General features: G+C 59.6%; 48 protein-coding genes (2 of these 48 cut by a window edge). 38 read left to right on the top strand and 10 right to left on the bottom strand.

Annotation, left to right across the window (positions count from 1 at the left end; translation table 11 throughout):
- Positions 1–307: the 5' portion of a response regulator gene (locus HPT27_RS09720; protein ID WP_172242372.1), read on the bottom strand. Its footprint begins 488 nt before the window's first position; 307 of the gene's 795 nt are visible here — the first part of the coding sequence; the start codon lies at positions 305–307; its stop codon lies off the left edge, out of view.
- 85 nt (positions 308–392) lie between these two features.
- A complete protein-coding gene (locus tag HPT27_RS09715; RefSeq protein WP_172242369.1) occupies positions 393–1,052 on the bottom strand; it encodes a glutathione S-transferase family protein in 660 nt (219 codons plus the stop codon).
- 317 nt (positions 1,053–1,369) lie between these two features.
- Here HPT27_RS09715 and HPT27_RS09710 point away from each other — a divergent pair, with 317 nt between their 5' ends.
- The 22 genes from HPT27_RS09710 to HPT27_RS09605 all read left to right on the top strand — a co-directional run bounded on the left by HPT27_RS09710 (position 1,370) and on the right by HPT27_RS09605 (position 24,730).
- A complete protein-coding gene (locus HPT27_RS09710) occupies positions 1,370–2,320 on the top strand; it encodes a type IV pilus biogenesis protein PilM (protein ID WP_172242366.1) in 951 nt (316 codons plus the stop codon).
- Positions 2,307–2,930, top strand: coding sequence for a PilN domain-containing protein (locus tag HPT27_RS09705; protein WP_172242363.1), 624 nt, complete (start codon positions 2,307–2,309; stop codon positions 2,928–2,930). Before HPT27_RS09710 ends, HPT27_RS09705 begins: the two co-directional genes overlap by 14 nt.
- A complete protein-coding gene (locus HPT27_RS09700; protein ID WP_172242360.1) occupies positions 2,911–3,630 on the top strand; it encodes a hypothetical protein in 720 nt (239 codons plus the stop codon). The genes HPT27_RS09705 and HPT27_RS09700 overlap by 20 nt, the downstream gene beginning before the upstream one ends.
- Before the next feature lie 43 nt (positions 3,631–3,673).
- Positions 3,674–4,009, top strand: coding sequence for a hypothetical protein (locus HPT27_RS09695; protein ID WP_172242357.1), 336 nt, complete (start codon positions 3,674–3,676; stop codon positions 4,007–4,009).
- Complete coding sequence (mshL, locus tag HPT27_RS09690) at positions 4,006–5,697, top strand: pilus (MSHA type) biogenesis protein MshL (RefSeq protein ID WP_172242354.1); 1,692 nt, start codon at positions 4,006–4,008, stop codon at positions 5,695–5,697. The genes HPT27_RS09695 and mshL overlap by 4 nt, the downstream gene beginning before the upstream one ends.
- Positions 5,698–5,715: 18 nt before the next feature.
- Positions 5,716–6,609 carry an ExeA family protein gene (locus tag HPT27_RS09685; RefSeq protein ID WP_172242351.1) on the top strand — a complete coding sequence of 298 codons (894 nt, stop codon included), beginning with the start codon at positions 5,716–5,718 and terminating at the stop codon, positions 6,607–6,609.
- Positions 6,606–7,892, top strand: a complete 1,287-nt coding sequence (locus HPT27_RS09680) for a hypothetical protein (RefSeq protein ID WP_172242348.1) — start codon at positions 6,606–6,608, stop codon at positions 7,890–7,892. The genes HPT27_RS09685 and HPT27_RS09680 overlap by 4 nt, the downstream gene beginning before the upstream one ends.
- Positions 7,889–9,586 (top strand): GspE/PulE family protein, encoded by a 1,698-nt coding sequence (locus HPT27_RS09675; protein ID WP_172242345.1) that lies wholly within the window; start codon positions 7,889–7,891, stop codon positions 9,584–9,586. Before HPT27_RS09680 ends, HPT27_RS09675 begins: the two co-directional genes overlap by 4 nt.
- Positions 9,587–9,620: 34 nt before the next feature.
- On the top strand, positions 9,621–10,847 hold the full coding sequence (locus HPT27_RS09670) for a type II secretion system F family protein (protein ID WP_172242342.1): 1,227 nt from the start codon (positions 9,621–9,623) through the stop codon (positions 10,845–10,847).
- Positions 10,848–10,863: 16 nt separating this feature from the next.
- On the top strand, positions 10,864–11,463 hold the full coding sequence (locus tag HPT27_RS09665; protein ID WP_172242339.1) for a type II secretion system protein: 600 nt from the start codon (positions 10,864–10,866) through the stop codon (positions 11,461–11,463).
- Between the two features lie 257 nt (positions 11,464–11,720).
- Positions 11,721–12,239, top strand: coding sequence for a prepilin-type N-terminal cleavage/methylation domain-containing protein (locus HPT27_RS19610; RefSeq protein WP_172242336.1), 519 nt, complete (start codon positions 11,721–11,723; stop codon positions 12,237–12,239).
- A gap of 70 nt (positions 12,240–12,309) precedes the next feature.
- Positions 12,310–12,711, top strand: coding sequence for a type II secretion system protein (locus tag HPT27_RS09655; RefSeq protein WP_172242333.1), 402 nt, complete (start codon positions 12,310–12,312; stop codon positions 12,709–12,711).
- Positions 12,701–13,249: a type IV pilus modification PilV family protein gene (locus tag HPT27_RS09650; protein ID WP_172242330.1), complete on the top strand. Its 549-nt coding sequence runs from the start codon at positions 12,701–12,703 to the stop codon at positions 13,247–13,249. Before HPT27_RS09655 ends, HPT27_RS09650 begins: the two co-directional genes overlap by 11 nt.
- A complete protein-coding gene (locus HPT27_RS09645; RefSeq protein WP_172242327.1) occupies positions 13,249–14,049 on the top strand; it encodes a PilW family protein in 801 nt (266 codons plus the stop codon). The genes HPT27_RS09650 and HPT27_RS09645 overlap by 1 nt, the downstream gene beginning before the upstream one ends.
- A gap of 94 nt (positions 14,050–14,143) precedes the next feature.
- Positions 14,144–14,518, top strand: coding sequence for a hypothetical protein (locus HPT27_RS09640; RefSeq protein ID WP_172242324.1), 375 nt, complete (start codon positions 14,144–14,146; stop codon positions 14,516–14,518).
- Between the two features lie 43 nt (positions 14,519–14,561).
- Positions 14,562–18,176, top strand: a complete 3,615-nt coding sequence (locus HPT27_RS09635; RefSeq protein ID WP_172242321.1) for a DUF6701 domain-containing protein — start codon at positions 14,562–14,564, stop codon at positions 18,174–18,176.
- Between the two features lie 261 nt (positions 18,177–18,437).
- Entirely contained in the window at positions 18,438–19,682 is a 1,245-nt protein-coding gene (locus HPT27_RS09630; protein ID WP_172242318.1) for an ABC transporter substrate-binding protein, read from the top strand.
- Between the two features lie 100 nt (positions 19,683–19,782).
- A complete protein-coding gene (locus HPT27_RS09625; RefSeq protein WP_172242315.1) occupies positions 19,783–20,844 on the top strand; it encodes an ABC transporter ATP-binding protein in 1,062 nt (353 codons plus the stop codon).
- Positions 20,841–21,791, top strand: a complete 951-nt coding sequence (locus tag HPT27_RS09620; protein WP_172242312.1) for an ABC transporter permease — start codon at positions 20,841–20,843, stop codon at positions 21,789–21,791. Before HPT27_RS09625 ends, HPT27_RS09620 begins: the two co-directional genes overlap by 4 nt.
- The gene (locus tag HPT27_RS09615) at positions 21,781–22,608 is read left to right on the top strand and encodes an ABC transporter permease (RefSeq protein WP_172242309.1); all 828 of its coding nucleotides are present in this window, start codon (positions 21,781–21,783) and stop codon (positions 22,606–22,608) included. The genes HPT27_RS09620 and HPT27_RS09615 overlap by 11 nt, the downstream gene beginning before the upstream one ends.
- Positions 22,609–22,691: 83 nt before the next feature.
- Positions 22,692–24,116, top strand: coding sequence for a gamma-aminobutyraldehyde dehydrogenase (locus HPT27_RS09610; RefSeq protein WP_172245262.1), 1,425 nt, complete (start codon positions 22,692–22,694; stop codon positions 24,114–24,116).
- 83 nt (positions 24,117–24,199) lie between these two features.
- Positions 24,200–24,730 (top strand): nuclear transport factor 2 family protein, encoded by a 531-nt coding sequence (locus HPT27_RS09605; RefSeq protein WP_235950862.1) that lies wholly within the window; start codon positions 24,200–24,202, stop codon positions 24,728–24,730.
- 91 nt (positions 24,731–24,821) lie between these two features.
- Here HPT27_RS09605 and HPT27_RS09600 read toward each other — a convergent pair whose 3' ends face one another.
- From HPT27_RS09600 to HPT27_RS09575, 6 genes are all read right to left on the bottom strand, one after another.
- Positions 24,822–25,376 carry an outer membrane beta-barrel protein gene (locus HPT27_RS09600; protein ID WP_172242306.1) on the bottom strand — a complete coding sequence of 185 codons (555 nt, stop codon included), beginning with the start codon at positions 25,374–25,376 and terminating at the stop codon, positions 24,822–24,824.
- A 191-nt stretch (positions 25,377–25,567) separates the two neighbouring features.
- Positions 25,568–26,788 (bottom strand): formate-dependent phosphoribosylglycinamide formyltransferase, encoded by a 1,221-nt coding sequence (gene purT, locus HPT27_RS09595; protein ID WP_211198029.1) that lies wholly within the window; start codon positions 26,786–26,788, stop codon positions 25,568–25,570.
- Positions 26,789–26,831: 43 nt separating this feature from the next.
- Complete coding sequence (locus tag HPT27_RS09590) at positions 26,832–29,225, bottom strand: penicillin acylase family protein (RefSeq protein ID WP_172242300.1); 2,394 nt, start codon at positions 29,223–29,225, stop codon at positions 26,832–26,834.
- A gap of 225 nt (positions 29,226–29,450) precedes the next feature.
- Positions 29,451–31,064, bottom strand: a complete 1,614-nt coding sequence (locus tag HPT27_RS09585; RefSeq protein ID WP_211197920.1) for a hypothetical protein — start codon at positions 31,062–31,064, stop codon at positions 29,451–29,453.
- A gap of 14 nt (positions 31,065–31,078) precedes the next feature.
- Positions 31,079–33,589, bottom strand: a complete 2,511-nt coding sequence (locus HPT27_RS09580; RefSeq protein WP_172242297.1) for a LamG domain-containing protein — start codon at positions 33,587–33,589, stop codon at positions 31,079–31,081.
- Between the two features lie 23 nt (positions 33,590–33,612).
- Complete coding sequence (locus tag HPT27_RS09575; RefSeq protein WP_211197919.1) at positions 33,613–34,791, bottom strand: hypothetical protein; 1,179 nt, start codon at positions 34,789–34,791, stop codon at positions 33,613–33,615.
- A 317-nt stretch (positions 34,792–35,108) separates the two neighbouring features.
- Between HPT27_RS09575 and HPT27_RS09570 the strand changes: the two genes are divergently transcribed.
- The 16 genes from HPT27_RS09570 to HPT27_RS09495 all read left to right on the top strand — a co-directional run bounded on the left by HPT27_RS09570 (position 35,109) and on the right by HPT27_RS09495 (position 55,919).
- On the top strand, positions 35,109–37,814 hold the full coding sequence (locus HPT27_RS09570) for an HzsA-related protein (RefSeq protein WP_172242294.1): 2,706 nt from the start codon (positions 35,109–35,111) through the stop codon (positions 37,812–37,814).
- Between the two features lie 76 nt (positions 37,815–37,890).
- On the top strand, positions 37,891–38,799 hold the full coding sequence (locus tag HPT27_RS09565) for a hypothetical protein (protein WP_172242291.1): 909 nt from the start codon (positions 37,891–37,893) through the stop codon (positions 38,797–38,799).
- Complete coding sequence (locus tag HPT27_RS09560; protein ID WP_172242288.1) at positions 38,769–39,428, top strand: outer membrane beta-barrel domain-containing protein; 660 nt, start codon at positions 38,769–38,771, stop codon at positions 39,426–39,428. The genes HPT27_RS09565 and HPT27_RS09560 overlap by 31 nt, the downstream gene beginning before the upstream one ends.
- A 126-nt stretch (positions 39,429–39,554) precedes the next feature.
- Positions 39,555–40,067 (top strand): TlpA family protein disulfide reductase, encoded by a 513-nt coding sequence (locus HPT27_RS09555; RefSeq protein WP_172242285.1) that lies wholly within the window; start codon positions 39,555–39,557, stop codon positions 40,065–40,067.
- The gene (locus HPT27_RS09550) at positions 40,064–40,303 is read left to right on the top strand and encodes a DUF4266 domain-containing protein (RefSeq protein ID WP_211197918.1); all 240 of its coding nucleotides are present in this window, start codon (positions 40,064–40,066) and stop codon (positions 40,301–40,303) included. The genes HPT27_RS09555 and HPT27_RS09550 overlap by 4 nt, the downstream gene beginning before the upstream one ends.
- Positions 40,284–41,492, top strand: coding sequence for a DUF3570 domain-containing protein (locus HPT27_RS09545; RefSeq protein WP_211197917.1), 1,209 nt, complete (start codon positions 40,284–40,286; stop codon positions 41,490–41,492). The genes HPT27_RS09550 and HPT27_RS09545 overlap by 20 nt, the downstream gene beginning before the upstream one ends.
- Before the next feature lie 140 nt (positions 41,493–41,632).
- Positions 41,633–42,565: an ABC transporter ATP-binding protein gene (locus HPT27_RS09540; RefSeq protein WP_172242282.1), complete on the top strand. Its 933-nt coding sequence runs from the start codon at positions 41,633–41,635 to the stop codon at positions 42,563–42,565.
- Complete coding sequence (locus HPT27_RS09535; protein WP_172242279.1) at positions 42,562–43,788, top strand: ABC transporter permease; 1,227 nt, start codon at positions 42,562–42,564, stop codon at positions 43,786–43,788. Before HPT27_RS09540 ends, HPT27_RS09535 begins: the two co-directional genes overlap by 4 nt.
- Positions 43,789–43,981: 193 nt before the next feature.
- Positions 43,982–45,559: a helicase HerA-like domain-containing protein gene (locus tag HPT27_RS09530; protein ID WP_172242276.1), complete on the top strand. Its 1,578-nt coding sequence runs from the start codon at positions 43,982–43,984 to the stop codon at positions 45,557–45,559.
- A gap of 146 nt (positions 45,560–45,705) precedes the next feature.
- Positions 45,706–46,497, top strand: coding sequence for a hypothetical protein (locus HPT27_RS09525; RefSeq protein WP_172242273.1), 792 nt, complete (start codon positions 45,706–45,708; stop codon positions 46,495–46,497).
- A 14-nt stretch (positions 46,498–46,511) separates the two neighbouring features.
- The gene (locus HPT27_RS09520) at positions 46,512–48,344 is read left to right on the top strand and encodes a cytochrome C (protein WP_172242270.1); all 1,833 of its coding nucleotides are present in this window, start codon (positions 46,512–46,514) and stop codon (positions 48,342–48,344) included.
- A gap of 108 nt (positions 48,345–48,452) precedes the next feature.
- Positions 48,453–49,712, top strand: a complete 1,260-nt coding sequence (locus HPT27_RS09515) for a cytochrome c3 family protein (protein WP_172242267.1) — start codon at positions 48,453–48,455, stop codon at positions 49,710–49,712.
- Complete coding sequence (locus HPT27_RS09510) at positions 49,690–52,245, top strand: hypothetical protein (RefSeq protein WP_172242264.1); 2,556 nt, start codon at positions 49,690–49,692, stop codon at positions 52,243–52,245. The genes HPT27_RS09515 and HPT27_RS09510 overlap by 23 nt, the downstream gene beginning before the upstream one ends.
- A 3-nt stretch (positions 52,246–52,248) precedes the next feature.
- Entirely contained in the window at positions 52,249–53,544 is a 1,296-nt protein-coding gene (locus HPT27_RS09505) for an NAD(P)-binding domain-containing protein (RefSeq protein ID WP_211197916.1), read from the top strand.
- A 337-nt stretch (positions 53,545–53,881) separates the two neighbouring features.
- Entirely contained in the window at positions 53,882–54,715 is an 834-nt protein-coding gene (locus HPT27_RS09500; protein WP_172242261.1) for a hypothetical protein, read from the top strand.
- 112 nt (positions 54,716–54,827) lie between these two features.
- Entirely contained in the window at positions 54,828–55,919 is a 1,092-nt protein-coding gene (locus tag HPT27_RS09495) for a matrixin family metalloprotease (RefSeq protein WP_172242258.1), read from the top strand.
- A gap of 47 nt (positions 55,920–55,966) precedes the next feature.
- Here the strand turns inward: HPT27_RS09495 and HPT27_RS09490 are convergent, their stop codons facing one another.
- On the bottom strand, positions 55,967–56,647 hold the full coding sequence (locus HPT27_RS09490; protein WP_172242255.1) for a GNAT family N-acetyltransferase: 681 nt from the start codon (positions 56,645–56,647) through the stop codon (positions 55,967–55,969).
- Between the two features lie 232 nt (positions 56,648–56,879).
- Positions 56,880–57,671: the final stretch of an NAD-glutamate dehydrogenase gene (locus HPT27_RS09485; protein ID WP_172242252.1), read on the bottom strand. The gene runs 4,269 nt beyond the window's last position; only the last 792 of its 5,061 coding nucleotides appear in the window; the start codon falls outside the window, past its right edge; it ends in the stop codon at positions 56,880–56,882.

The following is a 57,671-nucleotide window of genomic DNA, read 5'->3' as shown; positions in this document are numbered from 1 at the left end:
GCCGGATCGGATCGAGCATCGAAAAGCGGGTTTCACTCGACACCAGCATGAACGGCAGATTCTGGAAACGCGTCTCCTGGCGCAGCTGATGCACCAGCTCGACGGCGGTCATGTCCGGCAGGTAATACGAACTGATCAGCAGATCCGGCAGATGCCGGTTCAATTCCGCCAGCGCTTCGGCGCCGCTGCCAACCACTTCGACTTGATGCACCTTTGCGTCGCGCAGATGCTGCAGGAAAATTTTCTGCTGGATGGCCGATGGCTCAACCACCAGCAGACTCAAATCGGATACCGCAAGGCGCGCCATGATGACCCACAACCAACCAGAACTCGGCCAAGTGTAGGCGAGTTCTGCCGGTCCGGCCGGCAGCCGGACCGGCGCGGCAAATGGATCAGGCCTTGGCCGGCAACAGGCAGTAAGGCGCCGGAATGCCTTCCAGTTCAAAGGTCTTGCGCACGGCCGGCCGCTCGCTGACGAACTGCACCAGTTGCTGCAGATGCGGGTATTTGCTGACCGGCGGCTGGCCGAACCAGCGGCCCCAGCGGATCAGCATGAACAGGAACAAATCGGCGACCGAGAACTCGCTGCCGAGCAGATACGGACCGTGTTCGGCCAGCGCCTTGTCGATCTGCTGATACAGCGCATCGGCGTTCTGCTCGGCTCGGGCCTTGATGGCCGGGCCATGCGCCGGATCGGTGCTGAGCCGGTCCGGGTAGAAATAGGCGATCAGCGCCGGCTGCAGGCTGTTGGTCAGAAACATCAGCCACTTGTACAGCTGGCCGCGGGCAGGATGGGTCAATGCCGGTACTAAGTGACTGTTCGGATGCCGGTCAGCCAGATACAGGCAGATGGCGGCCGACTCGAACAGCACCATGTCGCCATCCACCAGGGTCGGCACCCGGGCATTCGGATTCAGCTTCAGATAGGCATCGGTCTTGTGCTCGCCCTTGTCGGCATCGAGCCGGACAAACTGATACGGCAGGCCGAGCTCCTCCAGCACCATACGCGGGGCCAGGCTGGCCGAGCCGATAAAGCCATACAGCTGATACATGGTTGAGCTCCTGTTTGCGGGGTCTGAACGGTGTCCGGTCCGGGCACGAAACGGCCCGGAATGGCAGGGCATTCTCCCCTGCCCGCGCGCTGCGCGGCAACGCGGACATTGCAGCGTTTTGGGAAAAAAAGCGTCCAGCAAAACTGGCTAGATCAATAACTTGTGCTTAACTTGAGACGGAAGCACCAAGCACCGGTGCCGCTTTCCGCTGGCTGTCCGGACCGACTGGCTGAGCCGCAAGCTCGGCGCCGCAGACGGTTTGAAACTGCCGGTTTGAAAGTATCGGTCCGAAATAAGAAAAACAGGGGACTCCAGACTTGCGATTGTTCGGCCGCCGTTCACGCCGCTCGACTGCCACCGCACTCGGGCTGATATTGACGCCGCAAGCTTTTGCCCTCGCCCGGCTCAGTCCCGATGCCGATGCCCCTCGACTGCTGCATCTGCAACATCAGGAGTTTGGCAATCTCGGCGAGTTTGCCAGCCGCCTGCAACAACTCCGTGACAAGCTCGAATGGGATGGACAGGCCGTCGTGGTCTGCCTGTCGCCGGAGCTGTATCGGCTGCAACAGGCCGATGCGCCCAATGTGCCGCCGGCCGAACGCAATGCCGCGCTAGCCTGGGCACTGCGCGACGTGATCGATTTTCCCGCCACCGAAGCCGCGCTCGACAGCTTCTCACCGCCCGCAGTGGCCGGTCGCAGTGGCCCTGAACGGTTGTTTGTCGCGGTCAGCCACAAGGCGCGCATCAAACCGTATGTCGAGGCCATTCTGGCGGCCGGGCTGGAGATTCGCGCCATCGACATTCCGGAACTGTGCGCGCGCAATTTGCTGCTGCGGTTGGCGCCGCCGCTGAATAGCGCTGCAGTCTTGGCGCCCGCCAGTCGCGGCTGCGCGTTGTATCTCTACCACGGCAATGAACTGGCGGTGTCACGGCAACTGTCCGGCATCGGTGATTTGCGTTTGCTGTTCAGTGGACTCGACAACAGCCAGGCGCAGGAACAATTGCTGCTGGAAATTCAGCGCACGCTCGATTACTACGAAAGCCAAATCGCTCGCCGGCCGGTCGCGCGGCTGCTGCTGCCGCCGCTGCCGGAAGAACTGAACGGGTTGTTGCCACTGCTGCGCGACAATCTCGGTGTCACCGTCGCGGCGCTCGATCTGCCGACGCTGGTGCCAATGGACAATCCCGCCGAGCAAAAAACGCTGGTGGCTGGCTGGTTGGCCATCGGTGCCGCCTTGCGACGCGAGGTAACCGATGCAGCAGATTAATCTTTTCCTCGCCGAATTTGCCCCGGCACCGCAGCGACTGACGCTGCGCACCCTGCTGCGGCTGTTGATCGGATTGCTGCTGGTGCTAGTGTTGATTGGTGCCTTTTTGGCGCAGCAACTGTATCGGGAGCGCGATCGCAGCGCGCAAGGCCGCACCGAGCTGGATGGGGTAATCGCCGCAATCAGCCAAAGCCACGGCAATCAGCAAGCCCAGCAAAATGTCGCAGCGCGATTGGCGCAATTGCGCCTGCAATTGACCGAACAACAAGCGCTATTGGCCGATTTGCAGCAACGCGAAGCCCGGCAAACCACCGGCTTTGCCCCACTGCTGCAAACGCTGGCGCAGGAGCATGACAGTCGGCTGTGGCTAACTCATATCGCGGCCAAAAATGGCCGGTTGCAACTGGCTGGCGAAACCCTCAATGCCGCCGCCGTGCCGAGCTGGCTCGGCAAATTGCAAACCACCGCGCCGCTTCAGGGCCAGCGCTTTGCCGGCCTCAGCATCAGCCGCGTCGACAGCAAACCGGGCGTGCTGGCGTTCCGTCTGAGTCCGGAGCCGCTGGCCACCGAAACCGAATCAGGAGACAGCCATGCTGCCGCTCAGCGCTAGTTGGCGTCGGCTCGACAACCGCTTTCTGGCACTCAGCCAGCGGGAGCGGCTGATGGTGATCGCGATGGTGCTGGCCATCATTGCTGCCGCTGCCGAATTCCTGTTTTTCTCGACCCTGCGCGAACAAATCACGCTGGAAAAAAATCAGCAGGCCAGCACCCGGCAGCAACGCGAGCAACTGGAGAACGAGTTGGCGCAGTTGCAGGCATGGCATGCCAGTCAGGAAGACGCCGGCCAGCTCAATGCCGTGACTGCCGAATTGCAGGCGGTCGATGATCAGATTCAGCAATTGTCGCAGCGCATGGTGCCACCGGAGCAGATGACGGCCTTGTTGCAGCAACTGCTGGCACGTGAGCAAGGCATGCAGGTGGTGGCGCTGGAAAAGCTGCCACTGGAACAACCGGTTATTGCTGGAACCGATGCTGGAACCGACGCCGATGCCGACGCCGGCACCGTGGTTGATCCGGTCACCGCCGCCGCCAGCAAAATCGACAACGCCGCGCATCTGTATCGCCATCGGCTGCGACTCAGTCTGCGCGGCAGCTATTTCGACAGCCTGCGTTACCTGCAGGCGATGGAAGCCTTGCCGTGGACCGTTTACTGGGACAGCCTCGACTATCAGGTCGAGCAATACCCGCTCGGCATCATGACGGTGGAAATTGCAACGCTCGGTCAGGAAGAGGGGTGGCTCGGTGGCTAATGCGCGCAGATCACGCCCTGTCGTTTCACCGCCGTGCAAACAATTGTTCGCACTGCTGTGGCTCACCTTTGGCGCTACGGCCGGTGCCGCTGAGTTGCGCGACCCGACCCGCCCCGGTTGGTCACCGCCGGATCCGAACGCCGCGGCCCAGGCCAGCAAGCCGGTCAGCAATCCGCTGACCGCGATCGTGATCGGTGATCACAAACGGCTGGCGCTGATCGGTGAGCGCTATTACCAAACCGGCGAACGCGTTGGCGATGCCACGCTCAGCGCCATTGCATTCGATCATGTTGTGCTGAAAAGCGGCACCGGCCAGCGCATTCTGCGCCTGACGCCCACGCTCGACAGCCGCACTGCTGCCAAGGTGAATGGCTTATGACTGCTACTCGCAAGCTGTCGACAACGGGCTACCCGGCGACACCGCCGCGCGCCAGCCAGCTGACCGCATTGACCGGCGCGCTCTTACTCAGCAGTGCCGTGCTCAGCAGTGCGGTTCTGCTCAGTGCCTGCCAATCGGTGCCGCCACCGGCACGTGAACCGGGTCCGGTCAATCAGGCCTTGAAAGACAGCAGCGCGCGACCCGCAGCAACACCGCCGGCCGACGTGGTGCAAGCCTTGTTGCCACCGGCAGCCAGTGTGCCGGCGGAACCGCGTTTTGATTTGAACGTCAACAATGTCGACGCCAGACAGTTTTTCATGGGGCTGGTCGCCGGCACGCCATACAACATTGTGGTTCGCCCCGACGTCACCGGAACCTTGAGTCTGACCGTGCGCAATGTCAGCGTTCCGGACGTGATGGAAATTGCCCGCGACGTTTACGGTTACGAATTCGAACGGCGTGGCAATTTGTTCACAGTCAGTTCGGCCGGTTTGCAAACCGCGATCATTCCGGTCAACTACCTGAACCTGAGCCGTAAAGGCCAATCACAAACCCGGGTCAATTCGGGCCAGCTCGCCGACGCCGGCAGCAGTTCCGGCCAGAGCGGTTCCAGCGGTGGCGGCAACAACGGTTCCAACACCAGCGGCTCGCAAGCCACCACGATTCCCAGCACGGTCATTGAAACCCGCTCAGAAGCCGATCTGTGGAAAGAACTGCAATTGACATTGCAAAGCCTGATTGCCGGCAGCGAAGGCGGTTCGGTTATCGTCAATCCGCAGGCAAGCCTTGCCATCGTTCGCGCCTTGCCCGGTGATTTGCGCAACGTGCATCGCTACCTGAGCAGCGCCGAAACGCATCTGCAGCGGCAAGTGATTCTGGAAGCCAAAATTCTCGAAGTGACGCTGAGCGATGGTTTTCAGGCCGGCATCGACTGGACCAATCTGAGCCAGACCGGCGGTGGCACTCAGGAAACCGGCCAGACCGGCCAAATACTCGACATTCCGGCCCAGCAAAATCCGCTTAATGGTTATTTCACTGGCATTTTCACTGGCGGCGATTTTGAAGCGACGTTGCAGTTGTTGCGCACCCAAGGCACGGTGCAGGTGCTGTCGAGTCCGCGCGTATCGACGGTCAATAATCAGAAAGCGGTGATCAAAGTCGGCACTGATGAGTTCTTCGTCACCGGCATTTCAACCACCACCACCTCCGGCACCGGCGGTGCGACCAGCACGCCCAATGTCACGCTGTCGCCGTTCTTCTCCGGCATCGCGCTGGATGTCACCCCGCAGATTGGCGACAGCGGCGATATCACACTGCATGTGCATCCCAGCGTCAGCGAAGTGAAAGACCAAACCAAACAAATCGATTTCGGCAGCACTGGCCAACTGACCCTGCCGCTGGCGCTGTCCAGCATCCGCGAAGCCGACAGCATTGTCCGCGCCCGCAGCGGTCAAATCATCGTCATTGGCGGCCTGATGCAGGACAAACTGAGTCAGGAAGACGCCGGCATTCCGTGGCTGTCGGAAATTCCCTGGCTCGGCAAATTGTTCACCCAGCAGCGCGAAGCCAGCGCCAAAAGTGAACTTGTCATTCTGCTGCGACCGCTGGTCACCAGCGATGAAATCTGGCAGCAGGATATCGACGGCAGCCGGCAGCGAGTCGATCGCTACACCGGCGAGAAGCCGTAAGCACCGGACGCTGCCGCCATGTATCTGCAACATTTCGGCCTGCGCGAACTGCCGTTCACGCTGACTCCGAATACGCAATTCTTTTGCGATTTGCCCGGCCACCGCGAAGCGCTCAATGTACTGCTGGTGGCACTAGCCGGCGGTGAAGGTTTTATCAAGATCACCGGTGAAGTGGGCAGTGGCAAAACCTTGCTGTGCCGGCTGCTGCTCAATTCGCTGCACGGCAAACAGCCGTATGCCTATGTCGCCAACGCCAATCTGGAACCGCCGGCCTTGCAGCGCGCGCTGGCCAGCGAACTGGGCTTGCCGGACACGCTGGCAACCGCCGAATTGCCTCGCGCCATCGAACGGCAATTGCTGGCGTTGGCGCGCGCGGGCCATCCGGTGGTGCTGATCATCGATGAAGCCCAGGCGCTGCCCGACAGCAGCCTGGAAAGCCTGCGGCTGTTTACCAATCTGGAAACCGAACGCGGCAAACTTTTGCAGGTTGTGCTGTTTGGTCAACCCGAACTCGATACCCGACTGGCGCGGCCACAGCTGCGGCAATTGCGCCAGCGCATTGCGTTTTCCTATTGCTTGCCACGGCTGAGCTTGCGCCAAAGCAATCGCTATTTGCAGCACCGGCTCGATCATGCCGGCTGGCAACACGGCCGTGGTTTTTCTCGGCCCGCGCAAGCGGCACTGCATTTTTTTGCCGTCGGCACGCCGCGCGTGCTCAATCTGCTCAGCCACAAATGCCTGATGCTGGCTTACGCCGGTCAGCGCTATCGCCTGCGACTGCGCGACGTGCTGCACGCCGCCAGCGACACCGAAGCGACTCGCCCCTTGCAACGCGCGTTACGCCAATGTCTGTTGCTGGCAGCCGGTCTGCTCAGCGCCGGCTTGGCGTTGGCGTTCTGGACCCAGCCATGAGCGTCGTCAACACGATGCTGCGCGAGCTGGCCGATCGCCAGCAGGCCATGCCGACACTGGCCAGCGTTGACGTGTTGCCGGTGAAAAAAGCCGCCGAAGCGCAGGTCCGCTGGCCATGGTGGCTGGGCGCTGTCGTGCTGCTCGCCGGCAGCATTCTGTTCTGGCGTTGGCAGCAGCAGAACCCGGCGACGGGAATCAACCAAGCGTCGGCTGCGCTGACCCAACCGTTTCCGGCTGACTCAACCAACACAGCGTTGCACGCTGATGTCGCGAATGCGCCAGCAAACAACAGCGAGCGCGCCGACGCCGCAATCCCGGTAACCACAATCCCAGCAACACCAGTCAAGCCAACTCCGTTGACCGCAAAGCCGATCACCGAACAGCAGCCAATAGCCAGCGCAAGCACATCCGCCAACAAGACAAAAGCAGGCGCAAGCAAACCGGCCAGTATTGGCTGGGAGTTGGTGGAAGCAGAAAACCCGGAGCTGACGGTGGCGCTACCCATCGCTGATCGCGAAGCCGATATTGGCGATGTTGTAGAAACCGTAGCCATTACCGACCCGTTCGCGAGTCAACAAACACCGCGCCAGCAGACAGCGAGTCCGGCACCCGCCCCGAGTGTTTTCGAACGGCAACCGGCGCAGCAGTCGCTGCCGGAACAACTGGTGCAATGGCGACAGCAGGCGCGCCGGGCGCTGGCAGTCGGTGACTGGCGTGGCGCCGACGCCGCAGTTCGCAGTGGCCTGCAATTGCAGCCGGATGACAGCGAACTGCAGGTGCTGCAATTGCAGATTGAAGCGCAGCAGGCGCCTTTGGCGGCACGCGCGCACGCGCAAGCACTGCTGCACGCCAAGCCCGACAACTGGTCCGTGCGGCAATGGCTCGGCACCGAGTTTTTGCAGCAACAGCAATTTGCTGCGGCGCTGACTGTGCTGCAGCAACAGCCGCCAACCATGATAGAGGCGCCCGACTATCACGCCGTACTGGCACTGGCCGAACAACAAACCGGTGCCCATGCCGCCGCCGCTGCCCGCTATCGCGGCTTGCTGAACCTGCAACCGGAACACGGTCGTCACTACGCCGGTTTGGCCTTGTCACTGGAACCACTGGGTGACAACGCTGGCGCCCTCGCCGCCTGGCGCGCCGCACTGCGCGATCCGCAGTTGCCGACCGCGGTCGCACAATTTGGTCGCCAGCGTCTGCAACAGCTGAGCAGCGCGGTGGCCAACGCCGCCGCACCCGCGCCGGCCACCACCGACTCTTCTTCGCAGGTAACACCATGAAGCGCACGAAAATCCGACTGGGCGATTTGCTGGTCGAGAATGGCGTCATCACGGCCGAACAGTTGCAGGCGGCGCTGAAACAACAAGCAGGCACCGGCCAGCGGCTGGGCACCACCTTGGTCGACATGCAGGTGGTTGACGAAACCCAACTGCTGAAATTCCTGGCCCAGCAAATCCAGATTCCGTTTATCGAACTGGGCCGGCACAAACTCAACGAAAGCCTCGCCCACAAGCTGACCGAAGTGCAGGCGCGCCGTTACCGGGCGCTGATCATCGAGGAAGGCAGCGGCCACTATCTCGCGGTGATGTCGGACCCGACCGATCTGACCCGCATCGACGAAATGCAATCGCTGCTCGACAAGCCGCTGCGCATCGGCGTCACCCGCGAAAGCGAGTTGATGCGGGCCATTGATATTGTGTATCGGCACACCGAGCAGATTGAAAGTCTGGCGCAGGAGCTGGGCGAAACCAGCGGCGATCAATTCGATCTGGCCCGGCTCGGCGACAGCGTTGATGTCTCGGAAGCGCCAGTCGCCCGCCTGCTGCAAAGCATTTTCGAAGATGCCGTCAAATACGGCGCATCCGACGTGCATCTGGAGCCGGAAGAAGGCAGCCTGCGGATTCGGCTGCGGGTCGACGGCGTTTTGCAGGAACAAGTGGTGCGGGAAGCACGCATCGCACCGGCGGTGGTGCTGCGGCTGAAGCTGATGTCCAATCTCGACATCTCGGAAAAGCGGCGGCCGCAGGATGGCCGCTTCAACATGAGCGTGCAAGGCCGCAGCATCGATGTCCGCTTGGCAACCTTGCCGGTGGCGCACGGCGAATCGGTGGTGATGCGGCTGCTGGACCAAGGTGGCGGCCAGCTGCGCATTGATCAAATCGGCATGCCGCCGGCGCAAGCCGAAGAATTGCGCAAGCTGCTGCGCTGGCCCCATGGCATTTTGCTGGTCACCGGCCCGACCGGCTCCGGCAAATCAACCACGCTGTATGCCGCGCTGAATGAACTGAACAAGCCGGATGTAAAAATCATCACGGTCGAAGATCCGGTCGAATACCGGTTGCCGCGCATCAATCAGGTTCAGGTCAATACCAAAATCGAGCTGACCTTTGCCGCGGTGCTGCGGACGGTGCTGCGTGCCGATCCGGACATTGTGATGATCGGCGAAATGCGCGATCAGGAAACCGCCACCATCGGTTTGCGGGCAGCGCTGACCGGCCACCTGGTGCTGTCGACATTGCACACCAACGACGCCATCCAGAGCGCGCTGCGGCTGACCGACATGGGCGCCGAACCGTATCTGGTCGCCAGTACGCTGCGCGGCATCATCGCCCAGCGCTTGATTCGCAAACTCTGCTCGCATTGCGCGCAAGTCAGCGAGCTCACGCCGCAACAAAAAAGCTGGCTGCACCAGCAAGGCCAGACCGAATTGAGCGGTTTCAAAACCGCGCGCGGCTGCAATCACTGCAACCAGACCGGCTATCGCGGCCGGCTCGGCGTATTCGAACTGCTGGTGATCAACGACGAGCTGGCCGAAGCCTTGCGCCGCCAGGATCAGAATGCCTTCGTCAACGCGGCCAAGCGCGCGCCGGGCTACCGTCCGCTCGGGCTTGCTGCACTCGATTACGCACGCGACGGCCTGACCTCACTGGACGAAGTGACCCGGGTCAGCGAAGTGGCATTGCTGGATGACTGAGCTCACCCGACCCAAGCGCTGAAGGCCAACCGTCATGCCGATGTATTACTACAAAGGCCGCAACAGCAGCGGCGAATTGATCGAAGGCCGCAGCGAGTCCGGGACGGCTGACATGCTGGCCTCACGGCTGATGGCTGATGGCATCATGCCGACCAGCATCGAAGAGCAGCTGGCGGCGGTGCCGAAATCCAAGCGGCCCTTGCAACTGTTTAGCCGCAAGAAAGCCTCGCTGCCGGATCTGATCATGTTCAGCCGGCAGATGTATTCGCTGACCAAGGCCGGCGTGCCGATCATCCGCGCCATTTCCGGCCTCGCCGAAACCAGCCCCAGTGCCGAACTTAAAAGTGCGTTGACTGCCGTGGTCGATGACCTGACCTCCGGTATCGAACTCGCCGCGGCGATGGGCCGTCAGGGCCATGTGTTTTCTGCGCTTTACGTCAGCATGATTCACGTCGGTGAAAACACCGGCCGACTGGATCTGGCATTCGAGCAGCTTGGCCGCTATCTGGAACTCGAGCTGGATACCCAGCAGCGCATCAAGCAGGCGCTGCGTTACCCGACCATCGTCATGATCGCGATGGCGATCGCCATTACCGTGATCAACCTGTTTGTCGTGCCAGCCTTTGCCTCGCTGTTTGCCTCGTTCCGGGCCGAACTGCCGCTGCCAACCCGCATCCTGATTTTCACTTCCAATTTCTTCGTGCATTACTGGCCGCATCTGCTGGTGCTGATTATCGGCAGTGTCATATTTTTCTTCCGCTGGCGCGAATCAGAGCCGGGCAAGTTGGCCTGGGATGGTTTCAAGCTGAAAATTCCGATTATCGGAACGATCATTTACCGGGCGCTGTTGTCACGCTTTGCTCGCTCGTTTGCCATGTGTCAGCGCTCTGGCGTGCCAATATCGACCTCGCTGGCAGTGGTGGCCAATGCGGTCGACAATGCCAAAGTCGCCGTGCTGGTCAAGAAAATGCGGGAAGGCGTCGAGCGCGGCGAGAACATCAGCCGAACGGCGCACAACACCGGCATGTTTTCGCCACTGGTGCTGCAGATGCTGGTGGTCGGCGAAGAAACCGGCCAACTCGACAAGCTGCTTGATGAGGTCGCCGATTTCTACGAACGGGAAGTCGATTACGACCTGAAACGGCTGGCGCAGAACATCGAACCGATCCTGATTGTCGCGATGGGCGCCATGGTGCTGGTATTGGCGCTCGGCATTTTCATGCCGATGTGGAAACTGGCAGCAGTCGCCGGCGGCCATTGAGCAGAATTGACCAGCAATGAGCAAACACCGCGGCACGGGGCAGCAGCAAACGAAACGCCAATCGAAGCGCGCGTTGAAACCCCAGTCGGGATTTTCACTGCTGGAGTTTGCCTTGGTAGTCATGATTTTGGCTGCGGTGGTGTACGCGATTTTGCCGAGCATTGGTGGCAGTTTGAAATTCGCCCATGAAACCGTGGTCCGGCAAACGGCCGTTGCATTTCGCGACAGCCTGACACTGGTCGCGGCCAAGCATCAGTTGATTGCGCATACCGCCAACCGCACTGTGCACACGGGCCATCTGGCGCAATTCATTGATGTCGCTGGCTTCGGCAATGGCAGCCTGGATTTGAACGAACAGGGTTATCCGATTGGCAGCGACTGGCAGGCCGCCGAACAACGGCCGCTGCAAACCCGCGACTGCCTGTCGCTGTGGTACGGCCTGCTCGGTGGTCTGCCGCCGTCAGCGGCCATTGTTGGCGAGGCCGATTTTCGGGTGCAAACCCTGTTTGATGCGCAGCGGGGTCTGGGCTGCAGCTATCGCTACCTGCGCGCCGGCGAGATGACGATTCGCTACTTTCCGGACACCGGCGAGGTCAATGCAGACGTCCAGTTCTGAACCGCTGGACCGGTACCGACTCGACTGGCTTGCAGGGCACGCAGCGCCCGCAGCAATTGAGAATACCTGACTGGCGAATCGTGCCATTTCGGCCTACGCTTTATGGCATCACGAGGGATTGGTCCGTACCGCCGACGCAGCAAAATGGCCGGATGGACAAAAGCAGTGATACCGCCGCCGGTGTAGGTATGGGCCTCGGCAGCGCCGTAAGGGAAACAAACTCGGCTATCCCATCCGCTTTGACTGGAGTGTTTTCCATGAAATTTACAGGTAAGCAGCAGCTCACCAATAATCAGCAGTTCACCAATAGACAACAGGGCTTCACCTTGATCGAACTAATCGTCGTGCTGGTGATCCTAGGCATTTTGGCCGCCACCGCCGCACCGCTGTTCGTCAATCTGAAAGGCGATGCCAACAAGGCCGTGCTGCAGGGCGTTGATGCCTCAATGCGCAGTGCGGCAACCATGGTCTATGCCAAGGCCGCCATTGCCGGCCAGCTCGGCGCAACCGGCGACATCGATCTGGATTTGAACAATGATGGTGATACCGGTGATGCCGGCGAGGCCGGTTTTGATGTGGTGTACGGCTACCCGACCACTGCCAATATCACCAGCCTGCTGACCTTGAATCCGGCATCGGATTTCACCGTGAATGCCGGTACCGGCACCATCCAGCTGACCAAGGCAACGACACCGGCCAGCTGCCAACTGGTGTATGCCTCTGCCGCCGGTCCGGGTGCCGCACCGGTGATTACCCAAACCACCACCGGTTGCTAAATTAGCGCAGGCTTACCCCGTGCCAGGTACGCCACCGAAAAGGCAGCTCCCCCGGGTAGCTGCCTTTTCCATGTTGGAGCTGGTGATTGTCATGATCCTGCTCGGCATTCTGGCGGTGACCGTGTTGCCGCGCTTGCCCCGCAGCAGCGATGTGGCCGCCCGCGCCGCGCGCGACGAGGTGTTGGCGGCGCTGCGCTATGCCCAGCAGCTGGCCATGTCCGACGCCACCCGCGCCATCCGTTTTGTGCCGACCAGCAACAGTTACAGCATCACTGCGGATGGCGTTAATTTGTCGCTGCCGGAAGGCGGTGGCAACTACCCACGCGCACTGCCCAGTGATGTCAGCTTGAGCCCGACCACAACCCTGACCTACGACGGGCTTGGCAACGCCAGTGCCACCACGTTTGTGCTGACGGCCAGCGACAGCTGGCAAGTCTGTGTCGAAGCCAGTGGATACGCCCATGCCTGTTGAACCGCGCGGCCGGCTTGGCAAAACGTCGACCGGCTTCAGTCTGATCGAATTGATCGTCACGATCGTGGTCACCGCTATTGCCCTGACCGCGCTCGGTGTTGGTTTGTTGACCGCCAGCCGCAACAGCGCCGACCCCATTGTCAGCATGCGCGCCGCAACATTGGCGCAAGCCTATCTGGATGAAATTCTCAGCAAGCGCTTTGACGAAAACAATGCCTCGGGCGGCGTCACCCGCTGCGGTGAAACCGGCCAGCCTGCCTGCACCGTCACACTCGGTGCCGAAGCCGGCGAAACCCGCGCCAACTATGATGATGTCGATGATTATCACGGCCTGAATGAGTCGCCGCCCATCAATGCGCTCGGTACCGCGCAAAGCAATTACGACGGCTTCCGGGTGCAAATCAGCGTCGGCTACGCTGGTAGCGATTTCAACGCCGGTTTCGGCCTGCTGCAACCGGCGCTGAAAAAAATCACGGTGACAGTGACCGCGCCGATCGGTGGCAGCTTTGTCTTTGCCGCGTACCGGGGCAACTTCTGATGGTCACGCGCGCACGCGGTTACACGTTGATTGAACTGGTGATTGTCATCGCCATACTGGGCGTCATTGGCGTTGGTCTCATTTCCATTTACACCACCAGCATACGCCAGTACGTCGAAGCCAATTTGCGCGCCGAGCTCAGCGCCAGCGCCCGCTTTGCCGTTGAACGTCTGAGCCGGGAACTGCGCAATGCCCTGCCCAACAGCATCCGCGTCACCAGCGATGGCGATTGCGTCGAGTTTCGGCCGGTACAACTCGGCAGCACCTATGTTGATCTGCCACTGACCAGTGCCAGCAGCACCGTTACTGCCGCGGCGTTTACGCTGCCCGCTGGCAGCTGGTCGTTGTCGGTGATGCCTCTGCTGACCGGCAATGGCAGCAGCTCCGACATGTATGGGCCAAGCCCACTCGCGACGGCCGGCATTGCCAGTGTGGGCGCGCCGGATGCCAACAACATGGTCAGCATCACGCTGACGGCGGCCAAACAATTTCCGCGCAGCTCACCGGGCCGGCGCCTTTTCATTGTCGGTGCCCCGGTCAGTTTTTGTGTCACTGCTGCCAACCAGATCCGCCGCTACACCGGCTACGCCAGCACGGTTGTTCAACCAACCAAAAACGATTTGAGTGGCGGCACGCTGCTGGCCGAAAATGTCCAGGTCAGCGATGTCAGCAACACCGCCTTTCGCTATACCAGTGGCTCACTCGAACGCAATGCCGTGCTGAGCCTGCAGCTGCGGCTCAGCGCCGGCACGGAAACCCTGCGTTACGCACACGAGGTGTTGATCCGCAATGTGCCCTGATTTCGCTACGCTGCCGACAGCGGCGCACACCAAATTCGTAACAACGCACGCGCTGCTTCGCTGCCAAAACACGCCGCGCGGATTCTCGCTGCCATTGGCATTATTTATTTTGGTGGTGCTCGGCTTGCTGGCGGCGGTACTGTACCGGACGATCGCCATCGGCAATCTCAGCGTTGCCCAGGAGGCTTTGTCGGCGCGCGCGTTTCTCGCCGCTGACAGCGGCGCCCAGGCGGGCATGATGCGATTGTTCCCGATCAACGCCGCCGTAAGCGCTTGCACCGGCGGTGCTGGCATCAACCAGACCTTGACCGGATCCGGTTTCAACAATTGTGCCGTCAATCTGGTGTGCAGCAGTCAAGTGGTCAACGCCGACACCCATTACACCCTGACCAGCACCGCCACTTGCACGGCGGGCAACTTGCGCGCCAGTCGCGTTGTTCAGGTCGCGGCGCACAATCTGGTGAATTGAGTTGGCTAACGGGATCAAAACTGACGGAGCGTTGAGGACAGCAATGCGCGCATGGTGGGCAAAATCGGCAATCTGGATCACGCTACTGCTGGCACTATTGGTAGCGGATGACTGCTGGGCCGATGTCAGCTATGTCAACACCCGGACCAATGTCCAGACCACCGCCGTCAATAACATCGCCATCGTACCGCCGGTGAACAGTGCCGCCGGCGATTTGCTGATCACCCACATTGCCGTGCGCAGTTCCGTTACCGTGACGACGCCGAGTGGCTGGAGTGTGCTGCTGGGCCCAACAACCAACGGCAACGCGCGCTATTACGTGTTCTATCGCTTCATTCCCACTGGCGGGCTCGGCTCACAGACCTTCACGTTCTCCGGGAATTCCCGCACCGTCGCCGGCATGATCGCCTTGCGCAGTGCCGACACCGTCAATCCAATCTCCGCCTTTGGTGTAGCCAGCGGCACCGGCACCACCGCGACCGCGCCGACCCGCCCGGTTGCCAATGACGGCAGCTATGTGCTGGCGCTGTTTGCCGGCGCCGATGGCGACACCGCCTTCGTCAACGCCAGTCCAAGCAGCTCCCCCGCATGGTCGTTCAACAGTACCGGCGGCACCGCCAACGGCATTGCTGGCGCTGCGCTCTATCGCGCTGCCAATACCGGCAGCAGCGGCACGACCGCGACGTCCTACAGCAACAATGCCTGGCTGGCAGCGACGCTGATCATCAGCCCCAGTTCACAGGTTTGTTTCAGTGACAGTTTCAATCGCAGCAGCGGCCTTGGCAGTGACTGGGCCACCAGCTCCAGCAACGGCAGTTTCGGCGTGCCGGTGATCGTCAACAACCGGTTGCGAATGACCGATGCCAGCGGCAACGTTGCCACTGCTGCCACGCTGCAACGGCTGTTTCCCGCTGACGGCAACTTTGTTCAGTTGTCCTTTCTGTTGCACGATTACGGCGGCAACGGCGCCGACGGTATTGCGGTGATCTTGTCCGACGCCACGGTGACGCCGCAGCCCGGCGGTTACGGTGGCTCGCTCGGTTACGCCCAACTCACCGCGACTTCAAAGAACGGTTTTGCCGGCGGCTGGCTCGGCGTCGGTCTGGATGAGTACGGCAATTTTCTCAACACCGGTGAAGGTCGCGGCAACGGCTCCGGTACGCCGGCGGCCAGTTGCAACAACAACAGCACGCTACGACCCGACAGCGTTTCGGTGCGCGGTTCCGGCAGCGGACTCATCGGCTATCGCTGTCTCGGCGCCACCAACACGCTGAGCCCCGGTGTCGATGGCACGCCAGCCAGCGGTCACCGTTATCGCGTCACTATCGATGCCCGCAGCGACACCGCCATTCCGGTCACTATCGAACGCGATACCACCGGCGGCACCAGCTACACCACGCTGCTGAGCATTGCCGATGTCAAAAACGTCGCCAACCAGACCGCCATTCCCAATGATTTCTATTTGTCACTGACCGGTTCGACCGGCGGCTCCAACAACATCCATGAAATTGATGAGCTGTCGGTTTGTGCCACCGACCTGAATCCGGTCGGTGTGCAGATTGATCATTTCCGGTTTTTGACTGATGGCCAGGCGCTGACCTGCAATCCGGAATCGATCACCATTCAGGCTTGCCTCGACAGCAATTGCACGACCCAATACACCGGATCGACCACGGTAACGCTGACGCCGGCCAACACCTGGGGTGGTGGCAATCCGATTAGCTTTACCGGCGGCAGCACGACGTTGACGCTTGCCCAAAGCACGCCCGGCACCGTCGCGTTGAATGTCACCGCCAGCACCCCGGCACTGAAGCCGCTGGCCACCAACCGCTGCTATAACGGCGGTACGCAGATCGCCTGCAATCTGTTGTTCAGCGACAGCGGCTTTTTGATCAGTGCGCCCAATGTCACCGCCAACAAGCCGTCCGGGTTGTTCAATGTCAGTGCGGTGCGAAAAAGCGACAACGGTCTGCTGTGCGTGCCGGCATTCCAGAACGTCAGTCGGACGCTGAAGTTTTATTCGTCTTACGCCACGCCCAATACCGGTACGCAAACCGTTGCGCTGCGGCCGGCAGCGGCCGGTGGCTTCACGACGATTGCGACCGCCAGCCCCGGCACCGATATCGCGCTGGCATTCAATAATTCCGGCGTCGCGCAAATGGAATTGAAATATCCGGATGCCGGTCAGATGACGCTGAACGCCAGCTACACCGGCAGCGCTGGCACCGGTGATAGCGGCGTCGCGCTGGCCGGCGCCGGCAATTTCATTTCCCTGCCCGCCGGTTACTGCCTGCGGCCGATGCAATTGCTCAGCCCAACCACGCCCTACTCCGCTAGCTGCAATACCATCGCCAGCTGCGCGGTGTATCAGCGTGCAGGGCGCAGCTTTCCGTTGCAGGTGCAAGCAATGCAATGGGTCAGCGACAGCGAAACCGACGAGGCGTTTTGCGATAACGCGGTGACGCCAAACTTTCGCACTACCGATGCGACCACCAGCTACACGCTGGCCTCAACAATGGTCGAAGCCAGCAAGATCAGCAATGGTGTGCTCGGTGTCAGTGCATTGGCGATCAACAGCGGCGGCCAGACCACCATCGCCAATCAAACGCTGAGTGAAGTTGGCCGTTTTCGCGTTGGTGTGGCCAATACCAGCAGCTACCTCGGCGTCAATGTCGCGGCATTGAATGCCAATGCCGCCAGTCGCAGTGCAGTGTTCGGCCGTTTTGTGCCGGACGCCTTTGTCGTGACGCTGGACGACACCACCAGTTATCTGGCGGCATGCAGCGGTCAATTCACTTACGCCGGTGTCACCGATGGCGGCACGACAACCGGCAAAGCGGGTCAGCCGATTCCGCTCAATGCCAGCATTCGCGCCATCAATGCACTGAGCCCGGCTGGTACCACGCTGAACTATTCCGGCAGTGTCATTGACACCGCCGGAGTCCCCGTCAGTTACGCCCGCTTGCAAGGCGTCGGCTTGCCGCTGACCGCGACACCGGCCGCCAACGGCGTGTTCAAGCTCGCCGCGACCGACACCTATAACTTCGTCAACGGCATCAGCAGCAACGCGCTGACTACGCTGCAATACCTGTACAACCTCGGCAACACGGCTGCCAACAATGCGCCGGTCAATATTATCGCCACGCTCACCGCAACCGATGCTGACAGCACCACCGGCACCGACAGCACCGTCGCCCGGGCATTTCGGCTCGGCCGCATGGTGCTCGAAAACGCTTACGGACCGGAGCAATTGGCGTTGCCGATTCCCTTGCGACTGGAATATTTCGACGGCACCCGTTGGCAGAAAAATAGCCTCGACTCCTGCACGGATTATTTGAAAACGCGCGCCAGTCTGGTCGCCGTCAGCGGCGGCCTGAATCCGGCAGTGACCAGCATCAATCGACCCAACAGCGCTACCACTGTGGTGAGCGGCAGCGCCGCGTTGACCAGCACGCTGCAATTGAGCGCACCGAGCGATGGCAGCAGCGGTAGCATCGACATCCAATACAACGCCGCCGACTTGCCGGGCTGGTTGCAGTTCGATTGGGATAACGACGGCCAACAGGATGACGCCCCGAAAGCCCGGGCCACCTTTGGTCGCTATCGCGGCTCGGACCGGGTGATCTACTGGCGCGAACAATTGCCGGTCGTGCCCTGAGTCACACGCTCGACTGTGCCCTTCTGCTGCTCCGCAGCATGGAAATAGTGGACGGCTGCGTTGACGGCGCTGTCCGACAAGTGGTTAATATCCTCAACATTTCGGCTGGCGGCCCTGCGCCCTTCGTACCGCCGGAATGGCGTTCTGCAGTGTCGTTCTCTTTGCCCAAAAATGGCTACTTTGCCTGAGAAAAATAACGCATTCCTGCCAAAACAGTGCAGCCGATCCTGGCTGTCGGCAGCCACCCAACGGAGAATCGGTATGTCTAGTAAATTGGCACTCCCTTCTGTTCCTGGTCGTTTTTCGTTCAGTTCGGCACTGACCGCCGCGGTACTGGCAGCGTTGCTGGCGGGCTGCAGTGAAGAGCCGGCACCGGCGCCGGCGGACACCACCACGGCCGCCGTCGCCCCTGCCAGCAGCCTGCCGACTTCGGTCGGCGCCGGTGAAGGCGAAGTCGACATCCTGGCCTGGCCCGGCTACATCGAACGCGGCGAAACCGACAAGGCCTATGACTGGGTCACCGCCTTCGAAACCCAGAGCAGCTGCAAAGTGAATATCAAAACCGCCGGCTCGTCCGACGAAATGGTGTCGCTGATGAATCAGGGCGGGTTTGATTTGGTCACCGCGTCCGGTGATGCCAGTCTGCGGCTGATTGCCGGCAAGAAAGTCCAGCCGGTCAATATCGACTTGATTCCGTCCTATAAAAATATCGATCCGCGTTTGCAGAATGCGCCGTGGCACACCGTGGATGGTCAGCATTACGGCGCGCCGTATCAATGGGGCCCGAACGTGCTGATGTACAACAGCAGCGTGTTCAAAACGCCGCCGACCAGCTGGAGCGTGGTGTTCGAGCCGCAAAATCTGCCCGATGGCAAACCGAACAAAGGCCGCGTGCAGGCCTTTGACGGCCCGATCCATATCGCCGATGCGGCGCTGTATCTGATGCACAAGAATCCGGCGCTCGGCATTGTTGATCCGTATGAACTGACCGAAGCGCAATACAACGAAGCGCTGGCTCTGCTGCGTCAGCAAAAGCAGCTGGTGCATCGCTACTGGCACGACGCCACCTTGCAAGTGCAGGACTTCACCAACGAAGGCGTGGTCGCTTCCGGTTCGTGGCCGTATCAGGTCAACACGCTGAAAGCCAACGGCCAAACCATCGCATCAGTCGTGCCGCAGGAAGGAGCTACCGGTTGGGCTGACACCACCATGCTGCATGCCGAGGCCAAGCACCCGAACTGCGCTTATATGTGGTTGGAGTGGTCGCTGAATCCGAAAGTACAGGGTGATGTTTCGGCCTGGTTCGGTTCGTTGCCGGCCGTGCCGGCGGCCTGCGATGCCAGCGAATTGCTCGGCAAAGATGGTTGCAAGACCAATGGCATGGATCAGTTTGACCAGATCAGATTCTGGCGCACACCGGTCAAAGCCTGCGTGTCACAGAACGGCAATTGTGTGCCCTACGCGCAGTGGAGCACGGACTATATCGCCATCATGAGCGGTCGCTAGCCCGCGCCTGAACGCTGTTACGCCCTCGCGCTATGCCTCGATAGCGCGAGGGCGTTTTTTCACGCCTATTCACCTGCACACACACAAAGAAAAATGACTTATGACGACCGCGATTGAGTTTCATGGCGTTGTTCGCCAATTTGGCGATGTCCGCGCTGTGGACAACGTGTCCTTTGCCGTTCGCGAAGGCGAATTCTTTTCCATGCTGGGTCCTTCTGGTTCCGGCAAGACCACCTGCCTGCGCCTGGTGGCGGGTTTCGAATTGCCTGACAGTGGCCAGATCGTCATTGCCGGCAAAGATGTCTCCGGCGTGCCGCCGTATCAGCGAAACGTCAATACCGTGTTTCAGGATTACGCGCTGTTTCCGCATCTGTCGATCCTCGACAACGTCGCTTACGGTCTGATGGTCAAGGGCGTCAATCGGCGCGAGCGCGAGCAGCGCGCGCAGGCCATGCTGAAAACCGTGCAGCTCGAACACGTTGCCAGCCGCAAACCGGGCCAACTGTCCGGCGGTCAACGCCAGCGCATCGCGCTCGCCCGCGCGCTGATCAACGAGCCACAAGTGCTGCTGCTCGATGAGCCGCTCGGCGCGCTTGATCTGAAATTGCGCGAACAGATGCAAGGCGAGCTGAAAGCCCTGCAACGAAAACTCGGCATCACCTTTGTTTACGTCACCCATGATCAGCAAGAAGCTCTCGGCATGTCGGATCGGGTGGCGGTATTCAACCAGGGCCGGATCGAACAGCTGGCACCGCCGCAACAGCTGTACGCCGAACCGGGCACGCCATTCGTTGCCCAATTTGTCGGCACGGCGAATGTCCTGCACGGCGCGATGGCCGAGCAGTTGCTCGGCCGCGCTGGCCATTTTGCGCTGCGACCGGAGCGCATCCGAATCGGCGAAGGCAGCAGCGACGATTTGCGCTGGCAAGGCGACATCATCGACCGACAATTTCACGGCGCCAGCAGTCGCTACACGGTGCGGGTACAACAGCATGAACTCGTTGTCGTGGTCGGCGCCAACGAGGATGCCCAATTCGCGGTGGGAGCCAAAGTCGCGCTGAGCGTGCCGTTCTCGGCCCTGCATGCGCTGGATGCTGGCGTCACCGCGAATACTGGGGCGACCCATAAAGAAAAAGACAGCACGGGGAAGGCCAGCACATGAGCACGCTCGTGTTACCGGCCCCGTCGGCTTGGGCCAGACTGCGGCAAGCGCTGTCAACCGCGCTGTATCGCCGCCGCAATCTGTATTTATTGCTGTTGCTGTTGCCGCCGCTGCTCTGGTTCGGCATCGTCTATCTCGGTTCACTGTTCGCGCTGCTGATGCAGAGCTTTTACGCGCTCGATGATTTCAGCGGTCAGGTTGTCCCGCAGTTCACGCTGTCAACCTGGCGCGATCTGCTCAGCTCGCCGGCCAATCTCGATATCGTACTGCGCACGGCAAGCATGGCCTTGGCCGTGACCATTGCCTGCGCGCTGATGGCGTTTCCGATCGCTTATTACATGGCGCGCTATGCCAGCGGCAAAGTGAAAGCCTTCTTCTACCTCGCCATCATGTTGCCGCTGTGGGCCAATTATCTGGTCCGGGTTTATGCCTGGAAAATCATTCTGGCAAAGGAAGGCGTGATCGCCTGGACGGCGCAGCAACTGGGTCTGGATGGTTTGTTGCAAGCGCTGCTGGCCACACCCGGCATTGGTGGCCAGACGCTTTCCACGTCCTACTTCGGCATGTTTCTGGTGTTCAGCTACCTCTGGTTGCCGTACATGATTCTGCCGATTCAGGCCGCACTGGAGCGGGTGCCGGAATCGCTGCTGCATGCCAGTGCCGATCTCGGTGCAACACCAGCGCAAACTTTCCGCACGGTGCTGCTGCCGCTGGCACTGCCGGGCGTGATTGCTGGCTCCATTTTCACGTTCTCGCTGACGCTCGGTGATTACGTGGTGCCGTATCTGGTCGGTACATCAGCCTTTTTTATTGGTCAGGCGGTCTATGTGCTGCAAGGAGCCAGCGGCAACATTCCGCTCGCCGCGGCGTTCTCGGTATTGCCGGTCGTGATCATTGCCGTGTACTTGGTTATCGCCAAGCGAATGGGAGCTTTCGATGCGCTCTAAATCCGCTGCCCTCAACCGAAAAAAAGCACCGTGGCTGCTGAAGATCACCGCCGCTGGTGGCTTGCTGTTTCTGCATCTGCCGCTGGCGTTGATCGTGCTGTATGCCTTTTCCACTGACGACAAGAGCTACCGGTTTCCGTTGCCCGGCTACACGCTGGATTGGTTCAGCGTTGCCGCGCAGCGGCCGGATGTCTGGGCCGCACTGCTGCTGTCGGTGAAAGTGGCCGCCATCGCCACGTTCATGGCGATTGTGCTCGGCAGCCTCGCCGCCGCGGCGATGGCACGCAGCCGTTTTTTTGGCAAGGAAACCATCACGCTGCTGCTGATCCTGCCCATCGCGCTGCCCGGCGTGGTGACCGGCATCGCGCTGCGCTCGGCCATCGCGGTAACCGATATTCCGTTCAGCTTCTGGACCATCGTGATTGGTCACGCCACCTTTTGCGTGGTCGTGGTGTACAACAATGTGGTGGCGCGCCTGCGCCGCAGTTCACCGGCGCTATTGGAAGCCTCGATGGATCTGGGCGCTGACGGCTTTCAGACCTTCCGCTATGTGTTGCTGCCGCAGATCGCCACTGCCTTGCTGGCGGGCGGCATGCTGGCGTTTGCCTTGTCGTTCGATGAAGTGATCGTCACCACATTTACCGCCGGCCACGAACAAACCTTGCCGATCTGGATGCTCAATGAGCTGGTGCGACCGCGCAATCGGCCGGTGACCAATGTGGTGGCGGTATTTGTCATGCTGCTAACGTTTATTCCGATTCTGCTTGCCTACCGGCTGACCCGTGACACCGATGCGGTTGCCGGTAGCGGGAAATAGACCGACTTTCATCGCCATTCCACTTGTTACAACAGAAAACTTGCTACAACAGAACAATCGAGGAGAACCTCATGAGCGCGCAAATGCAAACCAAAATGCTGATCAACGGTCAGCTGCAAGCAGGCACCGGTGAAGCACTCGCGGTACTGAATCCCGCCACGGGTGACGTGCTGGTCAAAATCGCCGAAGCCGGCACCGAGCAAATTCAACAGGCAGTGAACGCGGCCTCAGCGGCGTTTCCGGGCTGGTCACGGACAACGCCGAAAGATCGGGCGACAGTACTGCTGGCAATTGCCGACCGCGTCGAGCAGCACGGTGATGAACTGGCCAAACTGGAATCGCTGAACTGCGGCAAACCGTATCCGGCGGCACGCAATGACGAAATTCCGGCCATTGCCGATGTGTTCCGTTTTTTTGCCGGTGCTACCCGCTGCCTGCACGGCTCCGCCGCCAATGAGTTTCTGCCGGGTCACACCAGCATGATTCGGCGCGATCCGCTCGGCGTCATTGCCTCGATTGCGCCGTGGAATTATCCGCTGATGATGGCCGCGTGGAAGCTCGGACCGGCGCTTGCGGCCGGCAACACGGTCGTGATCAAACCATCAGAAATCACGCCGCTGACCACTCTGCGATTTGCCGAACTGATTGCCGACCTGCTACCGGCCGGCGTCTTGAATGTGGTTCACGGTCGGGGTCATAGCGTTGGCGCGCCGCTGGTGGAATCCAACCCGGTGCGGATGATTTCACTGACCGGTTCCATTGCCACCGGCCAGAAAATGCTGGAAGTGGCAGCGCGCACCTTGAAACGCACACATCTGGAGCTGGGCGGCAAAGCGCCGGTGATTGTGTTCGACGACGCCAATCTTGACGAAGTGGTCGCCGGTATTCGCACCTTCGGTTTCTACAACGCCGGCCAGGATTGCACTGCCGCCTGTCGCATTTATGCCCACAGCAAGATCTACGACAAACTGGTTGCCGACCTGAGCAGCGCCGTGGCAACGATACAGATGGGCAGCCAGGAGCAAGCCGGTGTCGAGCTCGGCCCGCTGGTCTCCGCAGCACAGCGTGATCGAGTCGCGGGTTTTATTGAGCGCGCATCCAGCCAAAAACACATCGAGATTGCCACCGGCGGCAAAGTTGGCAGCGGCAGTGGTTTCTTCTTTCAGCCAACGGTTGTTGCCGGCGCCAGGCAAACGGATGAGATCGTCCGCAAGGAAGTGTTCGGTCCGGTGGTTTCAGTCACCCGTTTTGACGACACCGAACAAGCGATCGGCTGGGCCAATGACAGCGACTACGGACTCGCCTCGTCAGTGTGGACTGGCAACGTCGGCCGCGCCATGAAAGTGTCGGCCGAGTTGCAATACGGCTGCACCTGGGTCAACACCCATTTCATGCTGGTCAGTGAAATGCCACATGGTGGCTTGAAGCAATCCGGTTACGGCAAGGACATGTCGATGTACGGACTTGAGGATTACACCGCCGTTCGTCATGTGATGATCAAGCATTGATGGTGAGTTGAAAATGAGTGCCGGGCAGATCGCGGTTTGGTGATTAATAAAAACGGTAGCGCAGCAACGGAGGCAACAGCATCATGAAAAAACAGGTCATGGGTTTCGTCATGGCGGCCAGTCTGGTGTTGGCCGCTTGCGGTCAGTCAACACCTCCGGCCGAAACGGCGCCGGTGGCGGAAGCAGCCAAAGCGCCGGCGGTGGATCCGGTCAAAGTGATTGACGACTATATGGCGGCGTGGAATAGCCACAATGCCGACGCAGCTGCCAGCCATTTCGCTGACAACGTGACCTATCTGGATGCCTCGGTCGGTACACCACAGCAAGGTCGTGATGCCGCTCGCGACAACGTCATCAAGGTGTTCATGACCGCAGTGCCGGATTGTCATTGGGTGCGTAATGGCGCGCCGATTGTCAGCGCGGACGGCATTGCCTTTGAGTGGACATTCTCCGGCACCAATACCGGCGCCTGGGGTCCGGACACGCCCGCCACCGGCAAGAGTTTCAGCTTCAACGGCGTCAGCTTCATTCGCCTGCAAGGCGACAAAATTGCCTATCAAGGCGACTACTATGACGCGCTGAACTTCAACAAGCAGATGGGCTGGCTGCAGTAAGTGGCCGGGTAAAATAACCCGCCATGAAAAAGGCCAGCGTTTTCGCTGGCCTTTTTTTCTGCCCCGGCATGGCCGGATCAGCTGCTGCCGATCAGAACGCGACGCGGACGTACAAAGCGGTCGTGTCGACATCGCCGGTGGTCAGTGAGACACCAGCCGAGATCTGGCTGTTGAAGTGATAGGCACCGTAGACATTGAACAGCATGTCGAAATCAAACGCGTCTTCATAGGTCACACCGGCACCCAGCTCAACCTCCTTGTTCAGCAACGAACGAATGCCGGCAGTCAGCATGATGCCTTCGTCGCTGTCATCACCATCCAGCGAAAAATTCTTGAAATCGTAGCTGACGATACCGCCACCGAAATTCAGATCGGTGTAAGTGCCGATTGGCATCTTGTAAGCCGCGCCCACGGCGAAGCGGTCGGCATCGACACCACGGTCATCGATACTGGCGTATTGACCGAAAGCGAAGAATTCCTTGTTCAGATCAATGCTCGCGGCCAGACCGAAGCCATCCAGCTCGGCATTGCTGCCGTCCAGCTCGGACTCTTGCCATTGACCTTGCAGGTAGTTGTAGTTCGGGCCAGCCGCAAACGTGGCGGAGCTGGCAGCCAGAATGGCGGTAGCAAGGAAAATCTTCTTCATGATTATCTCCATAAACGTCACCCCCAATGGGAGGCCAAGCGGCGGGCATTGTGCCGCAAAGGACTGAACGAAAACTGAATCCATCGCACAAGATGGCGGAAGACAGGGCTGCAATTGGCTGTTTTTCAACCAGTTTGCCGCCCGTGCTCGTGCGCATAGTGGCGGCACCATAGCATTGACGCAGCCGCGATCTAGCGTTTGCTCGGTAACGAGACGTTACGAACGGCCGTGCCCTCAATCTGAACCGCGGTCGCGGCGGCCACCGCCTTGTCGCGGGCCTGCTGCAGGCTCTCGCCGCGCGCCAGTCCCACCCCCATCCGGCGCTTGCCATGCACGGCTGGCTTGCCGAACAAGCGCAGCTGGGTATCGGGCTCGGCCAGCGCGGCATCGACGCCAGTAAAGCAGACCGATTCACTGTCGCCTTCCAGCAGCAGCGCACAGGATGCTGACGGACCCAGCTGGCGAATCAGCGGAATCGGCAAACCGAGAATGGCGCGCGCATGCAAGGCAAATTCGGACAAATCTTGCGAAATGAGTGTCACCAAACCGGTGTCATGCGGACGCGGACTGACTTCGCTGAAAATCGCCTGCTCGCCTTTGATGAACAGTTCAACCCCAAACAAACCATAACCGCCCAAGGCATCGGTGACGGTGCGGGCGATATGCTCGCTGTGCGCCAGCGCCACCGGATGCATCGGTTGCGGTTGCCAGGATTCGCGGTAGTCGCCATCAATCTGGACGTGACCAATCGGCGCGCAGAATTGCGTGCCTTGACGCGTGCGCACCGTCAGCAGCGTGATTTCATAATCGAAATCGACAAAGCCTTCGACGATGACCCGGCCTTTGCCAGCACGACCACCTTCCTGAGCATAATGCCAGGCGTTGTCGATATCGGCACTGCTGCGCACCACGCTCTGGCCTTTGCCGGAACTGCTCATGATCGGCTTGACCACGCAAGGCATACCAATCGCAGCGATGGCGGCGCGAAAATTGTCGAGATCATCAGCGAAGCGATAGGGCGACGTTGTCAACTGCAATTCTTCGGCCGCCAAGCGACGAATGCCTTCGCGGTTCATGGTCAACTTGGCCGCGCGCGCGGTCGGCACCACGGTATAGCCTTCACGCTCCAGCTCAACCAGGGTATCGGTCGCAATGGCTTCGATTTCCGGCACGATCAGGTGCGGTTTTTCCTGCTCGATGACAGCGCGCAGCGCAGCACCATCGAGCATGTTGATCACATGATGGCGATGGGCAACCTGCATGCCCGGCGCATTGGCATAGCGGTCGACCACAATCACTTCGCAGCCGAACCGTTGCAATTCGATCACGACTTCCTTGCCAAGCTCACCACCGCCCAACATCAGCACCCGGCGCGCCGTTGCGGTCAGGGGAGTTCCAATTGCTATCGACATCATTTGCGCTCACTCTCTGCAAAAAAATTGCTACTGAAAGCCATCACGGCCGCATTCCGATTTCCGGCTGCAGCACCAGGGTGTGCACGGGCTCGCCCGGCAACAACGGTGTTGGCTGGCCTTTTACCCAGGCCTCATGACCTGACAGATAAAACGGCGACAGCGGGTGACCGCTCTGGCCACCGGGCATGTGGAACAGGCCATTGGCCTCATGGCCCGGCGACACGATCATTCGCTCGGATGATCCAAACGCTGGCGCTTGCACACGCGGCATATTGGCATCACCCGGCAACGGCTCAGCCGGAGCATCCAGATAGCGGCCAACCAAGGGGACAAACCGGCTCAACGGATGGCGAATCGCGGCGGTATTCTTGTCGCCCCAATCGCGCTCGGTCAGCGCATGGCCGTTTGCGGTCAGGCCACCAAGCAAGGCATCCACAACGGCCAGCTCGAAGTCGTGCCAATTGGCGTAGCCCTGCGGCAAAAATTGCGGCGGTTGTTGTTGCAACACCTGCCAGACCAACCCTTCCCAATGATTGGACAATGCCGAGGGTTTGAGCTCGGGGTTGATCGCGTAAAGCTCATGCAACCAGGCTCGATAGAGCGCATCGCGCAGCAGATAACGGAACCCCCGCACCAACCGGTAATCCACACTGTCTGCCGTTGCCCTGCCCCGCCACTTGGCAATTTGCTCGCGGGCCTCGGCCCGTAGCGGATGGCCCTGCACTGCCGCGTCATCAAGCACGGTCAGCAGGTGTTGCTGCCAGCGATCGAGCACTGGCGCCCGATCATCCAACGCCACGTCGAGCAGATCGGTTTCGGAGAATTGCTGCCGCGATCGCAAGTCATCGCGAATCTGTTTGGCGCGCGCACCAAAATCATAACCACCATCGCCCAGCACGTTCAGGGCATCGCCGCTGACCACGCGGGCATTGGCAGTCCAGATCCGGCCATCCAGCGGGTTCAACACTTCCGGATATTCATCGGGCTCGCGGTAGCCGTCCCAGCGATAGCCGCCGCTGGCCCAGGACACCGGTTCTGTGCCGGAAAAACCGATCCGGCGCGGAATGGCGCCGATGATGGTCCAGCCGATGTTGCCATCGCGATCCGCTGCGACAAAATTCTGCGATGGCACGCGCGCCTGCTTCGCCAATTGCAACGCCTGCAACACATTCTGACTGCGCTCGATTTCGAGCAGACCAAAGTTGACCGCTTGTGTCGTGTCATGTGCAACCCAGCGGAACGCGTAGCGCTTGCCATCTGCGTCGGTATGAATCACAGGGCCCCACATCGTCTCTTCAATGGTCAGCGCAACCGGCTGCTCGCCTTTGACAGCGATCGTTTCTTTGACGATTGCCAGCTCGTGCAAACCCTCGGGCGTTTGGTAATGCGCCGGGTCTGGTTGCTCCAGACTGATCACGTCGCTGTAATCGCCGTAGCTATTGGTGAAGCCCCAGGCAACTTGGCCATTGCTGCCGACGATCATCATCGGGGTGCCGGGCAGGCTGACGCCGACCACATCACGCTCGCCCTCTGCGCTGCCGTATTGCAGACGGGTACGGAACCAGATATTCGGCACCTGCAAACCCAGATGCATGTCATTTTCCAGCATCGCAGCGCCGTTGTGGGTCAGCTGGCCGGCCACCGCCCAATTATTGCTGCCCGGAAACACCGCATCGGGACGCTGCGCATCCCAGATCGGCGTATCCAGTCTGGCTTGCCAATTGGCCAACGAGGCCGCGTCCGGCAGTGGCGAGGCTTGCAGCGCCTCGCCAAAAAGTGGCGCATCCCAGTCACTGCCCGGCGCCCGCAAAAAGTTATACAGCGCGGCCGGCAAATGTTGCTTTGCCTGCAAACGCGTCAGCTCCACCTCGCCATCGGAGGCTTGCAGCGTCAGGTACATGGCGTAAGCGGCGAGAATGGTGTCGGCGGCTTGCCAACGCTGCGGCGTGCTGGCCAGCAGGAAATACTCAAACGGCTTTTCGGCCAACGTGTCGAGGCCGGCATTCACGCCATCAACATAGGCATTGAGAATCGGCAACTGATCCGGCGGCAAGCTGGCGACAATCTGTTCGGCGCGCCAGCGCAAGCGATGCCGGCGCACCGATTTATCGACATCCAACGCCGCTTTGCCGACCAGCGCCGACAATTCGCCCGCCGCGCGCCGACGCAGCAAATCCATCTGGAAGAAGCGCTCCTGAGCATGAACAAAGCCCAGTGCCCGGGCGACATCGACCCGATCGCGACCACGCAGTGTTGCCGTGCCAAGCGCGTCGCGGCTGATGCTGACTTCGGCCTGCAAGCCCTTGACCGGCAAGCGGCCATCGAGCAAGGGCAGACTGGCGTCGAGCTGCCAATACGCCCAAAGCAGGGCCGCGCCGGCCAGGACCAGAATCAACAGGGAAGACAGCAGGAACGGTCGCAACAGACGCTTCATGACAGGCGGACGCCGAGATTTTCAGGTGCGACAGGATAGCAATCCCGCGGCCCCCTGCGCAGCCTCAGCTTCGCTGCGCCATAGGCAAAAAAAACCGCACCGGTGTTGCCGGTGCGGTGTGCTACCCCAAGGTACTGCAACAACTTCAAGACTGCCAACGCAAACCCAGTACCAGACTGACCCGTGCCGGTACTGCGCTGACGCTGGCCGATTTTACGCTAACGCTTATATGGTCCCGCTGACGATCGGCTGGAACGCAACCAGAGCGTCCCGGACAGCGCCGCTACCCAGACCGGAACCCGGGAACAGCGCATCAAACCGGCCCAGCTCATCATGCAAAGCCAGATAGTTCAAGGCAACGGTTTCCACCAGCAGATTGACGTTGTTGCCGGCCGGGCTCGACGAGGTTTCGACATCGCCGCTGTCACGGAAATAGCCGATCTGCTGGCTTTGCGCCTGCGCCGCCGGCGTCGCCCCCATCAGCTGCGGCTTGCCGTTCGGGTTGTACACCAGGAAGAACGTCGCGGCAGTGGACTGGTTGTCGCCGGTCCATTGGCCCTTGCCACGGCCCTCTTCAGAGTTGTCGACCATGCCGTTGGACGCCAGCGCACCATCGCTGAACACATAGAGCATCAACGGCAATTGCTTGCGATGCGCATATTCCAAACAGGCGCCCATGCAGACGCCGGCGCGGAAATCGCGCAGCTCGCCGGTCGAGCGATCGCCAGTGTGGTAATCGAAACCGCCCATCGTGACGGTACCGGCACCGGCATAACCATTGATCACCAGTTTCATGATCGAAGCCGTTTTGCGGAACTCGCCGTCGGTAAATTGCTGCGGCGTGAAAATACCGCCGACAATATCCGAATCCAGTTCGACGTTCAGCTCGGCCGGGTTGCCAAAGCGGTCATACAAGGCCGCGCTTTTCAAATAGCCGCAGCGAACCAGATCCTTGACCACGGCATCGGTCAGTGCCTGACCAGAAGTCGGCAGGCCAGTGCTGACGTTTGCCATCTTCTTGTCGGTGACCCGATAGATTGATTCCATCACCGCGACCGCATCAGCCTGGGTGCCACCCAAGGCACTCAGATCGCCTGCGTCGACCAGACCAAGCACATCACTCGGCCGATCAATCTTGGTCGGGCGCTTGGTCGAATCGATCATCGCCAATGGCGCCATCGAGTTGCCGCCGGAATCCGAACTCTGCGAACCAATCAGCGTCAGCAGTTGGCCATCAGCCCCGATCTTGTTGATCGCGTACATCGGATTGTGCGGATTGTTGCCGGTGTCGTTTTCCGAGCGGGCAGCAATAACAGCACCGTTAATCAACAACGCCGCTTCGTCACTCAATACCGTCTTGATACCGCGCAGAAAAGCGCTGTCCCTATGGAAAGACAGACCGAGCGAGCTGTCGATATGATCGACACCTTGTGCATCCGCCACCGGCGGAATCATGTCGCCAGGAATGCCCAGTTTGCTGTATCCGGCAGTCGACAGAAAATCGAGCTGGCCACCTTGCTTGCCGACCAACACGTTGGAACCGGCTATGTTGGCGCCACCGGCCAAGTCGAAGCAAATAAACGGAATCTTGCCGGCACCCGCCGTGCGAATACCGCAATCATCCAGCAGCGCCGTCAAATCCGGCGACAAGGCCGCTTGCGCGGTGCGGTTGCCGAGCAAACCTAGCAAGCCACTACCCATTACCGCGGCGCCACCAGTCATCAGGCCCTGACGAATGAAGTCGCGACGGGTTTTCGGCGCGGCGTGATCAGCAAACAACAGCGGTGCATCAGGTTGCAGATGCTGCATGCGTTTGCTCGAGCGAATGCGTTTGGTCATGTTGGCAACTCCCCTTACTGCACGAGCATTGCGGCGTTACCGACAGTCGCGGCACACACGGATTTGACAATGGTGATGGTTCGAGCTGAGGTATTGCCGCCCGACGCCGCCAACCGGGTGATCAGCGCATTCATTTCCGTTTGCACGTCCGCCACATTCGGCTGGCTGGTCACGTTGCTGGCCATGACGTGGGCAATCAGCGGATTGATCACGTTGTTACGGCCAGTGGCATCCAGCGCAACCGTCGGACCGGCCGCAAAATTGACGCCCGGGAAATAGCTGGCGCGTTTGGTAGCGTCATCGACCAGTGCGCTGCAGTAGGCAATCGACAGCTGAGTCACGGCCATCTGCTGCGCCGAGTTGAACGCGGTGATGGTTTCGACACTTGGCAGTGCCTGACGGATCTGCGCAAACAGCGTTTTGATCGAGCTCGAATTCGGCGACACGGTTGTAATCTCGGCGAGGCTTTCATTGATCTCGTCGAACGTACGGACGCCGATTGCCGATTCCGGATTGCTATCCGACGGAATGCCCGGCGGTGGCGGTGTCGGCTCCAGATAGACATTGGTATGGGTACCGATCCGCTCGAATGTCAGGAAGAACTCGTCGCTGGCCGGGCCTTTTTCCAAACCAATCACGGTACCGAGCGGCGACAACACCTGATTACTTGCCGTCAGGGTCGTATCCAGCTTGGCGTAGGACTGGCCAACCGGTGCTTCGCGGCCGTTGATACCAATGCGCATGCCCTGGAACGGAATTCCGTTAAAGGTTGCGGCATCGTTCAGGCTGACAAAGAACGGTTTGTTGAACAGGTAACCGTAGCTGTCATAGCGACTGACTTCGACCACCAGATAGCACTGCGACACGGCAGGCGTACCAAGGAAGCAGGCCGGATTGTCGAGCAGGTGCGAGACGCTGAACATCAGGTAATAGCGCTCACCAACACCAACGTTGAAGTTCTGGACGATTTGCTCATCGGTCAGCACGCGATTGTGAATCGCCACCAACTTGATGATGCCGGCCCATGGCCGATCCAGCGCCGGCGAATTGCCGAGCACGAAGGCAAAGGTGTTGTCCCAGTCATTCAGGTTGCCGATAGGGGTGTTGTCGACGTCACCGGTGAACTCACCATTGACGTAGATGCGGCGACCACGAATCGGATCATAGGTCACGACCACATGCTGCAGCGTCGCCTGCAAGCGTTCATCGGCATCGGCCGTAGACAAAGCCGGATTGCCATCTGCACCGGTACCGCTATGACGCATCAGGAAGTCATAGTTGTACAGGGTCTGGCCCAGTGTGAAGTTGGTCGAATCGGCACTACCGAGATAACTGACGATATGCGCCGGACCATCTTGCGTCACGTTGGCAGGGGCAACCCAGGCTTCGATTGAGTACTCACCGGTTGCTTTAATCAGGTCATGGTACTTCTTCGACGACAGAGTCGAGGCCTGCGCTTTTGCCATGGGTCCGGCAAACTGCACGCCCCAGCCGCCGACAAACTCGGCACCACCGCTCAAGTTCAATTGTGCAGCCGGCTCGACACCGCTGGTATCGAATGCCACCGAACCCGAACCTTCCTTGAACTGATACAGACCAATGACGTTCGCTTCGTAACGGCCGCCACTGCTGGCCACCACGCCATCAATCAGGCGCATCGAGCGGGAAATGACCAGATTCGGATCCACCTCGGTCAGCGGAATGCCATCGACAAAAGCCTGAATGGCGTCCTGCATCTCCTGCGCGTTCGCGGTGCAGTTGTCCCAGCAGTTGTGCGACTCTTCGCGCAGCCGCACCACCAACCGCGAGGCATCGACGTTATCCAGGTTGATTTTGCTCTGGACGGCCGCGTAGGCCACATTGATGTCGGCGCTGGCGAAGTACGGCGACTGGGCGTTATCGGCCGTGTCGCTGTGGCAACGCGAGCAGTACTCGGTCAGCAACGGGTACACGGTGTCGCGAAAATCGGCAGTGTCGGACGGGAAGGTCCGGCTGTTGCCCGGCTCACGTTCAACCGGCGGATCCAGCTTCACTTCGTTGGCACCGCCGCCAACCGAGCCACCGGCCCAGTTGGTGATGTAGCGGGTCAGCGTTTCCGCGCAGGCATTGAGCTCGGCTTGGGCAGTGCCCAGCCAGCAGTTGTGACCACCACCGACTTTTTCCACCATCCGCGACTTGTCCGGCTCGGTCAGATTGACCACCGTGTTGGCTGCGGCATAAGCCAGATTAATGTCGTCGCTGCGGGCAAATTCCGGCGATTGACCACCGGCAACGTGGCAGGCACCACATTTGTCAGTGCCAACAATGTTGTCCCACAGATTGATCTTGAAGCGCTGAACATCGTCAGATGCCGGCGGCGGACCGTTGTAATTGCCACCTGGATTCGGTGGCGTGGTGACGTTTTCTTCGGTCCCGGCACCGCCGCCACTACAGGCGGCCAGCACGGCCAACAGGCCGGCGGCAAACAGGCTTTTTACTGCCGGTTTGAGCGTGCGCAGGGTCGACACGACAACTTGATTCTTCATGTTCGTTCTCCGAGCCTGTCCGCTCAATTGCCAGCACAGTACGAAGCGGTTTCAGCAAAAACCTGCTTCATCTTGTAACCGCTGTTCTTGAAACTGGTGGTCATGCTGTCGATGCGATTGCGATCGGCCGAATCGACCGGATTGCGCAAGCAGACCGCCTTGAACACTTTCTTGACCTGGCACTCGGCAAAGGCTTCGGAATAGGCCAGCTCCTGCCCCATCGACTTGGCACCACTGCCGCTGCCCGGCAGGTTCGGGTCCCAACCAAGCACCTGGTTCTGACCGGCACGCCAGTAGTTGTCCCACTTGTCGTCCGGGGTCACGAAACCATACTTAAAGTTGTTTTCGTTGATGTGGTATTTCTTTTTGACGCGAGTGCCGGTGAACGGATCCGTCATGCCAACATCGTTGTACGACAGGCTGCCGGCGTCGCCGAGCTCATCGTCCACCGTGTGCACGAAGTCGTAATAGGCCAGGGACTGCGCCATCGGATCCATGCCGCTGTGGCAACCGATACAGGTGTTGTTGAACAAGCGGCTGTCGCCGCCCGGGCTGCGAGTCACGTCCTGACGAATGCGATCCGACACCCGGGTAATGTCTTTGACCTGCTCCAAATCGTTGCAGAGATGGTTCAGCAGGGTGTAACGGAACATCGCGCGGTTGGTGCCATCGATGAAGAAGGCTTTTGCCGCTGCACGGGTGGTCATAATGCCGGCGGTGGCTTCGGCACGCAGACTGGTCGTTGCGGACTGCGTGCGCTGCACCAGACTGGCCTTCAGGTCAGCGTGATTGTTTTCCAGGTATTCGTAGTGATCGTTGTTGCTGTTCGAGTAGGCAGGGGCACCCGGCACGCCTTGGGCGACATAGATGATGTCGTCGTAAAGTGCTTTGCGGAAGTCGATGTCGTCACGAACCATGCCGATAATGGTCGCGGTGTAATCATTCAACGGCGCAAACACGTTGGCATCGCGATTGGTCCACGGCGTGACAAAGTTCTTCAGCGTCACGCTATAGAAGGCAGGGTTGTTCATGGCCTGCATGGCTGCGGCAATTTTGGCGGCATCGCTGCCACCACCGCCATCGATGGCGGCTTGCAGCGCATCGATGGTGGCCTCGTCGGCTGGTACGCCGGCAAGACGGTCAAAAATCCGTTTGGCTTGTTCCCGGGATCCGGCTTCGGCGACTGACGAGGCTATACTCAAGGCAGTCAAAGCGAGAGCGCACAGACCAGAGCCGAGGTTTCTTTTCCAGAAACTGGCTGAGGGGGTGGGCGCGGCAACAGTCTTCATGGCGAATCATCCTGTTCTAAGCTTGTCGGCGGTAGCTGGAGATTTCGGGCTTGCTCGCAGGCAAATACGTCCGCAACATCCACACCGGGCCAAGTTGAATTCTAGACCTGTGGCTCAACTGCTTTCGTGACTGCCTACTCAGAAACCCATACCGTTGGTCGGGATAATTGTGATCAACGCGTCAAAACACGCGGCGACGACGTTTACGGTGCCCAATGAACTCGAAAAAGATGTCTGCTCTGAACTGGTCGGTCCGGATTCTGGGGCTGGTGCTGGTCGCCAATCTGGCCGGCTGCGGCGGTGGCAGCGAAGATCAGCAGCCTGACCCGGTCGTACTGGATTTCAAGGTCGCCTATATCAAGCGCAGCCTGCCGCTGGACGAAGATGGTGTGCTGGTGGGTGGTGACGTTCGCGAACCCTACGACATGGATTTCGAACGTCCGGGTGGCGCCAAGCTGATGCTGCGCGACCGGGCGAGCCCGTCTGCCCCCGAAACCGATCTGACTTCAGGCCTGTTCCCGCCGCCAGCCGAAGGCGAGCCTCCGGTTGAGTATGACGTCCGCGATCTGACCGTCTCCTACGACGGCACCAAGTTGCTGTTCGCGCTGCGGTTTCCGGAAATCCCCAATGCCGATCCGGAAGATCAGCCAACCTGGAATATCTGGGAATACGATACCGTCAGCGCAGTGCTGCGCCGCGTCATTCCGTCGGACATCACCGCCGAGGCCGGTCAGGACATCAGCCCGCATTACCTGCCGGACGGTCGCATTGTGTTCGCGTCCACCCGCCAGCGTCAGGCCAAGGCCATCCTGCTGGATGAGGGCAAGCCGCAATTCGCCCATCAGGAGGAAGACGACAACGTCCATGCCTTGAGCCTGCATGTGATGAATTCCGACGGTAGCGACATTCACCAGATCAGCTTCAACCAGAGCCACGACATGGACCCGGACGTGCTGCCCAATGGCCGCATTGTTTTCACCCGTTGGGACAACATCGGCCAGCGCCGCGGCATGCACCTGTACACCATGAAACCGGATGGCAGCGATCTGAGCCTGTATTACGGCAAGCGCAGCCATGACACCGGCACCGACGGCGCCGAAGTGCAATTTTTGCGGCCTAAAGCGCTGCCGGACGGTCGCATCCTGACCATTTTGCGGCCGTTTGACAGCCTGTACGAAGGTGGCGATCTGCTGGCCATCAACACCACCGATTACATCGACAACACTCAGCCCGTCGCCAGCATGGCCGGTCTGACCGGTCCGGCACAGGTATCCATCGCCCCAACCGGCGTCCGCACCGACGATCTGCCATCACCGGCCGGCCGTTACCGCAGTGCATTTCCAATGGCCGATGGCACCAATCGCATGCTGGTCAGCTGGAGCCAATGCCGGGTGCTGGATCAGCCGAACACACCGAACCAACGGATCGTTCCGTGCACGCCGGAGCGGCTGGCTGACCCGGCCGTGGTCGAGGCCAATCCGCTGTTCAGCCTGTACGTTTACAACCCGGATGCGCGGACCCAAATCCCGCTGTTCACGCCGGAAGAAGGCGCCTACTACACCGATGCCGTCTCGCTGTCGCCGCGGCCACGGCCGGCCGTCATTCTCGACGGCGTCGCCGGCGTCGACCTGGACCAGGATCTGGTCAGCGAAGGGGTGGGCGTGCTCGATATCAAGAGCGTTTATGACTTTGATGGCGTCGACACGGCGCCAGGCGGCATCACGGCAGTTCGCGACCCGCTCATTGCCACTGCAGCCCAGCGCCCTGCCCGTTTCATCCGGATTGAGAAAGCCGTTTCCCAGCCCGACGATGACGTCCGCGACATCGACAACAGCGCCTTCGGTTTCGGCGGTCGTGGCGGCGGCATGCGGGAAATTCTTGGCTATGTGCCGGTCGAGCCGGATGGTTCGGCCCAGTTCAAGGTGCCCGCCAACGTCGCGTTTGCCATCTCGGTACTGGATGGCAGTGGCAAACGGGTCAGCCAGCGCCACAACAACTGGATGACCGTCAAACCCGGTGAAGTTCGGGTCTGTAATGGTTGTCATACCGGCAACAGTGTGCTGCCACACGGCCGCGCTGACGCCGAGGCCGCATCGGCCAACCCCGGCGCGCCGACCACCGGTTCAGCGTTCCCGAATACCGAACCGGCTTTGTTTGCCGACATGGGCGAAACCATGGCCCAGGTCTGGTCCCGCATCGACAATCATGGCCCGCGCACACCGAATCTGAACCTGGAGTTTCATGACGACTGGACCGATCCGGCCGCCCGGGCCAAAGACCCGGACTTCAGCGCCCGCTTCGATGACGTCAGCTTCACCACGCCACTGCCGACCTCGTTGGCCTGCGTGAGTACCTGGAGCAGCCTGTGCCGGGTCACCATCAATTACGACGCGCATATCCAGCCACTCTGGAGCAAAGACCGGCCCGGCGCAGACCTGATGGATCCGGCCGACGACGAAACCTGCACCAACTGCCACAACGTTGCCGATACCAACGACGTCGCGCGGGTGCCGGCAGCGCAACTGGATCTGCGTGCAGCCCAGTCGGTCGACAACATCGACTTCAACACCAGTTATGTTGAGTTGTTCATTCAGGATACGAGCCAGAGCCTGAACGGCGGTGGCGTGCTGGTCGATGACAACATCACGACACGCGTCCCCGCGGTGGAAGAGCCCGTTGGTTCCGGCACCTTTGTCTGCACCGAAGGGGTGCTGGATCCGGGCCCGCCGCCAGAATGTGTCATCACCACCCCGGTCAACGCGCCGTCCCCGGTCATGCGTGTTGGCGACGCCCTCAACAGCCGTTTCTTCCAGGTCTTTGCCGCGGGTGGCAGTCATGCCGGCCGGCTCAGCGATGCCGAGTTGAAACTGATTGCGGAGTGGCTGGATGTTGGCGCCCAGTATTACAACAACCCGTTTGAGGCCCCGGTAAACTGACAGCGCGGACAGAGCTGACGTAGAATCCGTCCCACTTTTGCTGTTTTTACCTTTTTGCTACAGGAAAGCCCGTCGCATGACGCCACGGTTGTTGTTCGTTTTGTTGCCGCTGGCGTTCGCGAGTGCCGCCTACGCGGCAGAACCCGCCAGTATCGAAGCGGCGACCGGTTTGACAGATCAGGACGCCAATTCGTCAGCCGCTTCCGCTGCTGACGATACCGCGGCCCCTGTAGCCGAGGCCGCACTGGATGCGGCCGCCTCGGCAGACAGCGCGGTTACCGCGCCGGCCGCTGCGGATGAAGACTCCGAGCCGCCGCTGCCGCAAGTGCGGGTGGCCGATCCGTTCATCGATTTGCACACCGGTCCGGGGCGTGGCTTTCCGAAATTCCAGATTGTCGAACGCGGCGGCCTCATTCAGCTGCTCAAGCGCCGTACTGACTGGTTTCTGGTCCGGACACCACGCGGCCATGAAGGCTGGGTCAACCGTGACCAGTTGATTCGGACCCTGACGCCAGAAGGCGAGCAGGTCGAGATCACCGAAGTCACTCAGGACCAGTTTGCCAACCGCACCTGGGAATTCGGCGTCATGTCCGGCGAGTTTGAAAGCGCGTCGGTCATCAGCATGTATGGTGCCTGGGGCTTCACCGAAAACCTGTCGCTGGAACTGACCCTGGGCCATGTGCTGGGCAATTTTTCCAACGCCAAATATGCGACGCTGCACCTGACCCACCAGCCGTTCCCGGAATGGTGGATTTCACCTTACTTTCAACTCGGGACCGGTTATATTCAGACCGACCCCGCCGCCACCATTGTCCAGACTGAAGATCGCAGCGAGCAGCTGACCCACGTTGGCGTTGGCGCTCGCACCTACCTGACCCGGCGCTTTGTCTTCCGGGTCGAATACAACAACTACGTCGTGCTGACCGATCGCAACGACAACGAGAAAGTTGAAGAATGGAAAGCAGGATTCAGCCTCTTTTTCTGAGCACACTCCGGCTCGCCGGTGTCTGCTTTGCCCTTGGCTTTGGCGCTCAGGCCGCCGCTGCCGATGCCGACAACGAACCGGTCTATGATCCGGAAGTGGAACGTCGCGCCATTGATGAAGACCTGATTGATGTCAACGACATCGAGATCGGGCTGACCTTCGGCGTGCTGAGCATCGAAGATTTCGGCAGCAACAGCGTGGTCGGCGCCAAGCTGACATATCACATCAGCGAAGACTTCTTTTTCACCGCCAACTTCGCCCAGAGCGAGGCCGGCCAAACCAGCTACGAGCGACTGTCCGGCGGCGCCAGCCTGCTGACCGATGATCAGCGCCAGTATGAATACTATGGCTTGAATCTCGGTTATAACCTGTTTCCGGGTGAAGCCTTTATCGGCGAAGGCCATGCCATCAATACCAGCTTCTACCTGCTGGCCGGCGTTGGTAGCACCTCGTTTGCCGAGGATGATTACTTCACCTGGCATCTCGGTGCCGGCTATCGCTTTGTGCCGTGGGACTGGCTGGCTGTCAGCATCGATTTTCAGGACCATATTTTCGAGCACGAAATTCTCGGCGAAACCATCCAGTCGCATAACCTGGAGTTCTCGACCGGCATTACTGTCTTTTTTTAAGGCAGGAAACTTTTGAGGCAGGAAACATCGGTGGCGTTTTTGCGACGCCATTTGAAGATAACTGTCAGGCAGCTGCATTAAGCTTGAGCCGTTGCCGATTAACTGAATCAGTTGGAGTCTGTTGTCATGAATCAACGTCGCGCTTTGCTTGCCACCGGCCTGCTGCTGCTGCTCTTCATCAGTGGCGTGGTGGTCAGTTCCGTACAGGCGGAAGAGCTGAAAGGCCCTGCCCCGGATTTCACGCTGAAGAATCGGGCCGGTGGTAACGTCCGGCTGGCCGATTTGCGTGGCGAAGTGGTCATGATCAACTTCTGGGCATCGTGGTGCGGTCCCTGCCGTCAGGAAATGCCGCTGATCGAAGACATTTACAAACGCTACAAGGATCTCGGTTTCACCGTGCTCGGCGTCAACGTCGACAATGATCCGAAACTGGCCGAGAAGCTGCTGAAGGACATCACCGTCAGCTTCCCGGTCTTGCTCGACAGCGAAAACAAGCTCAGCGAAATCTATAACGTCGATGCGATGCCCAGCACCGTCATGGTCGACCGCAACGGCAACATGCGCTTCCTGCACCGTGGCTACAAGCCGGGCTACGAAGCCAAATACGAAGAGCAGATCAAAAAACTGGTGCGCGAATGATGAACCGATCCGGCAAATTTTTGCTGCGCGTGGCAACGCTTGCAGGTTTGCTGTCGCTCAGCGCCTGCAGCGTCGAGCCCTGGCTGAAGCCGTATGAGCGGCAAAACCTTGCCGATCCAATCATGGCGTTTGAACGCGATGCGGTGCAAACGGCCTACATCAATCACGTTTATCAGGCTCGCGAAGGCGCCCGCGGCGCCGAAGGTGGTGGCGGTGGTGGCTGTGGCTGCAACTAAATTCAAAGGGTTCTCCCGCGCCACGCTCATCAGCGTGGCGCAGTCTTTGGCGCTGCTTGCCGGCCTGGCCTGCTTGCCGGCGCTCGGTAGCGTGTTGCCGGAAGAACGTACCGACCTGATGTACCACTCCTATCAAGGTGGTGGTATGGACATCACTGGTCCCAGTCTATTGGTCCGAAAAAACTTCCTTGAGAAACTCTCGGTCAGCGCCAACTACTATGTTGATAATGTCAGCTCGGCGTCGGTTGACGTTCAATTTATCTCTGGTGCCAGTCGCTATTCAGAGCAGCGTAAGGAACAATCAATCGGTGTTGATTACCTCAATAACAAAACTACGATGAGCATGGGGTATACAACCAGTAAAGAGAGCGATTACGACGCGACAACGGCTTTTTTTGGTGTAAGCCAAGACTTTTTCGGCGATCTCACCTCGATTTCGCTTGGATATAGTCAAGGCAATGACGAAGTGAGTCAAAATAATTACACAGGCCATGTCATTACCAGTACCACCCACAAAGGTGACGTTAATCGTCAGAACTATCGTCTTAACCTCTCTCAAATTTTGACAAAAAACTTCGTTATGAATCTTGGCTTCGAGACAATCAGCGATGAAGGCTTTTTAAACAACCCATACCGACAAGTCCGTTACTTAAATGATGACGGCATCAACTTCACATTACAGAATGAGAAGTATCCAGAAACGCGAACCTCCGATACCGTTGCTTTGCGCGGCATTTATTACCTTCCTTGGCGCGCGTCGATACGCGGTGAATATCGCTATTTCACGGACACTTGGGGAATAGAGGCAACCAGCGTAGAAGTGCGCTATGTTCATCCTTGGGATGATAATTGGCTTTTTGAATTCAAAGTTAGACAATACGATCAAACAAAAGCTGACTTCTACAGCGATCTATTTCCTCGTGAAAGTGCGTTCAACTTCTTGGCGCGAGACAAGGAAATGTCAACTTATACATCACGTTCTATTGGTATTGGTGCAAGTTACAGCTTCACAGGCTTTAGCCTCGGCCCATTTGAGCAATTTAAACTGAATTTGTACGTAGATCATTTTGAATTTGATTACGATGATTTCCGCGATGTGCCAGGCGGAAAGGGGTTGAATGCTGGAACCGAGCCACTCTATGCATTTTCCGCCGATGTCGCACGACTCTTTTTGACTGTCACTTACTAAACCTGCTTTTTGATGAGGTTTATCTCGCGAAATTCTATTTAGCATTTCTTTCATCCGTCACCGCCAGCTAATATGCTGGCGGTGACGTTTTCAACGCCATTTGTTTCCATTCTTCTTGCCGTCCACAGGGAGTGGCTTTCGTGCCCTTGCTTTCCGTTTCTGGCGTGCACAAGCAGTACGCCACCACCCACGCGGTCAATGACATCAACTTCAGCGTTGAACCCGGTGAAATTTTTGCCCTGCTCGGCCCCAATGGCGCCGGCAAGACCAGCACGGTACGGATGCTGATTGGGCTGACCGAACCCGACCGCGGCCAGATTGCCTACCAATCCAAACGGGGCGAGCTGGCGCAGATTCCGGCCGAAGAGCTGGGCTATTTGCCGGAAGAGCGTGGGCTCTATCAAGATCAGAAAATCATCGATGTCTTGATTTATCTGGCGCAGCTGCGCGGTGTTCGCCGCAGCGATGCGCGGGCCGCGGCATTGCCGTGGTTGGAGCGTTTCGGCTTGGCGGACCGGGCCAAGGAAAAAGTCTCGGCGCTGTCGAAAGGCAATCAGCAGAAAGTACAGTTGATCGCCGCCTTGCAACATCAGCCTCGCATGCTGGTACTGGACGAACCGTTTTCCGGCCTCGACCCGGTCAATCAGGAAATGGTGCTGGAGCTGCTGCGGGAATTGCGCAGTCAGGGCACGACCATTCTGCTGTCAGCGCATCAGATGGCGCTGGTCGAACGGCTAGCGGACCGCATTCTGTTGATGAATCGTGGTCGCCGCGTGCTGTTCGGCAGCATGAGCGAACTGCGCGCGGCATCTGGTTTGGCACTGAGCTTGCGGCTGGAATACAGCGGCCCGGCGCCCACCATTGAAAGCTTGCGTCAGACCGGTGTTGTCGATGTCCAAGCCGATGGCGAAAACAATCGTCAACTGATTCTGGCCAGCGATGCCGCGCTCAATGACCTGCTGCGAAGGCTGGGCGAAGGCCCGACGCTGCGCAGCGTCCACAGCGAAGCCATTGGCCTGCACGACATTTACCTGCGTGCCGTCGGTAACCCGTATCAGGAGGCGGCACGATGAGCCAACCACGGAAAAATATGCACAGTATCAATCCGGTCAGTTTGTGGACCGTGGCGCGCTTTGAATTCCTGCGCTATTTCAAATGGAAACACGAACTTATCAACATCGTGATCCTGATCGTGCTGACTGCGCTGGTCCAGGGTGGCGGCGCGATGATGCAATGGGCAAAAGCACGCGAGCATTATGAAGTGGCGGTTATCGATGCCAATGCCCTGCCGCTGGCGTATGGCGATGACGGTCGATTGACCTTGCTGCGCGCTGACAGCAAAGAGCGCGATGCCCGCGCCGCCGATGTCGATGCCGGTCGGCTCGACGGCTTGCTCGAAATCGCCAGCGACAACACCGCCACCTTGCTGGTCAATCGCGAGCCAACCTGGAATAACGAACTCGGTGACCAATTGACAACGGCCCGGCTGGAGCGCGAGCTGGTTCAGCGTGGCATCGCCCACGATGATTTTGAACAGTGGCAACAAGCGCCGACGATCACGCAAAGCTACAGCCCCAATGCGCGCAAACCCGCCAGTGGCGGCAGCCGGGTAATCGCCATGGCGCTGACCGTGTTTTCGCTGATGGGTGTGATGACCTGTTTTGCCTATTTCTTTGTCAGCATCACCAGTGAAAAACAGCAGCGCGTTTCCGAACTGGTGGTGTCGGCCATTCCGTATCAAACCTGGATTGATGGCAAGTTGCTTGGCCTGACCGGGCATGGCCTGAAAACCATGCTGACCTGGTGTTTGTATGGTTGGCTTGCTTTGCTGGCAGTCAGCCGCTTCAGCGATGGCAGCAATGATTTGCTGGCGGCCGTGTCGTGGCCCCTGGTGCTGATGGCGCTGCTGTTCGCGCTTGGTGGGATGTTGTTCTGGAACACCGTAATGGCCGCCATTGCCGCCTCCATCGATGATCCGAACAGCTCAACCCGCGGCTCGCTGATGTTTCTGCCGACACTGTTTTTCATGGTCGCGTTTCCCGGTCTCGACGCACCAGAAAATGTCGTGATGCAAGTGCTGTCGTGGCTGCCGATGTCCTCGATGGCTGCCATGCCGGCCCGGCTCGCGCATGGCATCGTGCCGTGGTGGCAGGTGCTCGGTTCGTTCGTGCTGCTGGTCGCCAGCATTCTGCTGCTGCGCCGCTATGCCAGCCGCATCTTCCGCGCCGGCATGCTGTTCTACGGCAAGGAAGCCAGCTGGAAAGAAATCTGGCAATGGGCGCGGCAAGCCGGTTGAAGATAATCGCTGGCTGGTTGGTATCGGGGCCGCATCGCTGCGGCGATTTTTCTTGCCGGCCGGCACTGGCATAATCTGCTGGCCGTTTTATTGCAGCTGTTTTATTAAACCTGTTTTACTAGACCTGTTTTATTGCCCCTGTTTTATTGCCCCTGTTTTATTGAAACCGTTTTCTTCGCTCTGGATGCTGATCATGGCCGACCCGATGCTGATTGCCCGTTCCGCCGATGCCGATTGTGCGTTGCTGCCCGCCCTGACCAACCGTCATGGTTTGATCACAGGCGCCACCGGCACCGGCAAAACCATCACGCTGCAAGTCATCACGGAACGATTGGCCGCGGCCGGTGTGCCGGTGTTCCTGGCCGACGTCAAAGGTGATCTGTCCGGCCTCGGCGCCAGCGGCAGCCACAGCGAGAAACTGGACAAGCGCCTGAGCGCGCTCGGCATCACCGACTGGGCACCGGCGCAATTCAGCCTGCAGTTGTGGGATGTCTTTGGCGAACAAGGCCATCCGCTGCGCGCCACCGTGTCGGATCTCGGGCCTTTGCTGCTCGGCCGCCTGCTCAATCTCAATGAGACCCAGGAAGGCGTCTTGCAACTGGTGTTCAAGATCGCAGATGACAATGGCCTGCTGTTGCTCGACCTGAAAGATCTGCGCGCCATGGTGCAGTACGTCGGCGAACATGCCCGCGACTACACCACCGAATACGGCAATATCTCGACCGCATCCATTGGCGCCATTCAGCGCGGCCTGCTGACGCTGGAAGAACAGGGCGGTGACAAGTTCTTCGGCGAGCCCATGCTGAACATCGCCGATCTGATGCAGACCGATGATCAGGGTCGCGGCGTGATCAACATTCTGGCTGCCGACAAACTGTTCAACTCGCCACGGCTGTACGCGACCGCCCTGCTCTGGCTGCTGGCCGAGCTGTTTGAGAACCTGCCGGAAGTCGGCGATCGCGACAAACCCAAATTGGTGTTCTTCTTTGATGAAGCCCACTTGCTGTTCAAGGAAGCGCCAGCGGCTCTGCTGGAAAAAATCGAGCAGGTTGTGCGGCTGATTCGCTCCAAGGGTGTTGGTGTTTATTTTGTCAGCCAGAACCCGCTGGACATTCCAGACAGCGTGCTCGGCCAACTTGGCAACCGGGTTCAGCATGCGCTGCGCGCCTTCACTCCGCGCGATCAAAAGGCGGTCAAGGCGGCTGCCGAAACCCTGCCACAAAATCCGAAAGTGAATACCGAGACCGCGATCATGGAGCTCGGTGTCGGCGAAGCCTTGGTGACCTTTCTGGACGAGAAAGGCCGACCAACGCCAGTCGAACGCGGCTTTGTTTTGCCGCCAAGCTCGCGCATCGGCCCGCTGCAACCAAACGAGCGGCAACAGGCCATCACCGGTTCGCTGGTCTATGGCCAGTATGAAAAAGTGCTCGATCGCGAATCGGCATTCGAGCGACTGAAACAGCGCCGCAATGACGAAGAGCCCGCCAGCCAGAACAGCAACAACAAAAGCAGCAGCGGATCAGTGCGGCAAGCGAACAAAGGCGACGATGATCTGAACATGCGCATTCCTGCGCCGCGGATTCCGACCGCACCCACGGCGCGCAATCAGCGCGATGAAGAAGAAGACGCAGCCAAGCCAAGTCGTAGCCGCGAAACCGCCACCGAAGCGTTCGCCAAGAGTGCGGCGCGCGCCATTGGCTCGGAGCTTGGCCGTCGCGTATTGAGAGGCATTCTCGGTTCGATGCTGGGCGGCAAGAAAGGGTTGTTCTGACCAGCCACACGCGCCGCAGGTTTTGCGAACAAGCGCGTGATCTGCAGCACAATCCTTGAGGTAGCCAAGCCTGCCTTAAGGATTGCCGCAACACTATTCCCTACACTTGCTGGGTCATTTCAACCCACAACCAAAGGGATGTCGCTGTGGCGACGCCATCTGCTACTGCATCGTCGAAACCGGATCGGCTCTGGCCCCTGCTGCTCGGGCTGTCGCTGGCCCTGTTTGCCGGTTTTTTCTGGACTCGCGTCGAATCCTGGCGTTTAACGCCACAGCAAAATTATTGGCTGGGTGTGGTCGGCGCCAGCCTGATGCTGCTGCTGTTCTTGTATCCGCTGCGCAAGCATGTCCGTTTTCTTGACCGGCTCGGCCAGATGAAATTCTGGTTCCAGTCACACATGTGGCTGGGCATCGGCGGGCCATTTCTGATTCTGCTGCATTCGCGCTTTCAGACCGGCTCATTGAATGCGGCGGTGGCGTTCTATTCCATGCTGGTGGTCGCGGGCAGCGGCATCATCGGTCGTTTCATTTACACCCGTATCCATCACGGTCTATTCGGTCGTGGCATGCAATTGCGCGAATGGCGCGAGCACATCGACGCCGATATCGCCCGCATGGCCGGCCAGTCACCGGACTTGCGACAGCGCTTGCAGGAGTGGGAACAGCAGGCCATGGCAGCCAACAGCTCCTTCCTGCAGCTGTTGTGGCTGCCTTTGCGGCTGCGCCACGCCGAGCGGCAAATGCGGGCACAACACCATGCGACGCAGCAGAAAGACCTGCTGCGCGCGCTGCACCTTTGCTTTGTTCATTTGCGGGCTGCGGCCCGGTTCCGGCTCTACGAACGGCTGTTTCGCTGGTGGCACATCCTGCATGTGCCACTGGTATTCACGCTGGTCATCAGCACCATTCTGCACATCATTTCCGTGCACATGTACTGAGCGAGATCGAGCCCATGCGCGCTGTTCCGCTTGCCATCGTTCCGTTGTTGATGTTGCTGCTGCTGACGATGGTCAAAGCAGCCAGCGCGGCTGACTCGCTGGAAACCGCGCTGATGCCGGGACCGGTCATTGCTGGTCATGCCAAACTCGAAGCCGATTGCGCTCAGTGCCACGTCAAATTCAACAAGAACGCCCAGGATGGTCAATGCCTGGGCTGTCACAAACCGGTCGCCGCCGACTTCAAGCAGAAGACCGGTTTTCATGGCCGCCTGCCAGCGCAGCCTTGCCGCGCCTGCCACCTTGAACACCGCGGCCGTGATGCCGACATGGTGAAATTCGATCAGGCCGGCTTCGATCACAAGCAGACCGACTTTCTCTTGCGTGGTGCCCACCAGAGTCCGCCGCTTCGCTGCCAGCAATGCCATCAGAGCGAGCATGCTTTTCGCGAAGCGCCCAATCGCTGCGAGGGCTGCCATCGTGCGGATGATCATCACAAAGCGGCGCTGGGATCGGACTGCCAGCGCTGCCACGCCGAAGACAAATGGCCGAACGGCAAGTTTGATCACAGCCAAACCCGGTTCGCCTTGGATGGCAAACACCTGACCGCCAAATGCGAGAGCTGCCACAAGGCCGGTGCCAGCCCGGCATTGCCGCAAACCTGCGTTGCCTGCCATCGCACCGACGATGCCCACAAGGGCAAATTCGGTGACGACTGCGCCAGCTGTCATCAGGCGTCTGATTGGAAGAAAACCCGCTTTGACCACGGTGCCGTCAGTGGCTTCGCCTTGACTGGCAAACATGCCAGCGCCAGCTGCAAAAGCTGCCACACCGGCGCAATTACCGACCCGCTACCGAATACCTGCGTCAGTTGCCACAAGTCCGATGATGTCCACCAAGGCAAGCTCGGCACGCAATGCCAGTCCTGCCACCGTGCCGATGCATGGAAGGGGCTGCCGTTTGACCACAGCAAAACCGACTTTGCGCTGACCGGCGCGCACAGCAAAGCCAGCTGCAAGCAGTGTCATGCCAGCCAGTTGTTTGCCGACACCCAAACCGCATGCGCCAGTTGCCATCAGAAAAATGATGTCCACAAAGGCCGGTTTGGTTCGCAGTGTCAAAGCTGCCACGACAGCAGCAACTGGAAACCGCGCGGCTTTGACCACGGCAAACTGACCGGCTATGCCCTGCTCGGCAAACACCAACCATTACGCTGCGAGCAATGCCACAGCAAAACCCTGACCGAGCCCAAGCTGGACCGCCGCTGCGTCAGCTGCCATCAACAAACCGATCCACACAAAGGCAAACTCGGCGCCAACTGCGACAGTTGCCACAGCGAAAGCAGCTGGCAGCAAACCCGGTTCAATCACCAGCTGACCGGCTTTCCTTTGCTCGGCCAGCATCTGGCGCTCAGTTGCAAAAAATGCCACAGCGACGCGCTGTTCAAAGGCACCAGCACGCAATGCAGCAGCTGTCACGGCAAAACCGATAAACACAAGGGCGCGCTCGGCAGCCGCTGCGAGCAATGCCATAACGCCCGTGACTGGCGGCTCGCCGATTTCAATCATGACAAACAAACCCGGTTTGCCCTGACCGGCAAGCATCGCCAGCTGGCCTGCGAGCAATGCCACGTCCGCGCCGGCCAACCCGCCAGCAGCTGCGGTAGCTGCCACCAATCCGATGACCGTCACGATGGCCGCTTTGGCAGTGACTGTGGCCGCTGTCATCGCAGTGAAAATTGGCAACAGGTGATCAAGACCTCCGCTAACGAAAAGGTCAGCCTGGAGCATTTGAAAGATGAAGATATCGTGATGTGGATCATGAACCGCAAATTGGCCGCTTCGAATTGAACCGGCTTTAAGTCGCCATTAAGCATTTGCTGTTACGGAGTCAGACAGCAAAACGCGATGGCTGAACGTGACGGCATTCGCCACTGCAACAGCATGGGAGTTGCAACAATGAAGCTAACGACCGGTAACGCGATGCAGGATGCCGACGTACGGCTGCCTGTTTCTCCGCAAGCTGGCTTTTCGCTGGCTGCACTGCTGGCGGTATTGGTGGCGGTATTGCTGTTTGGCTTGCTGATGCTGACACCGCAGCCGGCACGCGCCGCCGACATGACCATCAACGAGCATGCCCGCACCGGTCTTCCCTTGCACGGCGCCCATAGCCGGGTCAGTTGTGATCGTTGCCATGCCAACAACCTGTTTCAGGGCACACCCAATCAATGCGAAGCCTGCCACGTTGCGGGCAGCCCGACCGGTGCCAGTTTCAAACCGGCCAATCATGTGCCGACTCAGGATCGCTGCGACAGTTGCCACAACGACAATCTCTGGGCGGGCGCACGCTTCAAACATCAGGGCGTGTTTCCCGGCAGCTGTCAGACCTGTCATAACGGCAGCATGGCCAGTGGCAAACCGGCTCGCCATGTCGTCACTGGCGCCAGTTGTGACAGCTGCCATCGCACGGTGTCGTGGACGCCGGCCTCGTTCAATCACAGCAATGTGACGGCGGGTTCCTGCGCCAGTTGCCATAACGGCAGCACCGCCGCCGGCAAACCGGCCAATCATGTGGTCACCACCCAATCTTGCGATGTTTGCCATCGCACCAACGCCTGGCTGCCAGCTGGCTTCAGCCACAACGGCGTGCTACCCGGCACCTGCGTATCCTGTCACAACGGCAGCACTGCCGAAGGCAAACCCGCATCGCATTTACCGACCAACCAATCCTGCGATGTCTGTCACCGTACCACCGCCTGGGTGCCAGCGACATTCAGCCACAGCAGCGTGACACCGGGCACGTGCAACAGTTGCCATAACGGTAGCCAAGCGACCGGTCGCGGTCCCAATCACTTTGTCACCACGCGCAGCTGTGATGTCTGTCACCGCACCACCGCCTGGACGCCAACGCTGACCTACAGTCACAGCTCGCCGTATTACAAGGCGCACCGATCCAGCGTGATCTGCACCGATTGCCACACCACCAACAACGAAGTGATCGCCTGGAAGTTTGGCGCTTATGCCCCGGACTGTGCCGGCTGTCATGCCGGTGATTTCAAAGCGGGAGAACACAAGAAAGTTGATACGCCGAAAATTCTGTACACGGTCGGCGAGTTGAAAAACTGCAGCGGCAGCTGCCATGAATACACGGATGGCACGTTCACCCAGATTCGCCGCAGCCGTTCGGGAGAGCATCATGCCACTGACGGCGATTTCTAAACGCTGGTCAGCTCATCTGCGGCGCACGATCGGCTGGCTCGTGCTCTGCATGTTGGCCACGGCGGCGGCTCGTGCCGATCTGCTAGATGACGTGTATCTGGTCAACGATGGTGACGGTCAGGGCGAAGCACTGGAAATTCGCTTCCAGCAAGCCATCGTCTATCAGCGGCACAGCCCGCGCGACGAAGGCAGTCTGGTGCAGGTGTATTTTCAGTTGCTGCGGCCGGATTTGCGCGAATTGTCGCGCGAGGAATATCGTCGGGTACTGGGCGGTGGTTCCATTCCGGCAACGACAGTTGTCCACAATGGTCGCGATGCGGCTGGCGTGCACAGTCTGACCCTGACGTTTGCCCGCAACAGCCACTTTCAAATCTCCCCGGGCCGCGATCAGCAAAGTCTGCGCGTTCGCTTCTTTGCGACGGGCCAACAGGACAGCCAGCCCGGCTGGCGCATTCTGCTTTCCCGCAGCGGCCGCGCGGTGGCATTGCCGACCGCTCTGCAAAGCTTGCCACTGCGACAGATTGATCAAGGCAACGGCGAACAATGGCTGGAGCTGGGCGAGTTTTCCGATGCTCAACAAGCGCAAGCCATTTTGTATCAGGTCCGTGCTGTTCAGCCGACCGCGGCCTTGCTGGCTCGCGAGTCCGACGGCGAATGGCGACTCGTCAGCGATGTTCCGGCCAGTCCTGCATCGGAAATCACTGCGCCAGCAACAACAGCTGCACCGGACAATGGCGAGCAGTTGCCCGTTGCCGCCACCAGCCCCGTCGTCAGTGCGGCTACTCCCCCGCTGCCAGCGGCAGCCGACCTTCCAACCACGCCAACACCGTCCACCGCAGTACCTTCAACATCAAGTGACATGGCAAGTGCTGCGCCGGCGCTAAACAGTAGCGCACAAGTTGAAAGTTATGCGGCCGATCTGATGCAGGCCGCTCTGGCGGCGATGACGGCTGGCGAACAGAGCAAGGCTCTGGAGTTGCTCAATCAGCTGTTGAACCTGCCGCCCAATGCCCAATCGGAAGATGCGCAGGAATTGATCGGTGTTACCCGCGAACGACTCGGCGAGCGTGATCGGGCGATCATCGAATACGAATTGTTCCTGCGGCTCTATCCGACCAGCGAACGCCGTAACCGGGTGGAACAGCGACTGAGCCAGTTGAAAGCGAATGCGGCGCCAAAAATCGCCACCGACAGCAGCGCAGCGAAAGCCGATATCAGTCAGGATGTCTACGGCAGCGTGCTGCAAACCTGGTTCGAAGGCAGCAGCAAAATCGACACCGAAACCAGCAATCCGCTTGGCAACACCATCGACCGCAGCACGTTGTCACTACAGGATCAGCGCAGCTTGCTCAGCAGTGTCGATATCAATTTTCGCCGGCGCAATGGCAGCACCGAACAGCGCTGGGTCATCCGTGACGCTTACCTCGCCAGCTATCTCGACAACACCGATGATCGCAATCGACTGTACGCCGCTTACTGGGATTATCGCGACCGCGGTCTCGGCTGGTCGGCCAGACTCGGCCGGCAAAGCAGTCAGGTCGGTGGCGTGCTCGGCCGCTTTGACGGTTTGCAAACCAATTACGACGGTTTCAGCAATCAGAAAATCGGCATCGTCGTTGGCCAACCGGCGGACACCGGCGTTGACGAAAAATCGCAGTTCACCGCGCTCTTTGCCGAACAACGTCTGTTGGAGCAGCGACTCAGCAATCAGGTCTATGTCGTGCGCAATGATCGCAGCGGCGGCATCACCACACGCGAAGCGTTCGGTGATGTGCTGAGCTATATCGGTCAAACCACCACCTGGTATGGCATGGTCGACTACGACTCGCTGTTTGGTGAACTGAACATTGCCACCTTGCAGGGCAGCTGGCAGTACACCAGCGGCGGTTATCTCAGTTGGCTAATGGATCGGCGCAAAACGCCGGTGATTGATCTGGGCAACGCATTGATCGGCGAGCCGGTGCAATCGCTTGCCGAGTTGATCGACCTGCTTGGTGAAGACACCGTCATGCAATATGCCCGCGACCGCACCGCCGACGCGGACGGGGCATCGCTGAACCTGACCTATCCGCTGGCCAGCAATTGGCAAATCGGCATGGATGTGCGCAGCTACAAGATTGGCGAGCTGCCCGCGAGCGGCAGTTTGCCGGCGTCACCGGGCACCGGCAATGTCGTCACCGTCGGTGCGCAAGTGATTGGCAACGGCTTGTTCGCCAGTCGCGATGCCCACGTCTGGTCAGTGAGCCAGATTCAGGGCGAACGCTATGATGGCTGGTCGCTTGCTTACACGTTGCTGTGGCCGGCCACCGATAGTCTGACCGTCGAACCCAGCCTGCGTTACTACGATCAGAAAGACGAAAGCGGTGCCACGCTGGCGCGCTGGACGCCGACGCTGCGGCTGCGTTACCAGTTCAGTCAGCACATGGTGCTGGAATTGCAATATGACGGCGAGCAAAGCCTGAGTGAAACCGACAGCACATCCGATCAACTGAGTCGGCAATTGTGGTCAGTCGGTTATGTCTGGGAGTTTTAGTCCGTGTCAGGCTCATCGATACTGCTGCTGATTTATCTGTCGCCGCTGCTCGTTGCCGGATTGTGGTGGTGGCTGCGTCAGCACAAACGCGAGCAACAGGCGCGCGAAACCTATGCCCAATCGGCTGCCGATGGCTTGCTCGAACCGCCATCACTGCATCCGGTTATTGATCCCAATCTGTGCATCGGTTCGGGAGCCTGCGTCAGCAGCTGTCCCGAACAAGCGATCGGCATCGTCGATGGCAAAGCCAGCCTGATCAATCCCAGCGCCTGCATCGGTCACGGGGCCTGTGAAGCCAGTTGCCCGATGTCGGCCATTCGGTTGGTATTTGGCACGGCGAAGCGCGGCATCGACATTCCGCAGGTTGCGCCCAACTACGAAACCAATGTGCCCGGTTTGTTTATCGCGGGCGAACTTGGCGGCATGGGCCTGATCCGGAAAGCCGTCGAGCAAGGCAAGAAAGCCATTGAGGCGATTCGGCAGCGGCCACGCGGCAACGCGGAATACGATGTCATCATCGTTGGCGCCGGGCCCGCCGGTTTTGCCGCCTCACTGGCCGCGCAGGAGGCCGGCTTGCGTTTCTTGACCATCGAGCAGGAACCGGCACTGGGCGGCACGGTTTTTCATTATCCGCGCAACAAGCTGGCGATGACCGCGCCGATGCAATTGCCGTTGGTAGGCAAGATTCAGGTGCGCGAAATCAGCAAGGAATCGTTGCTTGGCATTTGGCAGGGCGCCATGCAGAAGCATCCGTTGCCGGTGCATTTTGGCGAACGCCTTGAAAGCATCGAGAGCACGCCAGAACATCACGACGTCAAAACCAGCCGTGGCCGCTATCGCAGCAAATCCGTGCTGCTCGCCATCGGCCGCCGCGGCACACCACGCAAACTCGGCGTGCCAGGCGAGGAACAGGCGCATGTGGTGTATCGGCTGCTCGACGCCGAACAATATCGCGGCCAGCAGGTACTGGTGATCGGTGGCGGCGACAGTGCGGTGGAGGCGGCGCTGGCACTGAGTGAGCAACCGAACACGCGCGCGATACTGTCTTATCGCGGCGACGCCTTTCAGCGGCTGAAAGGGAAAAATCGCGATCGCTTGCAGGCGGCGGATCCACGCCGACTGCGCACAGTACTGGGGTCACAGATCAAGGACATCGGCGCCAATGATGTGCTGCTCAACTATCAGGGTGGCGAGAAACGGGTGCGTGCCGACAGTGTGATTGTCTGCATCGGTGGTGAACTGCCAACCGGACTGTTGAAGCAGTTGGGCATCAGCGTAGAGACCCATTACGGCGACTGAGAGGCTGCAGCGTTGCTGCGTGTCGTCATGATTGCCGCAGCAGCTAAACGGTATATTCGTTTCAGCCGCTATGCCGCGCCCGTGCTGAAATTTGCTGATTTGTCACGATCCCAAGGCGGAAAGCTGTCGTACAGCGTGTGCGCCAAAACGCACACAGACTGGAGACAGTGACAGCCACGGACTGACGGCCATCCGATATCGTCAAGGTGAATCGCCCTCGCCATACTGACCACGCTCATGGACGAGCCGTCGTGGTCGTTACACGGTCAACCCGTACCCCGCCTGTATCACGTCGATCCACAGCACTTCTCTCAACGTGTAATCAAGGAGCTCAGGTATGGATACCTGTAAAGGACTGCTATTGCCCATCGCCCTGCTGGCTGCCAGCGCTGCTGTCAAAGCGCATTTGCCGGCACTGGCTTCCCCCATTTCCGATCTCAGCCGCGATGCCGAATTGATCTTTCAAGGCAAGGTGATCGATGTCCGTTATCAAAACTCGATTGAAGGTTTGCCGCATACCTTTGTCACCTATCAGATCGAGGATGTTTTGAAGGGCAAAGCCCCCGGCAAAACCATCACGCTGCGATTCATTGGCGGCGTCATGCAAGCCGGCGACAAACAGCGACGGTTGCAGGTTTCCGGCGTTCCAGAATTTATTCAAGGTGCGCAGGACGTGCTGATGGTCAACGGCAACCAGAAGCGCATCTGCCCGCTGGTTCGCTGCGCCGAAGGCCGGTTCCAGCTTGACGCCGGTTATGTCAGCGATGGCGCCGGTAATACCCTGGGCCGCGATGACAAAGGCAATGTTCGCTTTGCCATCAACCCGAACAAGAGCACGGCGCCAGAACAACATGGCGACCATGGCCTGCCCGCCACTGATGCGGTTGCGGCCGCCAAAATCAGCCCGTTCGATCCGGCCAGCTTTGTTGCCCATGTTCGCGACATCATCGCCAAGCAGCCGGCGAGCACCGCTGCAACAGTCGCCAGCGCCGATCCCGCCGCCGCGTTCAACGGCCCACGCGCCATCGCCGAAGCAGCCCCCAAACAACCTGCCGTACTCAGTGCCAGCGGCGCCGGCAAAGGCTCGGCATTTGATCAATGGGAAGCGGAACAGCTCAGCAAAAACGGCGGCAACCCGGTCATCACCGGGTCAGGCAAACCGCAGCGCTGAATGCTCGCGCCGGTTTTCACCTGCAACCGTTTTGCATCACCAATCCATTTGATCGCGTTCAACGAACGGATGTCATGACGTGATCAATACCGATTTGCACAGGAGTGGCAACATGAAATCGAGTCAATTATTCCGCAGCCTCGCGCTGCTCGGCGCGCTCGCCGGCGCCAGTTCCATGGCTCACGCCGCCAGTTGGAATGAATGTGGCGATCAGAAAGTGAAATGGGGTTCCAACAGCATCACGCTGCGCTCGTCGTCGGTCGGCTTTCCGGCCGGCAGCAGCTGGCTCAGCGCATTGAGCACTGCAGTGGCGCGGGTCAACGACAATCCGAGCCCGTTCAATTTCAGTTTGAGTTCGGGTGATACCAGTGTCGGTTTCGACAACGGCCAGAACGAGATCTGGTTCAGCAGCGACTCGGCCTACAGCCCGGCAGTGACCTACACCTGGTCAACCTGCTACTGGCTTTTTGGCTATCACGCTTCGATCGATGAAACCGATATCGTTTTCTACAACGGCACTGCCTATACCACCAGCACCACGCCAACCGCGTTGTGGCCCTATGGCGGCAGCTCGCGACCGATTCAGACAACAGCCATTCATGAAATCGGTCATGCGCTGGGTTTGAATCACGTCAACACCGAGTACAACATCATGGGTCAGGACTGGACCCACATTCATGCCAACGGTGGCGTCGCCCGTGCGTATTTTGGCGAGGATGCCAGTTCCGGAGCCGTGTCTCTGTATGGCCTCGGCAGTGGTGAAGATGTCGCGCTGACCCAGTGGAAATACCTTGGTGCCAGCGGCGAGTACAGCACCCATCAACGCACCAAGCTGTACAACACCAGCGGCGTCGAATTGTCCGGCACCAGTTTTGAAGGTGCCCGCCGCTACGCCGTCAACAAGGGCCAGACAGTTCAGTTCGAATTGTCCGCCGAGAACAACGGCGCCAACACGCAGACCGCGGATCTGGGCTTTTATGTCTCGACCAATGATCTGATCAGCACCGCCGACACGCTGATTGGCACCGGTTCGCTGACGCTGAGCCGCGACGGTGTGCACACCTTCAAGGTCAATCTGGTGATCCCAAACAATCTGGTGTCCGGAACCAACTACTGGCTCGGTGCAGTGATTGACCGCTCGGGTGCCATTGGCGAAATCAGTGAAGCCAACAATGCGACCTATATTCCGATTCGGGTCAATTGAACGTTGGCAGCAGCAGAAAAAAAGGACGCCATGTGGCGTCCTTTTTTTTAGGCCGAAGTGCGTCGGCTCGGCGCTTGCGCGGCCTGTGGTTCTCGCCGCATCGCGTGGATGATCACGCCCGGAGCGAGTTCGGCGCGGGCCGCCAGGACAAAGCCATAGCGTTGATAGATTGGCACGTTGACCGGATTCTGGGTTTCCAGATAACAGACTTCGCCACTGCGATCAGCACGGGTCAGCACCGAGCGCATCAAGGTGCTGGCGTGACCTTTGCGCTGCTGGCTCGGATCAACGGCGAGGCTCCACAGATACCAGTGATTGCTGCCGCCGAATTCGGCACGCAGCGCCTTTGCCAGCGCATCAAAGCGCAGCAGCCGACGCAGCGCATTGGTCTTGGCGCGGAACGGCAACGCCCACATGCCGCTGCGCAATTCCCGCACCAGTGACGGTTGGCAATGACTCGGCAACAGCCAGCAGGCAACCGCACTGGCATCGCTGGTGATGTCGGCTTGACCGTAACGCAGGCAATAGCGCAGCACCGCGCCGTAAAGCACCGGCGTCAATTTCTGCCGCCACACCGGATCGGGTTCAATAAACTGGATCAGCGGATCATCGACGAAGGCCCGGCCCAGCATGGCCGTCAGCGTTGGCAATTGTTCAATGCGGGCGGCAACGGTGGCCCGTGCTGCCTGACGCTCCCGGGGTGGAGCGATTTGGGTCACGACTTCCATGTGGGTCTCACGTTGAACTGCAGCTCAGGTGTTTTTTTGTTGGTGCGGATTTTGACCCGAGTCTACCGCGAAATTTCCCTTTGGTAGCGCTCACTTTCACAAGATTGTATGTTGCTCCGCAAAACGGACCGGTCCCCTGCAAGCGGTTCGGTGCGATTATCGCGCCCGAAAATGACAAAGGGCGGTATCCGCAACAGATACCGCCCTCCCCGGTCCGGCAACTCGCAGCGCATTAACGCCGGAAATCGCCCTTCTTCTTGCTCGCGCTGGCCTTGCTGCCGGTGCTGGCCTTGCCGGATTTTGCTTTGCTCGTCACCGCCGCTTTTGCCGGTGCCTTTTTGCTAGCGGCAGCGGACTTGCTGGGCGAAGCCGCTTTACTTGCAGTGTTGCTAGCCGGTTTGCCGGTCGCCTTGGCGGCCTTGACCTTGACCCCCGCGCTGACCTGCCGTTGGCAGCTTTGCACCAGAATGCCGAGCTCGCGCAGCGCGACCGAGAACTTGGCGAACTCATGGGCGCTGCTGGTCCGGAATTCGGTCAGCAATTGCAGCCAGCGTTTGGCCTCGGCATTGTCCTGCAGCCAATTTTCCAACCGGCTGTTGGCATCCAGATCCTTGCCAGTCAACTTCAACACGGCACCGGTCAGCTGGCGCTGTTGCCAATCCAGCTCTTCCCGGAACGCCGAACGGGCAAAGGCCTGCCAATGGTTCTCGACTGGCTGGCGAACGATCTGGCTGAGGAACCAATGCAGATCGGTGCGGAAACCCAGTTTGAAATAGGTTTCTGCAACCAGCGCGACGGGTTGCTGCAGCTCTTCTGCCACTTCGGCAATGTCCAGCGCTGAGAACAAAGTGCTCATGAACGCCAGTTCTTCGGCGAGCTTCTTCGGCAAGCCGCGTTCGATATAGCGTTGGCTGTCGCCGGCCAGATCGGCCGCTTCACTCGCTTCGAGCAATTTCGGCAGCTGTGTGCGCAGCACATCAACCGCCGGTTTGAAGCGGGCAATTTCTTCAGCGAGACCGGCATT

The organism is Permianibacter fluminis, assembly GCF_013179735.1.
Classification (GTDB): Bacteria; Pseudomonadota; Gammaproteobacteria; order Enterobacterales; family Permianibacteraceae; genus Permianibacter; species Permianibacter fluminis.
The sequence above is the reverse complement of the archived record's forward strand: the minus strand, read 5'-3'. Positions and strand labels throughout refer to the sequence as shown.

Coding starts and splice junctions, on each gene's coding strand:
- HPT27_RS09570 (WP_172242294.1), top strand. CDS start 35,109: ATGTCTGCTCTGAACTGGTCGGTCCGGATTCTGGGGCTGGTGCTGGTC.
- HPT27_RS09700 (WP_172242360.1), top strand. CDS start 2,911: ATGCTGCCGCTCAGCGCTAGTTGGCGTCGGCTCGACAACCGCTTTCTG.
- HPT27_RS09590 (WP_172242300.1), bottom strand. CDS start 29,225: ATGAAGCGTCTGTTGCGACCGTTCCTGCTGTCTTCCCTGTTGATTCTG.
- HPT27_RS09555 (WP_172242285.1), top strand. CDS start 39,555: ATGAATCAACGTCGCGCTTTGCTTGCCACCGGCCTGCTGCTGCTGCTC.
- HPT27_RS09605 (WP_235950862.1), top strand. CDS start 24,200: ATGAAAAAACAGGTCATGGGTTTCGTCATGGCGGCCAGTCTGGTGTTG.
- HPT27_RS09665 (WP_172242339.1), top strand. CDS start 10,864: ATGAGCAAACACCGCGGCACGGGGCAGCAGCAAACGAAACGCCAATCG.
- HPT27_RS09625 (WP_172242315.1), top strand. CDS start 19,783: ATGACGACCGCGATTGAGTTTCATGGCGTTGTTCGCCAATTTGGCGAT.
- purT (WP_211198029.1), bottom strand. CDS start 26,788: ATGTCGATAGCAATTGGAACTCCCCTGACCGCAACGGCGCGCCGGGTG.
- HPT27_RS09680 (WP_172242348.1), top strand. CDS start 6,606: ATGAGCGTCGTCAACACGATGCTGCGCGAGCTGGCCGATCGCCAGCAG.
- HPT27_RS09670 (WP_172242342.1), top strand. CDS start 9,621: ATGCCGATGTATTACTACAAAGGCCGCAACAGCAGCGGCGAATTGATC.
- HPT27_RS09620 (WP_172242312.1), top strand. CDS start 20,841: ATGAGCACGCTCGTGTTACCGGCCCCGTCGGCTTGGGCCAGACTGCGG.
- mshL (WP_172242354.1), top strand. CDS start 4,006: ATGACTGCTACTCGCAAGCTGTCGACAACGGGCTACCCGGCGACACCG.
- HPT27_RS09610 (WP_172245262.1), top strand. CDS start 22,692: ATGCAAACCAAAATGCTGATCAACGGTCAGCTGCAAGCAGGCACCGGT.
- HPT27_RS09560 (WP_172242288.1), top strand. CDS start 38,769: ATGGAAAGCAGGATTCAGCCTCTTTTTCTGAGCACACTCCGGCTCGCC.
- HPT27_RS09585 (WP_211197920.1), bottom strand. CDS start 31,064: ATGACCAAACGCATTCGCTCGAGCAAACGCATGCAGCATCTGCAACCT.
- HPT27_RS19610 (WP_172242336.1), top strand. CDS start 11,721: ATGAAATTTACAGGTAAGCAGCAGCTCACCAATAATCAGCAGTTCACC.
- HPT27_RS09685 (WP_172242351.1), top strand. CDS start 5,716: ATGTATCTGCAACATTTCGGCCTGCGCGAACTGCCGTTCACGCTGACT.
- HPT27_RS09655 (WP_172242333.1), top strand. CDS start 12,310: ATGTTGGAGCTGGTGATTGTCATGATCCTGCTCGGCATTCTGGCGGTG.
- HPT27_RS09565 (WP_172242291.1), top strand. CDS start 37,891: ATGACGCCACGGTTGTTGTTCGTTTTGTTGCCGCTGGCGTTCGCGAGT.
- HPT27_RS09530 (WP_172242276.1), top strand. CDS start 43,982: ATGGCCGACCCGATGCTGATTGCCCGTTCCGCCGATGCCGATTGTGCG.
- HPT27_RS09715 (WP_172242369.1), bottom strand. CDS start 1,052: ATGTATCAGCTGTATGGCTTTATCGGCTCGGCCAGCCTGGCCCCGCGT.
- HPT27_RS09600 (WP_172242306.1), bottom strand. CDS start 25,376: ATGAAGAAGATTTTCCTTGCTACCGCCATTCTGGCTGCCAGCTCCGCC.
- HPT27_RS09520 (WP_172242270.1), top strand. CDS start 46,512: ATGCGCGCTGTTCCGCTTGCCATCGTTCCGTTGTTGATGTTGCTGCTG.
- HPT27_RS09500 (WP_172242261.1), top strand. CDS start 53,882: ATGGATACCTGTAAAGGACTGCTATTGCCCATCGCCCTGCTGGCTGCC.
- HPT27_RS09515 (WP_172242267.1), top strand. CDS start 48,453: ATGAAGCTAACGACCGGTAACGCGATGCAGGATGCCGACGTACGGCTG.
- HPT27_RS09675 (WP_172242345.1), top strand. CDS start 7,889: ATGAAGCGCACGAAAATCCGACTGGGCGATTTGCTGGTCGAGAATGGC.
- HPT27_RS09650 (WP_172242330.1), top strand. CDS start 12,701: ATGCCTGTTGAACCGCGCGGCCGGCTTGGCAAAACGTCGACCGGCTTC.
- HPT27_RS09495 (WP_172242258.1), top strand. CDS start 54,828: ATGAAATCGAGTCAATTATTCCGCAGCCTCGCGCTGCTCGGCGCGCTC.
- HPT27_RS09635 (WP_172242321.1), top strand. CDS start 14,562: ATGCGCGCATGGTGGGCAAAATCGGCAATCTGGATCACGCTACTGCTG.
- HPT27_RS09490 (WP_172242255.1), bottom strand. CDS start 56,647: ATGGAAGTCGTGACCCAAATCGCTCCACCCCGGGAGCGTCAGGCAGCA.
- HPT27_RS09535 (WP_172242279.1), top strand. CDS start 42,562: ATGAGCCAACCACGGAAAAATATGCACAGTATCAATCCGGTCAGTTTG.
- HPT27_RS09615 (WP_172242309.1), top strand. CDS start 21,781: ATGCGCTCTAAATCCGCTGCCCTCAACCGAAAAAAAGCACCGTGGCTG.
- HPT27_RS09645 (WP_172242327.1), top strand. CDS start 13,249: ATGGTCACGCGCGCACGCGGTTACACGTTGATTGAACTGGTGATTGTC.
- HPT27_RS09630 (WP_172242318.1), top strand. CDS start 18,438: ATGTCTAGTAAATTGGCACTCCCTTCTGTTCCTGGTCGTTTTTCGTTC.
- HPT27_RS09510 (WP_172242264.1), top strand. CDS start 49,690: ATGCCACTGACGGCGATTTCTAAACGCTGGTCAGCTCATCTGCGGCGC.
- HPT27_RS09705 (WP_172242363.1), top strand. CDS start 2,307: ATGCAGCAGATTAATCTTTTCCTCGCCGAATTTGCCCCGGCACCGCAG.
- HPT27_RS09550 (WP_211197918.1), top strand. CDS start 40,064: ATGATGAACCGATCCGGCAAATTTTTGCTGCGCGTGGCAACGCTTGCA.
- HPT27_RS09580 (WP_172242297.1), bottom strand. CDS start 33,589: ATGAAGAATCAAGTTGTCGTGTCGACCCTGCGCACGCTCAAACCGGCA.